The 57,428-nt window shown below is 61.6% G+C and carries 52 protein-coding genes and 2 pseudogenes (1 of these 54 running past the window's edge); 24 read left to right on the forward strand and 30 right to left on the reverse strand.

The genetic code is table 11. The features are described from left to right. Nucleotides 1-78 carry the end of a hypothetical protein gene (locus tag ABQJ48_RS22110; protein ID WP_367840135.1) on the forward strand. Its footprint begins 144 nt before the window's first position, so 78 of the gene's 222 nt are visible here — the last part of the coding sequence; its start codon lies beyond the left edge, outside the window; it ends in the stop codon at nt 76-78. A 352-nt stretch (nt 79-430) separates the two neighbouring features. Further along, nucleotides 431-1,138 (forward strand): glutathione S-transferase N-terminal domain-containing protein, encoded by a 708-nt coding sequence (locus tag ABQJ48_RS22115; protein WP_367840136.1) that lies wholly within the window; start codon nt 431-433, stop codon nt 1,136-1,138. A gap of 354 nt (nt 1,139-1,492) precedes the next feature. Here ABQJ48_RS22115 and ABQJ48_RS22125 read toward each other — a convergent pair whose 3' ends face one another. From ABQJ48_RS22125 to ABQJ48_RS22195, 15 genes are all read right to left on the reverse strand, one after another. Continuing rightward, nucleotides 1,493-2,554, reverse strand: a complete 1,062-nt coding sequence (locus ABQJ48_RS22125; protein WP_367840137.1) for a methyltransferase — start codon at nt 2,552-2,554, stop codon at nt 1,493-1,495. A 424-nt stretch (nt 2,555-2,978) separates the two neighbouring features. Next, nucleotides 2,979-3,377 (reverse strand): VOC family protein, encoded by a 399-nt coding sequence (locus tag ABQJ48_RS22130; protein ID WP_367840138.1) that lies wholly within the window; start codon nt 3,375-3,377, stop codon nt 2,979-2,981. Between the two features lie 554 nt (nt 3,378-3,931). Beyond that, complete coding sequence (locus ABQJ48_RS22135) at nt 3,932-4,747, reverse strand: hypothetical protein (protein ID WP_367840139.1); 816 nt, start codon at nt 4,745-4,747, stop codon at nt 3,932-3,934. A 339-nt stretch (nt 4,748-5,086) separates the two neighbouring features. Beyond that, complete coding sequence (gene hutG, locus ABQJ48_RS22140) at nt 5,087-5,905, reverse strand: N-formylglutamate deformylase (RefSeq protein ID WP_367840141.1); 819 nt, start codon at nt 5,903-5,905, stop codon at nt 5,087-5,089. Nucleotides 5,906-5,933: 28 nt separating this feature from the next. Beyond that, nucleotides 5,934-7,334, reverse strand: coding sequence for a formimidoylglutamate deiminase (locus tag ABQJ48_RS22145; protein WP_367840142.1), 1,401 nt, complete (start codon nt 7,332-7,334; stop codon nt 5,934-5,936). Further along, nucleotides 7,331-7,879 carry a HutD/Ves family protein gene (locus tag ABQJ48_RS22150; protein ID WP_367840143.1) on the reverse strand — a complete coding sequence of 183 codons (549 nt, stop codon included), beginning with the start codon at nt 7,877-7,879 and terminating at the stop codon, nt 7,331-7,333. Before ABQJ48_RS22150 ends, ABQJ48_RS22145 begins: the two co-directional genes overlap by 4 nt. After that, the gene (locus ABQJ48_RS22155) at nt 7,876-8,640 is read right to left on the reverse strand and encodes an amino acid ABC transporter ATP-binding protein (protein WP_367840144.1); all 765 of its coding nucleotides are present in this window, start codon (nt 8,638-8,640) and stop codon (nt 7,876-7,878) included. Before ABQJ48_RS22155 ends, ABQJ48_RS22150 begins: the two co-directional genes overlap by 4 nt. After that, nucleotides 8,637-9,305, reverse strand: coding sequence for an amino acid ABC transporter permease (locus ABQJ48_RS22160; protein WP_367840145.1), 669 nt, complete (start codon nt 9,303-9,305; stop codon nt 8,637-8,639). Before ABQJ48_RS22160 ends, ABQJ48_RS22155 begins: the two co-directional genes overlap by 4 nt. 17 nt (nt 9,306-9,322) lie before the next feature. Beyond that, the gene (locus ABQJ48_RS22165) at nt 9,323-10,096 is read right to left on the reverse strand and encodes a transporter substrate-binding domain-containing protein (RefSeq protein ID WP_367840146.1); all 774 of its coding nucleotides are present in this window, start codon (nt 10,094-10,096) and stop codon (nt 9,323-9,325) included. A 40-nt stretch (nt 10,097-10,136) separates the two neighbouring features. Further along, complete coding sequence (locus ABQJ48_RS22170; protein WP_367840147.1) at nt 10,137-10,886, reverse strand: IclR family transcriptional regulator; 750 nt, start codon at nt 10,884-10,886, stop codon at nt 10,137-10,139. 1,224 nt (nt 10,887-12,110) lie between these two features. After that, the gene (locus tag ABQJ48_RS22175) at nt 12,111-12,503 is read right to left on the reverse strand and encodes a RidA family protein (RefSeq protein WP_367840148.1); all 393 of its coding nucleotides are present in this window, start codon (nt 12,501-12,503) and stop codon (nt 12,111-12,113) included. A gap of 42 nt (nt 12,504-12,545) precedes the next feature. Next, nucleotides 12,546-13,370, reverse strand: coding sequence for an isocitrate lyase/PEP mutase family protein (locus tag ABQJ48_RS22180; protein WP_367840149.1), 825 nt, complete (start codon nt 13,368-13,370; stop codon nt 12,546-12,548). Between the two features lie 50 nt (nt 13,371-13,420). Then, entirely contained in the window at nt 13,421-13,957 is a 537-nt protein-coding gene (locus ABQJ48_RS22185; RefSeq protein ID WP_367840150.1) for a carboxymuconolactone decarboxylase family protein, read from the reverse strand. Between the two features lie 194 nt (nt 13,958-14,151). After that, a complete protein-coding gene (locus ABQJ48_RS22190; RefSeq protein ID WP_367840151.1) occupies nt 14,152-15,117 on the reverse strand; it encodes a helix-turn-helix transcriptional regulator in 966 nt (321 codons plus the stop codon). A 689-nt stretch (nt 15,118-15,806) separates the two neighbouring features. After that, the gene (locus ABQJ48_RS22195; RefSeq protein ID WP_367840152.1) at nt 15,807-16,475 is read right to left on the reverse strand and encodes a TetR/AcrR family transcriptional regulator; all 669 of its coding nucleotides are present in this window, start codon (nt 16,473-16,475) and stop codon (nt 15,807-15,809) included. Nucleotides 16,476-16,571: 96 nt separating this feature from the next. On the opposite strand from ABQJ48_RS22195, the gene ABQJ48_RS22200 reads away from it, so the two are divergent. The 5 genes from ABQJ48_RS22200 (at nt 16,572) to ABQJ48_RS22220 (ending at nt 20,563) form a co-directional block, all read left to right on the forward strand. After that, nucleotides 16,572-17,591 carry a zinc-binding dehydrogenase gene (locus tag ABQJ48_RS22200; RefSeq protein ID WP_367840153.1) on the forward strand — a complete coding sequence of 340 codons (1,020 nt, stop codon included), beginning with the start codon at nt 16,572-16,574 and terminating at the stop codon, nt 17,589-17,591. Nucleotides 17,592-17,745: 154 nt separating this feature from the next. After that, complete coding sequence (locus tag ABQJ48_RS22205; protein ID WP_367840154.1) at nt 17,746-18,723, forward strand: zinc-dependent alcohol dehydrogenase family protein; 978 nt, start codon at nt 17,746-17,748, stop codon at nt 18,721-18,723. Between the two features lie 76 nt (nt 18,724-18,799). Beyond that, nucleotides 18,800-19,399 carry an NADPH-dependent F420 reductase gene (locus tag ABQJ48_RS22210; RefSeq protein ID WP_367840155.1) on the forward strand — a complete coding sequence of 200 codons (600 nt, stop codon included), beginning with the start codon at nt 18,800-18,802 and terminating at the stop codon, nt 19,397-19,399. A gap of 504 nt (nt 19,400-19,903) precedes the next feature. After that, entirely contained in the window at nt 19,904-20,113 is a 210-nt protein-coding gene (locus tag ABQJ48_RS22215) for an SIR2 family NAD-dependent protein deacylase (RefSeq protein WP_367840156.1), read from the forward strand. Nucleotides 20,114-20,155: 42 nt separating this feature from the next. After that, complete coding sequence (locus tag ABQJ48_RS22220; RefSeq protein WP_367840157.1) at nt 20,156-20,563, forward strand: SIR2 family NAD-dependent protein deacylase; 408 nt, start codon at nt 20,156-20,158, stop codon at nt 20,561-20,563. A 70-nt stretch (nt 20,564-20,633) separates the two neighbouring features. Here the strand turns inward: ABQJ48_RS22220 and ABQJ48_RS22225 are convergent, their stop codons facing one another. Continuing rightward, the gene (locus ABQJ48_RS22225) at nt 20,634-21,020 is read right to left on the reverse strand and encodes a hypothetical protein (protein ID WP_367840158.1); all 387 of its coding nucleotides are present in this window, start codon (nt 21,018-21,020) and stop codon (nt 20,634-20,636) included. Nucleotides 21,021-21,519: 499 nt separating this feature from the next. Between ABQJ48_RS22225 and ABQJ48_RS22230 the strand changes: the two genes are divergently transcribed. From ABQJ48_RS22230 to ABQJ48_RS22270, 9 genes and pseudogenes are all read left to right on the forward strand, one after another. Continuing rightward, on the forward strand, nt 21,520-23,868 hold the full coding sequence (locus ABQJ48_RS22230; RefSeq protein ID WP_367840159.1) for a TonB-dependent receptor: 2,349 nt from the start codon (nt 21,520-21,522) through the stop codon (nt 23,866-23,868). A 46-nt stretch (nt 23,869-23,914) separates the two neighbouring features. Further along, nucleotides 23,915-24,640 (forward strand): MotA/TolQ/ExbB proton channel family protein, encoded by a 726-nt coding sequence (locus ABQJ48_RS22235; RefSeq protein ID WP_367840160.1) that lies wholly within the window; start codon nt 23,915-23,917, stop codon nt 24,638-24,640. After that, nucleotides 24,637-25,035 (forward strand): ExbD/TolR family protein, encoded by a 399-nt coding sequence (locus ABQJ48_RS22240; RefSeq protein ID WP_367840161.1) that lies wholly within the window; start codon nt 24,637-24,639, stop codon nt 25,033-25,035. The genes ABQJ48_RS22235 and ABQJ48_RS22240 overlap by 4 nt, the downstream gene beginning before the upstream one ends. Beyond that, nucleotides 25,028-25,768, forward strand: a complete 741-nt coding sequence (locus ABQJ48_RS22245; RefSeq protein ID WP_367840162.1) for an energy transducer TonB — start codon at nt 25,028-25,030, stop codon at nt 25,766-25,768. The genes ABQJ48_RS22240 and ABQJ48_RS22245 overlap by 8 nt, the downstream gene beginning before the upstream one ends. 452 nt (nt 25,769-26,220) lie before the next feature. Then, a complete protein-coding gene (gene hflK, locus ABQJ48_RS22250) occupies nt 26,221-28,134 on the forward strand; it encodes a protease modulator HflK (RefSeq protein WP_367840163.1) in 1,914 nt (637 codons plus the stop codon). Between the two features lie 76 nt (nt 28,135-28,210). Then, the gene (hflC, locus tag ABQJ48_RS22255) at nt 28,211-29,278 is read left to right on the forward strand and encodes a protease modulator HflC (protein ID WP_367840164.1); all 1,068 of its coding nucleotides are present in this window, start codon (nt 28,211-28,213) and stop codon (nt 29,276-29,278) included. Beyond that, nucleotides 29,275-30,456 carry an SPFH domain-containing protein gene (locus ABQJ48_RS22260; RefSeq protein WP_367840165.1) on the forward strand — a complete coding sequence of 394 codons (1,182 nt, stop codon included), beginning with the start codon at nt 29,275-29,277 and terminating at the stop codon, nt 30,454-30,456. The genes hflC and ABQJ48_RS22260 overlap by 4 nt, the downstream gene beginning before the upstream one ends. Then, on the forward strand, nt 30,453-32,492 hold the full coding sequence (locus tag ABQJ48_RS22265) for a heavy metal translocating P-type ATPase (RefSeq protein ID WP_367840166.1): 2,040 nt from the start codon (nt 30,453-30,455) through the stop codon (nt 32,490-32,492). Before ABQJ48_RS22260 ends, ABQJ48_RS22265 begins: the two co-directional genes overlap by 4 nt. Further along, nucleotides 32,441-32,584 (forward strand): annotated as a pseudogene (locus tag ABQJ48_RS22270) (integrase); the annotation flags it as partial. The gene ABQJ48_RS22265 and the pseudogene ABQJ48_RS22270, both read left to right, overlap by 52 nt. Before the next feature lie 274 nt (nt 32,585-32,858). Here ABQJ48_RS22270 and ABQJ48_RS22275 read toward each other — a convergent pair. From ABQJ48_RS22275 to ABQJ48_RS22300, 6 genes are all read right to left on the reverse strand, one after another. Continuing rightward, nucleotides 32,859-34,211, reverse strand: a complete 1,353-nt coding sequence (locus ABQJ48_RS22275) for a purine-cytosine permease family protein (protein WP_367840167.1) — start codon at nt 34,209-34,211, stop codon at nt 32,859-32,861. Nucleotides 34,212-34,440: 229 nt separating this feature from the next. Further along, nucleotides 34,441-35,436 carry a 5-oxoprolinase subunit C family protein gene (locus tag ABQJ48_RS22280; protein ID WP_367840168.1) on the reverse strand — a complete coding sequence of 332 codons (996 nt, stop codon included), beginning with the start codon at nt 35,434-35,436 and terminating at the stop codon, nt 34,441-34,443. Then, the gene (locus tag ABQJ48_RS22285; RefSeq protein ID WP_367840169.1) at nt 35,426-36,304 is read right to left on the reverse strand and encodes a 5-oxoprolinase subunit B family protein; all 879 of its coding nucleotides are present in this window, start codon (nt 36,302-36,304) and stop codon (nt 35,426-35,428) included. Before ABQJ48_RS22285 ends, ABQJ48_RS22280 begins: the two co-directional genes overlap by 11 nt. Further along, nucleotides 36,301-37,743: an acetyl-CoA carboxylase biotin carboxylase subunit gene (locus ABQJ48_RS22290; protein ID WP_367840251.1), complete on the reverse strand. Its 1,443-nt coding sequence runs from the start codon at nt 37,741-37,743 to the stop codon at nt 36,301-36,303. Before ABQJ48_RS22290 ends, ABQJ48_RS22285 begins: the two co-directional genes overlap by 4 nt. 5 nt (nt 37,744-37,748) lie before the next feature. Then, the gene (locus ABQJ48_RS22295; protein WP_367840170.1) at nt 37,749-37,991 is read right to left on the reverse strand and encodes an acetyl-CoA carboxylase; all 243 of its coding nucleotides are present in this window, start codon (nt 37,989-37,991) and stop codon (nt 37,749-37,751) included. Between the two features lie 36 nt (nt 37,992-38,027). Next, nucleotides 38,028-38,807: a 5-oxoprolinase subunit PxpA gene (locus ABQJ48_RS22300; protein ID WP_367840171.1), complete on the reverse strand. Its 780-nt coding sequence runs from the start codon at nt 38,805-38,807 to the stop codon at nt 38,028-38,030. Between the two features lie 270 nt (nt 38,808-39,077). Between ABQJ48_RS22300 and ABQJ48_RS22305 the strand changes: the two genes are divergently transcribed. Then, on the forward strand, nt 39,078-39,995 hold the full coding sequence (locus ABQJ48_RS22305; protein ID WP_367840172.1) for a LysR family transcriptional regulator: 918 nt from the start codon (nt 39,078-39,080) through the stop codon (nt 39,993-39,995). Between the two features lie 601 nt (nt 39,996-40,596). Here ABQJ48_RS22305 and ABQJ48_RS22310 read toward each other — a convergent pair. From ABQJ48_RS22310 to ABQJ48_RS22325, 4 genes are all read right to left on the reverse strand, one after another. Further along, complete coding sequence (locus ABQJ48_RS22310; RefSeq protein ID WP_367840173.1) at nt 40,597-42,144, reverse strand: methyl-accepting chemotaxis protein; 1,548 nt, start codon at nt 42,142-42,144, stop codon at nt 40,597-40,599. A 584-nt stretch (nt 42,145-42,728) separates the two neighbouring features. Beyond that, nucleotides 42,729-44,024 carry an MFS transporter gene (locus ABQJ48_RS22315; RefSeq protein ID WP_367840174.1) on the reverse strand — a complete coding sequence of 432 codons (1,296 nt, stop codon included), beginning with the start codon at nt 44,022-44,024 and terminating at the stop codon, nt 42,729-42,731. Between the two features lie 102 nt (nt 44,025-44,126). Beyond that, on the reverse strand, nt 44,127-45,350 hold the full coding sequence (locus tag ABQJ48_RS22320) for an aspartate racemase/maleate isomerase family protein (RefSeq protein WP_367840175.1): 1,224 nt from the start codon (nt 45,348-45,350) through the stop codon (nt 44,127-44,129). Between the two features lie 175 nt (nt 45,351-45,525). Continuing rightward, a complete protein-coding gene (locus ABQJ48_RS22325; protein ID WP_367840176.1) occupies nt 45,526-46,425 on the reverse strand; it encodes a LysR family transcriptional regulator in 900 nt (299 codons plus the stop codon). Between the two features lie 118 nt (nt 46,426-46,543). Here ABQJ48_RS22325 and ABQJ48_RS22330 point away from each other — a divergent pair, with 118 nt between their 5' ends. From ABQJ48_RS22330 to ABQJ48_RS22360, 7 genes and pseudogenes are all read left to right on the forward strand, one after another. Further along, nucleotides 46,544-47,626 (forward strand): tartrate dehydrogenase, encoded by a 1,083-nt coding sequence (locus ABQJ48_RS22330; protein WP_367840177.1) that lies wholly within the window; start codon nt 46,544-46,546, stop codon nt 47,624-47,626. Beyond that, a complete protein-coding gene (locus ABQJ48_RS22335; RefSeq protein WP_367840178.1) occupies nt 47,623-49,011 on the forward strand; it encodes an amidase family protein in 1,389 nt (462 codons plus the stop codon). Before ABQJ48_RS22330 ends, ABQJ48_RS22335 begins: the two co-directional genes overlap by 4 nt. A 91-nt stretch (nt 49,012-49,102) precedes the next feature. Continuing rightward, nucleotides 49,103-49,981, forward strand: coding sequence for a polysaccharide deacetylase family protein (locus tag ABQJ48_RS22340; protein WP_367840179.1), 879 nt, complete (start codon nt 49,103-49,105; stop codon nt 49,979-49,981). A gap of 41 nt (nt 49,982-50,022) precedes the next feature. Further along, nucleotides 50,023-50,322, forward strand: a complete 300-nt coding sequence (locus ABQJ48_RS22345; RefSeq protein ID WP_367840180.1) for a hypothetical protein — start codon at nt 50,023-50,025, stop codon at nt 50,320-50,322. After that, nucleotides 50,319-51,371 (forward strand): CobW family GTP-binding protein, encoded by a 1,053-nt coding sequence (locus ABQJ48_RS22350; protein ID WP_367840181.1) that lies wholly within the window; start codon nt 50,319-50,321, stop codon nt 51,369-51,371. Before ABQJ48_RS22345 ends, ABQJ48_RS22350 begins: the two co-directional genes overlap by 4 nt. Nucleotides 51,372-51,398: 27 nt before the next feature. Then, a complete protein-coding gene (locus tag ABQJ48_RS22355) occupies nt 51,399-51,941 on the forward strand; it encodes an MOSC domain-containing protein (RefSeq protein ID WP_367840182.1) in 543 nt (180 codons plus the stop codon). A 156-nt stretch (nt 51,942-52,097) separates the two neighbouring features. Further along, nucleotides 52,098-52,223, forward strand: a pseudogene (locus ABQJ48_RS22360) (integrase); the annotation flags it as partial. A gap of 173 nt (nt 52,224-52,396) precedes the next feature. Here ABQJ48_RS22360 and ABQJ48_RS22365 read toward each other — a convergent pair. The 4 genes from ABQJ48_RS22365 to oxlT all read right to left on the reverse strand — a co-directional run bounded on the left by ABQJ48_RS22365 (nt 52,397) and on the right by oxlT (nt 57,346). Then, nucleotides 52,397-52,828 (reverse strand): PAS domain-containing protein, encoded by a 432-nt coding sequence (locus ABQJ48_RS22365; protein WP_367840183.1) that lies wholly within the window; start codon nt 52,826-52,828, stop codon nt 52,397-52,399. 103 nt (nt 52,829-52,931) lie between these two features. Then, a complete protein-coding gene (gene frc / locus ABQJ48_RS22370; protein ID WP_367840184.1) occupies nt 52,932-54,182 on the reverse strand; it encodes a formyl-CoA transferase in 1,251 nt (416 codons plus the stop codon). Between the two features lie 25 nt (nt 54,183-54,207). Further along, entirely contained in the window at nt 54,208-55,950 is a 1,743-nt protein-coding gene (oxc, locus tag ABQJ48_RS22375; RefSeq protein WP_367840185.1) for an oxalyl-CoA decarboxylase, read from the reverse strand. A 64-nt stretch (nt 55,951-56,014) separates the two neighbouring features. Continuing rightward, a complete protein-coding gene (oxlT, locus tag ABQJ48_RS22380) occupies nt 56,015-57,346 on the reverse strand; it encodes an oxalate/formate MFS antiporter (RefSeq protein ID WP_367840186.1) in 1,332 nt (443 codons plus the stop codon). Nucleotides 57,347-57,428: the final 82 nt, after the last annotated feature.

A 57,428-nucleotide genomic window follows, 5' to 3' on the forward strand; every position in this document is an offset into this window, starting at 1 on the left:
CTGTTGACCGTCGGCGCGGCGTTGTGGAGCGAAGGGTTCGACTCGCGCGCGGGTACGGCGACCAAGGACCTGTGGTGAGCGTTCTGGTCGAGTGTGATGTGTCGGCGAGCGACGCCGATGTTTTCGGCTGCCCGGCGCCGGGCGCAACTGGATGGCCGCGGGCGGTGGCGCGCTGACTCGCGTAGTCGGTGAATGGTCAGATTGCGTCGATGCGTCAATTCGGTCTCGATTGACGGCGGCGGCCGAGAATACCGTGCTCGCGTTCGGGCTTCGCCTCGCTGACGCGGCCGCACACGCGCTCACGCGAGTCGGTTTATATTTGACGGTCCCGCGCTCGGGGCTGAGCGTCCGGTCGTCGCACGACCCGTCCGCTGCACCTGCGATCCGCGTTCAACTCGCATGACTCACGCACAAAGGGTGACACCGTTCCATGACCGATTTATCCGCTTTTCCGATCACGAAAAAATGGCCCGCCGAGCATCCCGACCGGATCCAGCTCTATTCGCTGCCGACACCGAACGGCGTGAAGATTTCGATCATGCTCGAAGAGACCGGGCTGCCTTATGAACCGCATCTCGTACGCTTTGACACCGACGATCAGGTGACACCGGAGTTCCGCTCGCTCAATCCGAACAACAAGATTCCGGCGATCCTCGATCCGCACGGTCCGGACGGCAAGCCGCTGCCGCTGTTCGAGTCCGGCGCGATCCTGATTTACCTTGCGGACAAGAGCGGCCAGTTCATTCCGCAGCACGCCGCTGGCCGCTATCAAGCGATTCAGTGGCTGATGTTCCAGATGGGCGGCATTGGCCCGATGTTCGGCCAGGTCGGCTTCTTCCATAAGTTCGCCGGCAAGGACTACGAAGACAAGCGTCCGCGCGATCGCTACGTCGCGGAAGCGAAGCGGCTCCTCGGCGTGTTGGAACAGCAGCTGGAAGGGCGTGAGTGGATTCTCGGCGACTCGTATTCGATTGCGGACATCGCTACGTTTCCGTGGGTGCGCAATCTGGCCGGCTTCTATGAAGCGGGCGACCTGGTGGGCATTCAGAACTTCCCGAATGTGACGCGCGCGCTCGCTGCATTCGTTGCGCGTCCCGCGGTGGAGCGGGGGCTCAATATTCCGAAGCGGCCGTCTTGATGATGTCGTAGTCGGGCCCAGGCGCGGTGTTCCGGCTGAAGCCCGAAAAAAGGCAGCCAATCAGGCGAGAGGAACACACGCAATGATGGCAGCAAAAAGCCCCGCGGCTGAAAAAATGCGGGGCTTTTGGGCAGATCTGGCAGATGCCGGAAATCTAGTTGGTCCCTGACAGAGCCATCGAGCATCGTCGGATGCAAGGAACGCCGCCACACCTGCAATGTCGTCCGGCCGTCCCGCGCGGCAAAGCGGCGTTATGGCAACCGTTTTCCGCCCGATCTTCGAACCGACGATGGCGCCGGTTTGCATGCCTTCCATCTTCGCATAAGCGCCGTGAACTCCGGTTCGAGACCGCCGCTATTTGATGCCGATTGCCATCGAGTCGGGGCCGACAAGGCGCTCCACGCGCACCTGCGTAAAGCCCGCCTCGCGCATCCATTCGATGCATTGCGCGCCTGTGTAGTCGAAGCCTCCGGGAGTTTCGATCAGCATGTTCAGACTCATTAGCAGGCCGAAAGCGTTGTGCCGGCGCTCGTCGTCGATCATCGCGTCGTAGACGATGAGGGAGCCACCATCCGGCAGTGAGTCGTGGCACTTGCGCAGCAACGCGCGCTTCTGGTCAAGATCCCAGTCGTGCAAGACGTGGCCCATCACCAGCACGTCGGCTGTTGGGCATGGATCGTCGAAGAAGTTGCCTGCGAAGAAGTGCAGTCGCTCCTCCAATCCGTGCGATGCGACGTATTCCTCAAAGACAGGGCGCACTGGGGGCAAGTCGAAGCCGCCGCCCGACAGATGCGGATGCGCGAGCGCGACCTGCACCGGCAGTGCGCCCTGTGCCGCGCCGATGTCAATGAACGTACGGTAGTTCTGCCACGGAAACTGCTGCGCGATTGCTCGCGCCGCGTTGAGACTGACACCGCTCATCGCGCGCAGGAACGTGCGCAGTCGTGCTCCGTCACTATAAATCGCCTCAAAGACGTTCCCACCCTGCCTAGCCTCGTTTTGTGGCATGCCGGTGCGCAACGCTTCTGTGAGCGAGCCCCAGAACGGATAGAGCCGTGAGTTCGCCATTTCGAGCAGCCCGCCGACATAGCCCGGCTTCTCCTGGTCGAGGAAGAGATCGGCGTCTCGCGTGTTGCTGTAGACGCCGTCAGTGCGGTTCAGGAGGTTGAGCGCGACAAGTGCGTCCAGGAAATCGAGCGCCGATCGCGGATGCAGGCCCAACGCCCCAGTGAGTTGCGAGGCGTCTTGGGGGCCGCGTGCGAGATGGCTGAATAATTGCATCTCCACAGCCGAGAGCAATGTCTTCGATGCCCAGAAGCCCATTGCCACCTGCAGGATGTATTCGGGCGAAGGCGCCGCTTCTGTCGCGTGGTCGGCGCGCGGCGCCTGCTGTTGCGTGACTGATACTGATGCCATCAACGTCTCCTTACGAACATCGTTCGTCGTCGGATCGACATGCTAGGCGCACGATTCGATTTCAGATGTGCGCTACCGCACGGAGAGATGGGCGCGATCGTCATCCGGATCGTCCCTCGTTCGCGCGCCCGGCGGAACTGATTCGAATGTGCTACAGCCGGCAGAAGAACGCCTCCGCGTCAGCTCGTCGTCCGTGCACAAAGCAGTGTCAATGTAATGGTCTCACTATAGTCCGCTTTCCTGTTGAGCAATGCTGACCCGCGTAGGAAGCGATCACGGGTGGCAAGCCCAATCCTGAAATCGTCCAAGCTGATGACCGACGCCGAGGTCACGAAGCACCTTGGCGTTCGCACCGAAACGTTCGAGATACACCTTGACAAGATGCGATAGCGACCCAGTCTCCCGCATTTAGCTGGTTGTTGTGTCAATTCGAGGCGGTATGACATACCGCTTCCACACGATTGCCAGCCGGATCGAACAGGAACGCTGCATAGTAGTCGCTATGGTAGTGAGGCCGAAGCCCTGATTCACCGTCTGAACGTCCCCCGGCGGCGAGGCCTGCCGTGAAAAATGCGTCCACTTGTTCGCGGGACACTGCCTTGAAGCACCAATGCCGCTTGTTCACATCGATCCTGCTTGGGTCCAGATAGACAGCGAGGCACGTCGATTTTGTGTCGACCGCCGTGCAGCGCTCTCCGTAACCGAGCGCACTGGGACGGTCATAGACCTTGGTTGCCCCCAGCACCTTCATGATTGAGTCGTAGAACGGACGTGCCGCATCAAGATCGGGAACGCCGATCGAAACATGGTCTAGAAGCTGCATCGATTTTTGCTCCAGTCAAAGTTTTGACGGTTACCTTACTGCCAGGCCGAGCGATTATCTCTTACTACCCGACATCGACCGACGTTTGAATGTCCGAAATTGAGCGAGGTAAATGGCCGGAGCGGGTCCGTGAAGACTCATTCGTCAATCGAGCGAGGAGACATTCGCCGGCACGGGTTCGCGAATGTCAGTGAAGCGAACTTCAGCCGCCCCACAGTCGGACATCGGCGACCGTCGGCTTTGGCCGATGAAGGAGCGTTCGTCTCTAACAAACGGATGGCCGGTTACGGGGCGAAGCCGACGCCTGAACGTCCGACCGACGACGCCTGTCAACGGCGGTTTGTGGCCGGCAGTACCCGTTCGCCCACCTGCCGGAAAGCTGCCGTTGAAAACCTCAACGGCAGCTCTGTGGACCGTTCACCGAGCTGGCGCTCTCGGCCACGACCTGCCGTTCAACGCGCGGGGAAACATGCCGTCGGAGCGGCTGCATTCCAACCGGAAGCTGACGGACGGGCTACGTACGTACACAATTCGGCCCCAAGGGGCGTACGCCACTACGGGGCGCGGTACCCAAGCTGAGGATCCATGTCGCTTGAGTCGCCATCGCCTAGCAACACCCACCGATCAGTGACAGGATCATCATTATTGAACGCTTCAGGAATGTAACCTCCATCCAGCACCTTCTCAAATCGCTGAAGCCAATCGAGTACCGCTTGGCTCGCCTCGCCTTCACACATAGCGACTGCATCGCGAGGCGCTCGAGCAATGATTAGTTCAGCGAGTGCCCCGGGTGTCATGGTCGACGACATCACGATGTCCGGGTCACCATGAAGAACCGTTCGTTCGCTGCCGGTGGTGTACCGATAGATCTCCTCGTTGAATTTTTCTGGCGGATGAAACGCACAGCGCCAGTGCAATCCAGATGGCGCCGCATACGGCAGGATCATCAATCGACCGTACCCATGTCGAATTAACCAGATGCCGGCACGCGAAATGGTTTGTGCGACGGCCTTGGTATCTACGTGATCGTCATTGATTTCCTGGCCATTTGCCCGAAATTCAGGCAGATAAATGGCGGTGTCCTCATGAGAAACATATCGATCAAATCCTTCGGCGCGGACGCGGTGCTTCTCGAAGAAAACTTGAGGCGCAATCAGGACCGTCTCAAAGTCTACGTATGCCCCGTACTTCGCATTGTTGAGCCAGTACAGCGCTCGCGACTGGTATCGTTCAGGCTGGCCCGGCTCAAAGGAACCGTTTTCAAGTTTATTCTCAATATGCAAGGCAAACGGACCGCTATTCGGGCGAGAGAACACGACCAACACGTCCGTTTCGCTTTGCACGTATTTGACCACCGGCTCGCTAATCACGTGGGGCGCTGGTCGGCCAAAAAGGCACCTTGATTCGATTGAGGCGCGAGACATTCAGGGGTCTCGTCAAGCCAACAAGCGGTCTTTCAGCAGAGAGCGCCGACCTGAGCTGTCGACGTTAGCCGACGTGGTCACCGGGCCGCAGCACTCTTCAATGAGCTTCACTCTCTTCGACGCTGCTGGGCTTTCACTTCCGCATTCGGAATACGCGCGCCTGCTCCGAGCGCTGGCGAACTTCTGCAAGCGTGTATTGGACAGAGCGACCCTCCTCGGTCGGATTGGCGCTCGTGGTGTTCAGAATGTATTTCCAAGAGGTCCCGCGGCAAGGAAGTATCGCGCTCATTTCGCCCGCGAGGCGTCTGGAGTCAACTTGACGATTGCGTCGAGCGCACCATTCACCATACCGCGTACCACCGGCTCCACTTTCTTCGCGACCTCGGGCAGATAGTCGAACGGCGCGTTCTCGCTCATGTAGGTGGACTGGCACATCTCCAGTTGCACCGCATGCACGCCGTCCTGCGGCGCGCCGGCGTGCCGTGTGATAAACCCGCCCTTGAAGCGGCCGTTCGCAATCCACGTGAACGGACTTGCCGCGGCGACGCGCTGCACGGCTTTCTGTACGGAAGGCGCGGTGGTGCGGCCATCCTGCGTGCCGATGTTCAAGTCCGGCAGCTTGCCTTCGAAAAGGCGCGGCAGCACGCTCGCGATCGAGTGCGCTTCCCACAGCAGCACGTTGCGATGCTGGCGGCGCAGGCGCGTCACTTCTTCATGCAGGGCGTCGTGATACGGCTGCCAGTAAGTGGCCACGCGGCGATTGCGCTCGGCCGCGTCCGGCGTGCAGCCCTCGCGATACAGCGGCTCACCGCGAAAGGTTTCGGTCGGGCACAGCGACGTGGTCGTCTGCCCCGGATACAGGCTTTCGTCGTTCGAGGGCCGGTTCAGGTCGATCACGTAACGCGACACGCGCGCACCGAGAATCGTTGCGCCGAGCGAGCGGGCGAATCCGTAGAGGCGGTCCAGATGCCAGTCAGTGTCAGCGACCGTCAGCGCGATATCGGTGTACCGGTCACGCAGCGCATCCGGGATCTGCGTGCCCAGATGTGGAATGGAAATCATCAGCGGCGCATCGCCGCGTTCGAGTGAGAAAAGATCGTTCATGGTTCCTGGGATCGGTTGGCGGTTGCGTTCAGGCGTCGGCGAGCAGCTGTGCTAGCGCCAGGCGATAGTCCGCGTAATGCCTGGCTTCGTCGCGATGACGGCGCTCGTGGATCACGCGCTCGCCGCCGACGAAGACGTCGCGCACCGGTGTTTCGCCGTGCTCGCAGAAGACGGCGGACGACAGCCACGTCGCGCTGGTCTGCTCGACGAGATCGGGATGGTCGGGGTCGAGCACGATCCAGTCCGCCCGCGCGCCCTGCTCGAGGGCGCCGGCCGCGCGGCCGGTGGCACGTGCGCCGCCCGCAAGCGCGCCCTGGAACAGGCGGTCGGCGACATGCGAAACCTGCGGCGAGGCCAGCACGTTGCGCTGACGCCGCGCGAGCCGCTGGCCATATTCGAGCAGACGCAGTTCCGCGCGCCAGTCCACGCCGATATGGCTATCCGAGCCGACGCCGAACGCGCCTCCTGCATCGAGGTAGTCGCTTGCGGGGAATAGGCCGTCGCCGAGATTCGCTTCGGTCGTGAGGCACAGGCCTGCAATCGCGCCGCTCTTCGCGAGCGCGAGCGTTTCGCGTTCGTCGACGTGCGTCGCATGCACGAGGCACCAGCGCGCGTCGACGTCGAAACGCTCGAGTAGCCATTGCACGGGCCGCGCGCCGAGCGCCGCCAGTGAGGCATCGACTTCCGCGGTCTGCTCGGCAATGTGGATGTGAACCGGCGCGCCGGGCGACATCTCGTCGAGTCCTTCGAGCGCGGCGCGCAACGAATCCTCCGACACGGCGCGCAGCGAGTGAGGCGCGATTCCGTAACGCAACGCGCCGTGCTCCGGACGCGCTGCGCGCAGCGCGCCGAGAAGCTCCAGAAAGGCGTCGGTCGCGTTGATGAAGCGGCGCTGGTCGGCGCGCGGCGGTTGTGCGCCGAAGCCGCTGTACTGGTAGAGCACCGGCAGCATCGTCATGCCGATGCCGGTCTCGCTCGCGGCATCCACGACGCGCTGCGCGAGTTCGGCCGGATGCGCGTGACGGCCGCCGTCCTGCGCGTGGTGCACGTAGTGGAACTCACAGACGGACGTATAGCCCGCCTTGAGCATCTCGACATACAGCCAGCGCGCTATCGCACCGAGCGTCTCGGGCGTGATGCGTGCGGCGAAGCGGTACATCAGGTCGCGCCAGCTCCAGAAGCTGTCCGTGGGATTGGCGCGGTATTCCGTGAGGCCGGCCATGGCGCGCTGAAACGCGTGCGAATGCAGGTTCGGCATACCTGGAATGACCGGCCCCGCTGCGCGCACGGCATCCGCCGGCGCGGTGGGCGTGTCGGGCGTAACTGCGATGAACGTACCCGCCTCGTTCCACTCGATCAGTACGTTGGTGCGCCAGCCGTCCGGCAGCAGCGCATGCGCTGCAAAGAGCGATTTCGGGGATGAATTCAAGAGTTGCCTTCCGTATCCAGCGACGTGCACACCAGCACGCCGTCTCCTTGTATGTCGATCTCGACGGGATTCGCCCGGTCGATGCGCAGCGTGTCGAACCGGTTCAGTGCGATGCGCGTCTGACCGACCCGCACTTCGGTCGCGCCCTGAGCGCAAACAAACAACACCGTATCCGCGGCGAGGGTCCGGCGGACCGGCGAGCGTACGATATCGACCGAGGCGCGTACGGTGCCGCGGTACGTCATCAGGTTGAACACCCGCACAGGGCCGTTTGCGAGGCGCGCCACCACCGGCGCCTCGCCGGCAAAGCGCGCAATGTGGAACGCGCGCAGGACGCCTGGGCTGTCGAGCGTCACGCCTGCGCCGTCGAGCACGATCAACAGGCGGTCGATGCCGTCGAAACGGGAGAACGGCCCGTCGCGATCGATATCGGCGATGCTCACGCGCCAGGCGTGCGCAAGAGATGCGACTTCGCGCGTGATACCACCGCTGTTCTTCCACGGCGCCGCCACGAGCGCGGCGCCGCGTATCAAGGTCAGGTTCATGCGCGCGACAGCACCGCCTGCAGGAAAGAGCGCGTGCGGGGCTGCGTCGGCGTCGAAAAAATCTGCGCGGGCGGCCCCGCTTCGACGATCTCGCCACCGTCCATCACGACCACGACGTCCGCCACTTCCTTCGCGAAGCCCATCTCGTGCGTGACGACGACCATGGTCATTCCTTCGGAGGCGAGCAGCTTCATCACCTGCAGTACTTCGCCCACGAGTTCGGGGTCGAGCGCGGAAGTCGGTTCGTCGAAGAGCATGACGCGAGGTTGCATTGCCAGAGCCCGCGCGATGGCGACGCGCTGCTTTTGGCCGCCCGAGAGGCTGGCGGGCATCGCATGCGCCTTGTGCTCGAGACCCACCTTCTTGAGCAAGGCGAGCGCGGCGGCCTCTGCATCGGCTTTCGAAGTGCCGCGCAGCATTCGCGGACCCACTGTTATGTTGTGCAACACCGAAAGGTGCGGGAACAGATTGAACGACTGGAACACCATACCGACTTCGGTGCGCAGCGCGTTGAGCGAGCGTTCTTTTAGCACCGTACCCTGATCGACGAGCCGGTGGCCGCAAATATCGATCGTGCCGCGCTCGGGCTTTTCCAGTCCGTTGCAGCAGCGCAGGAACGTGCTCTTGCCCGAACCGCTCGGACCGATCACGACCACGACCTGGCTCGGCTGGATATCGAAGTCGATGCCGTTCAATACGCGATGCGTGCCGAACGACTTCGTGAGTTCACGAATGCTGACGATAGGTTGAACGCTGCTCATTGCACCATGCCTCCTGCGCGCAGCCGACGCTCGACGCGATGAAGAATGAAGTTGGTCGTTTGCGTGAGCACGAGATACACGAGCGCGATCACGATATACACTTCGAGCGACCGGTAGGACACACTGATGATCTTCTGGCCTTCGTGCATGAGGTCGTCAATCGTCAGCAGCGACACCAGGGCCGAGTTCTTGATCAGCGCGATGAACTCGTTGCCGAGCGGCGGAATCATGCGCACAATGGCCTGCGGCAGAATGATCGCGCGCATGGCCTGTCCCGACGACATGCCGATGGAGCGCGCCGCTTCCATCTGTCCGCGATCCACGGACTGGATCGCGCCGCGCACGATTTCCGACACGTAGGCCGCCGAATACAGCCCGAGCCCGAGCATGCCGCACACGAACGCTGGCAGGAGAATGTCGAACTGCGGCAGGCCGAAGAACAGCAGGAACAGCTGCACGAGCAACGGTGTGCCGCGGAAGAAGATCAGATAGCCGGTGCAGAAGCCGTAGACGAGCCGCCGTTGCGGATAGAGGCGGCCGATGCCGATCAGGAGGCCGAGCAGGCACGAGAGCACGAGCGCGGCGGCGGTCACTTCAACTGTGACCAGCGCGCCGTGCGCGATGTCGGCCCAACCGGCGAACGCCGGCGTGAAGTCGAGTTGCATGAGTCAGGTGCGCCGGATTACTTCGCGTTTGCCGTGGTGTTGGCGCTCGCGCTGAACCACTTCTTCACGATGGCGTCGTAGGTGCCGTCCGCCTTGATTTTCGTGAGCGCGGCATTCAACTGGTCGCGCAATTGTGGTTCGTCCTTGCGCACCGCGATGCCGTACGCTTCGGTCGTCAGTTCCTTGTCCAGCACGCGGAAACCGGGGCGCGTGCGCGCGAACTGATACGCGGCGGGCTTGCCGGTGACGGCGGCGTCGGCACGGCCGATACCGACGAGATCGAACATCTCCTGGTTCTTTTCCACCTCCACGCGCTGCACCTGCGGATAGTTGTCGCGCAGGAAGTTGACCGACTTCGTGCCGACCTGCACGGTCACTTTCTTGCCGTTGAGATCGGCGAGCGTCTTGATCGGTGAGTCCGCCTTGACGAGCGCGGAGAGACCGCCGGCGAAATACGGTTGCGTGAAATCGACGACCTGCGCGCGCTCCGGCGTGATGTAGATGCCCGAGATCGCCACGTCGAACCGCCGCGCCACGAGACCCGGAATGAGCCCCTTGAAGTCGATGTCCGTCCACTGGACCTGCTTGCCCATCGCCTTGGCCAGCGCGTTCATGATGTCGATGTCGAAGCCGGTGCGCTGACCCTTATCGACGAATTCCATCGGCGGGAAGGTCGCGTCGGTTGCGACGTTGAGCACGTTCGAATCCTGCGCGGATGCGGTGCCGGGCGCGATCGTCGTCAGCAGTGCCATACCGAAGGTCGCAGCGGAAAGAAGGCATTTCAGTTTCATGGTGTGGGCTCCAGAGTGTGTGGTCGTTGTTGAGTGAGGTTCAGGCAGATTGCAGCCGGGCAGAGATGCTGTTGGCCGTGCGCACGGTCCAGTCGGCGAGTTGCTGTTCGCGGCCCGCGGCGCGCGAGGACGGGGCCATCAATGTGATCGATGCGCTCGCGCCCGCGCCGCGCGACATGCGCCGGAATACGGGCGCGCTCACGCCCCAGACGCCGGGATCGACTTCGCTGTCGCTCACGGCGTAACCGCGCGCGCGAATGCGCTCCAGCTCAGCTTCGAGAGCGGCGCGCGCCGCGTCGTCGCCGGCGAACTGGCGCTCCAGCGCTTCGTTGCGCGCTTTCTCCGCCATGAAGGCGAGCAGCGACTTGGCGGACGCGCCCGCGCGCAGCGGCACCGCGCGGCCCTTTTCGAACGAGCAACGCAGCGAGTGCGTGCTCTCGATCATCTCAAGGCAGATCACCTGGTCGTTCACGGCGACGATGAGCCCGACGCTCTCCTGCGTCGCGCGCGAGAGCTGCACCATGCCGTCGCGGCTCGCTTCGACCAGCATCGAATTGATGTCGAAGCCGAGTGCGAGTTGCAGGCTCACGGGGCCGGGCGCATAGCAGCCCGCGTCTTCCGTCACGAAGCCCCAGCGCTTTAGCAGCGCCACCTGGCGATAGAGCGTGCTTTGCGCGAGGCCGGTCACGCCGAGCATGTCCTTCACGGACATGGCCTTGCCGTGGCTCGCGAGCGCAGTAAGTACGAGCAGCAGGCGCTCGGCGCCGATGACGCTGGATTCCTGTTTCACCTTGAGTCTTGCCCGAAGAGATGCGATTCCGATGACGCAGAATGCCACGACGCTCCCGCCCGACAAAAATACGATTCCCATTCAGCGGGAATGATGAGTTAGGGTTTGCACTACCGCTTACATAAGCCATGTTCAGTCGCAGCTGTACCGCACAATGCGAAGGTCGCAGTCGTTTCGCTGGCGGGCAGACGCAATAGCGCCTTCATGTATTAAACGGCAACGGCCAACGTCGCTTCGATCGGACGGCGCTACGCACTGTTAGCTCTTTTGAGTTTGGAGCTGCCAGCTTGAGACACTGGCGGGGCTAGTCGACTGGGCGGACGAAAGCAGCGATGGTTTTTTCCAACACATTGCCTCGTTTGACGCGTCGTTTGATCACGGTGCGGCCACCATGACATCGAGTTCCGTCATTTTTTTAGATTTCGGCCCTGCAGTCGAATGACCGGTGTATTGCATTACCCGACGCCAAAACCCTGATCCAGCGAGCGGCGGTTCTGGCTCGGGAGTGTGAGTTCGCTGATCGAGGAAGCGGTCGTTCGGCTGGTCGGGGCCGCGACCGTCAGCAATCCGCCATATCGGTGACGTAGAACCCAGTCCGCCCCAATGTCCGCGATGGCCGATGACCGAGCGTACGTCCTTTACGATCGGATGGCCGGTTACGCGGGGCGTAACCGACGCTTGAACGTCCGAGCGACGCCGCACGTGAACGGCCGCAGTTGGCCGGCAGTACCCGTTCGCGCACCCTGCCGGAAAGCTGCCGTTGAAAACCTCAACGGCAGCTCTGTGGAACGTTCACCGAGCTGGGGCTCTCGGCCAGGAACGGTCCTTCTTCCTAAGCGTCGCGAAGACATTCAGACGGCGGTTCCGTTCAGATAACGGTCATTGACGAACACGACACGTAAGCTCAGCAGGTCTGCGGCTCAGCAGGTCTGCGAATTTCACGATAAACCCATCGGTCTCGTATCGGATCCCACGCGCGAAGATGCTCGACGTCCGCGGATCGCGGTGACTATGCAGCACGTCGTGCTCACCCGCGTATTCGAACCCGGCGGCCTCGACTTCGCGTCGCACGACCGCAGGATCGCTGCGATGCAGCGTCTTTGCCGCCTCCGCCGACGTCCCCGGCTGCGCCCCATGCTCGACGATTACGTAATGGCCGCCCGGCTTCAACACGCGAAAAACGGCGTGGTTCAATGCATAAACGTCGGTCGAGCGCAACACGGCTCAAACCGCTGCAATGCAATCTATCTCGATATCGAAACGTCCGGGCCATGCGGGCACGTTCACGAAAATCCGTGCCGGTGGCCGGGGGCCAAAGAACTGTGCATAGATTTCATTGACGATCGGGAACATCTCGACGGATGTGCAGTAGACGTTGCACTTGAGCACCTGGTCGAGCGACGATCCGCCGGTCTCGACGCAGAGCTTCAGTTGCTCCAGCACGCGTCGAGTTTGCTGTTCGATTGGCGCATCCAGCACCTCGCCGGTCTCCGGATCGAATGGCGGCAAGCCCGACACGTAAAGCGTGTCGCCGTGACGCGTGGCAACGGAGGTGGGTGCCTTCCAACGCTCGAGCCAGCTGGACAATGGTTCAACACGGATGATTTCCCGAGCCATGTGTTTCTCCTTGAGTGACGGAATTGGTATTCATGGCGAGCGTCAAACGTCGCCAGCGAACAGTGCATTGAGATCCGAACCCGCTGGGGCATCTGCGAAGCCGTCGAAGCGTCCTTCCGAAAGCGCCCTGGCGGAGCGCATGAGGCCGCCCCAGGCGCTCCTCGCGAGTGCGCCGCCCACGCTGACGCGCCGCACGCCCAGCGCTGCCAGTTCGGACAATGTCAGGAGCGAGTTCGCGCCAATCAGTACGTTCACCGGTTTGGGCGAGACCGCCGCGACGACGGCCTCAATCTCTTCGCGCGTCCGGATGCCCGGGGCGTACAGGCAGTCCGCGCCGGCCGCTGCGTAAGCCTTCAGACGCTCAAGCGTGTCGTTCAGGTCTGGCACACCAACAAAAAAATTCTCCGCGCGGCCGATCAGCAGCGTATCGCCACCGCTATCGTCGATTGCTTGCCGCGCCGCTGCGAGCCGCGCCACGGCGATCTCGATCGGCAACACGGGGGCGGCGGCATCGCCGCTCGCATCTTCGATCGACAGGCCGGCCACGCCGGCGGCGACCGCGAGTGTCACGCTCTCGGCAACGCCGGCCGCATCGTCGGCAAAGCCGCTTTCGAAATCTGCATTGACCGGCAGGTCGGTAGCCTGGACCATCGCACGCAAGTGCGCGAGGATGTCGTCGCGGCTCACCTGGTTGTCGGCGCGGCCGGTCGACCACGCATAGCCGGAACTCGTGGTCGCGACCGCCTGGAAGCCGAGGCTCGCGAGATAACGTGCGCTGCCGGCGTCCCAAGGGTTCGGCAGCGTGAAACAACCGGATTCGTGTAGCGCCCGGAATGCGGCGCGTTTTTCGGCAGTGGTGCGTGGCATGGCAGAACTCCCAGAGGAGGGGAGAAGCCCTTGCGGGCTTTCGGACGCGTTCAGGCGATTTCCATTTCGACTACCGGGAAGTCGATCTCCGTGTCGAACACGTTATTGACGAAATTCGTCAGCATGAACTGCGCACTCAGCGCGATGATCTCGACGATATTGGCATCGCTGTACCCGGCGGCTCGCACCGCGTCGAGGTCGCCCGTCGTTACTTTGCCGCGCGTTTGCATCAGCTTGCGCGCGAACGCCACCGCGGCCGCGACGCGGGGCACGTCTGAGTCCCCGAGTCTGTTGCGGCGAACCTCATCGCTGGAAAGGCCGGCAAATTCGGTGGCTACGTAGCTGTGGGCGCTGAGGCAGTACTGGCAGCCGTTGACCTGCGACACGGCCAGTGCAATGCCGTCGCGCGTCTTGATGTCGAGTGTTTTGGAGAGAGCGCCCTGTAGGCCGGGCCACCCGTTCAGCGCCTGGGGGCTTTGTGCCATGATGCGGAACAGGTTCGGCGTAAGCTTGAGTTGCCGCGACACGGCGTCGACGACGGCCTTGGACTCGGCGGGAACATTCTGCGGAATAGCGATGCGGCTCATTGCACTGCTCCTTGGGTTCGGTTCGAACTGCGGATGATGGCTGCGGGAACAGGTGTTCCTGCATTGAGAAGCAGTCTAGGAGCGATCGCCGCGCACAGGATCCCGCAAATGTGCGCAAAAGTCCGGCTCGTGGGTCGGCAGTCTGCCCTTCGGGCGTCGAGCGGGCGCGTCAATCCGCGCCGTGCCAATCAGGATCAGGATGAGGATGGTGTGGCTCGATACTCGGCGGGCGCCACGCCATAAATTTCGCGGAAGGCGCGTATGAAAGCACCGCGGCTTGCGTAGCCGGCGTTGTGCGCCACCTGGTCGAGCGCGAGATCCCCGGCGCGCAACTGGGCGGCGGCCTGGTGCATACGCATGTCGCGAAGCACCTGCATCGGCGCCTGGCCGAAGGCCGCCGAGAAGCGCGCCATGAACGCGGATCGGCTCAGACAGGCGATCTGCGCAAGGCTTTCGACAGTGTGCGGCGCGGAAGGCCTCGCGGTCATGTCGGCGAACGCGCGCGCGATCTGGGGGTCACCGAGCAGTGCGAAACGTTCCATCCACAGCGCGCTGGTTTTTAGCGAGCGGCGCACGAGCGCAACGATCACCTGCTTGAGCAGCGCGCCCGACATCGCACCGGCGCCGATTTCCTGTGCCATCAGCTCCTCGAAGGCAGTGCGCAGATACACGTCGAGCCGGTCGGACGGATCGAATTGCTCCACGATCGGCATCGAGAGCATTTCGAAGAGATTAATCGAGGCGCCGAAAGCCGCGGTGAAGTAACCGCAGATCATCACGGTCATGGGCTCAGTCGATCCGGCGCGGAACCGGTTGATGGAATCGACGACACGCTTATGCTCGCGGCCGGATACGACGACCGGTGCGATGCCCGTTTGGTTTGCGGGCACCTCGAGCTTCAGCGGATGTCGCGGTGGGACGATCAGCAGCGTGTGCGGTGTAAGGGGTACCGAATTGGCCCCTTCGATGTGTAGAAGCCCGCTGCCGGAAAGAATGTAGTGGATTCCGGGCGCTGCGTTGCCGTCGAGTTCGAGCACGAACCCTTCGCTTACGAGACACTCGGACAGGCCCAGGACGCGGATCTCGAGCAGCGCGATGAGTTCATCGAGGTGTGCTGCGGAGATGCGCGGGAACGACGACAAGGGCGTTGAAATGGACATTCGTTCGAAAGAACGCAGCAATGCCGGCCAAAGCTGGAAGGCGATGACGCATTGTCGCACGACTGCAGCGGGCTGCGGACTTGCCACGGCAGGCTAGCTCGCGTGTCGACGACCTCCCTAGGGAAGACGGAGAGAACTAGCTGTAGCAGCACATACTCAACAGTCTCCGTCGCTTTTGCACAGACAACGGCCGTACGGTTGAAGCACGGGCGACCGGCTGCAGTGGGTCGGTTTGGTGCATTCGCCGGCGGCCTAGTGGCGGCCAAGTGCCAGCGGTCGCCATCAGGCTGAACCCGGCCATCTCCAGTCGTTCGTCTGCGCGCTCAGACGGACACTCAAGCGTCGGCTTCCCCCGGATAGCGGACTTTCAGTCGTCACTCGAACTCGCGTGGCCATCGTCTGACTCGGCGAACATTTCAGTCCTACTGCCTACGGGCAGCGACTTCTGACAGGTTACGTTGCTCGCTCTTTCTTTCGTGGACTGACGCAGCATTGGCACGCCGTGGGTGAGCGCGGATCCTTCGGTGCTCAGAATCCAGTCGGAGGTAGGTCCGAGTTATGAAGCTCACTCTCGACCACAATGTCATCATCGACTTGGCAAGTGGCTCTATCAATATCGCCCGCGCATGACGCTCCAAATCGACGCCCTGCGGGCGCCGGTGCTGGACCACTCCGTGCAGCACGGCCAGTCAGACGACGCGAGTCCCCCGGAGTCTTGCAGGCCTTACCCGACGGCTTTGAGCTGGCCATGCTTGCATGGCGACGTCTGCGATCGCCTTCAGCTTCTGCGGGCTGCCTCCGTCCCGTGCCTGGACGGCCATTCCACGGGTCACGGCGCTGTAGAAGGCAGCAAGTGCCGGCACGTCGGTGTCAGGCGGTAAGTCGCCGTCTTCGACGCCCTTGCGCAACCGCTGCGCCATCATGTCTTCAGCCTTTGCACGGTGCTCGGCCATCGTCTCGCGAATAGAGGCGAGTTCGGATGGCAGGTGAGTGCCGGCCAGAGAGATCATGCAGCCCGGCGGGTGGCTCTTTCGCGTGAATTCCACGACGGTGGCGTCGAGAAGTTTCGTGAACGCTTCTCGCGTGTCGGCCGTGCCGAACAGTCCGCCAGCAAACCAGACTTCGGACAGGCTCAGGTATGCGTCAGTCGCTTCCCTGTAGAGCTTCTCCTTGCTGCCGAACGAGTTATAGAAGCTCGACGGGCTGATTCCCATGGCCTGGATCAACTGGTCAAAGGAGGTTCCTTCGTATCCCTGCTCCCAGAAGAGATCCATGGCCCGGTTCAGAGCTTCTGTGCGATCAAAGGTCGAGGGCCTGCCGCGGTTGCGCCGGGGTTGCGTATCTTGTTTTGTAGTCATAGCTCCAAAAATCCTTGACATGCTGTAAAGACAAACCTATTCTGCCATAAAGGAGCGATCGCTCCAATAATCAAATCCTTGCAGAAGGAGTCTGTGATGCAGCGAATTGTTCACAACAACCACGGCGAGCCTGCCGAGGTGCTCAGGCTGGAGGCGTTTTCCGAGGCCCCCCCTCTTGCGAGCGGAACGGCTCTCGTGCGCGTGTCCGCCGCACCGGTTCACCCGGGCGACTTGCTGGGCGTCTCGGCTTCCCCGGCCTTTGGGGCGGCTCGCCTTATCCCGAGGGGAGGTCTAGTGCCCGGCGTCGAAGGTGTTGGGGTGGTGGAAGCGCTGGCCGCTGACGTCGCCCCTTCACGCAGGATTCAGGTTGGCACACGGGTGGCCTTCTTTCCCGTAAACGGCGCCTGGAGTTCCAGGATCGCCGCGCCAGTCCAGTCGCTGATACCCGTGCCCGATGAAGTGAGCGATGAGGTCGCAGCGCAGATGTTGGTCAACACGTTGACGGCACGCCTTGCAATGCGGGCTGGTCACAACGCGTTGCCTGAAGACAGGCGCGAAGATGTCACGGTTATTCAGACGGCTGCCAATTCCGCCGTCGGAAAGCTGCTCACTCATCTGCTCGTCGAAGTGGGCGTCAATCCGATCCTGCTCGTCGGCTCCGCGGCGAGCGCGCAAGCGCTTAAAGCTGCTCGCCCCCACCTTTCTGTCATCGTCACGGAGAAGAACCAGGGCTGGAAGGACGAGCTGCGCGATGCGCTGGCGAACAAGCCTGTCTACGTGGCGTTCGATGGCGTCGGCGGCGCGCTATTGCCCGACGTAGCGAGCTTCCTCGCTCGCGGTGGAACGATCGTTAGCTACGGCTCCCTGGGTGGCAATACGACGGACATTCGTTCCATCGCCCCTCGAGCGCTGACCATCAAGGGTGTGTCCTTGTTCAGTTGGCAATTGGAACCTGCGGCGGTGCACGAGGCAGACGTGGCCAAGGCGCTCGAGCTCGCACGCAACTTCCCGAGCCTTTTCCCCGTAGCGGAACGATATCAGTCGAGCAACTACCTGGAAGCGCTCGAACATACGTACCGCAGGGGAAGGACCGGCACGGTGCTGCTTGCGTTCTAGCGCTACGCGTCCTGCGCAATGTGAGGCGCTCCTCGTCGTGAGGGCGGCCTGGTTGCGTTCAACCCGGTTTTTGCAGGATTTCGAAATGAGCGCCGAGTGCCGAAGTATTGCCTCCCGGCTTTCCAGCTGAGCATCTTATGAAAGGACGTAAGCCATGCGTGCTATCCAGAATACCGCTTTCGGCGACCCCGTCGAGACGCTGAAACTCGTTGACCTTGCGGAGCCGGCCAGCCCCCGCCCGAATGAAGTCCTGATCGCGATGGAGTATGCCCCCATCAACGGCAATGACCTGGCCGTCATCACCAATCGCTTCGTCTACTCGACTCGACTGCCCTCGATCGTGGGCAACGAAGGCGTCGGGCGAGTTCTGCAGGTCGGCTCGAATGTCTCCAACGTGAAGGTCGGCGACCGCGTGTTGCCCCCGCTTTATGCGTTGACCTGGCGCGAGCGCCTGGTGATCCCGGCCACGGGGCTGATTGCGCTGCCGGCCAACGTCGATCCACGCCAACTGGCCATGCTGCGCATCAATCCTCCCACGGCCGTACTTCTGCTCGGGCGCTTCGTTGACCTCAAGGAAGGAGACTGGGTCGTGCAAAACGCGGCCAACTCCGGCATCGGTCGCACGGTGATCGCGGTGGCGAAGAAGCGTGGTCTGCGGACCGTCAACTTCGTACGCCGTCCGGAACTGGTCAAGGAACTGGAAGAAGCTGGTGGGGACGTCGTGCTCGTCGATGAGCCGGGCGCCATCGACAAAGCCAGGGCCGCGGTCGGTCCGGGCAACGTCCGTCTGGCCATCGACGGCCTGAGCGGTTCGGCTGCGGTGCGCCTGATCGACGTGCTGTCGCAAAACGGTACCCTGGTGAGTTACGCGTTCACAAGCGGCGAGCCGGTCACGCCGGTCAAGGTCGTGGACCTGCATCTGCGCGGCATCGTCGTGCGCGGCATATACATCGACCTTCCCGAATACCTGCCGTACATCATGGACGCAATCAAGGAGTCTGCCGAACTGATGGCTCGCGGCGAACTTAACCTGCCTGTGGCTGCCGTCTATCCGCTTGCGGACTACCAAAAGGCCGTGGCTCATGCAATCAAGGGTGGCAAGGTGCTGCTCGACTTGCGCTCATCGAACTGACCTGGCTGTTCTCCCAAGTGCCGTGCTCCTGGACGAGCATGGCTTCGTTGACTTACGTTGCCGCTGAGGTGTCGAAATGAAGATTGGTTTTATTGGAGCCGGCGTTGTAGCGCAGTCCATCGCCAGGAGTGCCATTCAAGCAGGACATGAGGTTGTCTTGAGCGCTCGTCGTGGGCCGCAGGCTTTGGTTGGTATCGTGGCCGGACTCGGTCCGAACGCGTCGGCAGATACGGTTCAGGAGGTGGCCCGGCTCGAGCTGGTCATGCTCGCCGTTCCATGGCTTCAAGTCCCTTCGGCCCTGGATCGGCTGCCCAATTGGGCGGGTCGCATTCTGGTGGATACCACCAACCCTTTTACGCAATATGAGCCTCAATTGATTCTGGCCGACTTGGGGGACAAGGGCGCCAGCGAGATCGTCGCGGCACACGCGCCAGGGGCTCGTGTGGTCAAGGCCTTCAATGCCATCCGCATGGAGCACTACCACAAGGGCCCCAAGTTTCATGGCGGAAAGCGCGTCATCTTCGTCTCCGGTGACCACAAGGACGCGAACGCGGTGGTGATCGGACTCGTCAACGATTTTGGCTACGCACCTGTGAATCTTGGCGATCTGGTTTCGGGCGGTCGCATGCAGCAAGCGGGTGGTCCAATTGCTGGTCACGACTGGATCGTCGCATAGGACTGCAAGGTATGCAAACCCATGTCGCGTTATTTCGGGGAACAGGGCGGCTGGATGTCCGGTTGCCCTTTGTAATCTGCCGGTGGCGAGACGCTACTTCGAACGTCGGCAACGGGTCGTGAGTGTGAGTTCACCTATGGAGAAAGCTGCCGTCCGCCTGCCTGACGCTGTGACAGTCAGCACTCTGCCGCATTGCTGACGTAGAACCCAGCCTATTCCAATGACGGCTCAGGCCGACAACCGGTCTAAACCGTGAATCGACCCCGCCTCACTTCCCTTGCCAACCCCGCCCGCTGACGGACTCGTTCGCCTCGTCGTCCCGGTGTGCAGCGAGCGGCCGCGCAGCGTTCGGACCGCGTGGAACCGCCAAATGTCGTCTGGTCTGCTAAATATCGTGAAACTTCAGATAAGTGGAGTTCTCGTCTCGAACGCGTCCTGGTCGAGATGCCATGCCGACAGTCTGCCTTCCCGTTCCTGACCGCGTCGGTTATACGTTTCGAGGACATGGTCAACCCGGTCGCGTTTCGCCGTGATCCGGCGCGTGCCTGGGGCTTCTATGGGCGACGCCTCGATCTGTACCGCCGGACGGTCCCGCATCGTGGCTTCGACATTCTCCGGAAGTGGGGCGAATGGATCGGCGCTTTCGTGTTCACGAGTCACGTCGACGGGCATTTCCAGAAGGCGGCCTTTGCAGACGAGCGCGTAGTCGAGTGACACGGCTCGATTTACTGGCTCCAGTGTTCGGACCTTTGCCGGTTGCACCTGTGGCCGGCTGACGAACTGGAGCCCGAGGTGGATGAAACACGCTGCCGCCTGCTGTCGTCGCTGCCCCGGTGCCCGCGATGTGGCGCGGTCGCGCGCCCCAATATCCTTATGTTCGGCGATTCGGCATGGGTCGAGTGCCGGACTAACCGGCAGATGGCGCAGTTCGGAAGTTGGCTTACCGCACTACGCCGGCCTGTCGTCGTCGCGCTTGGCGCGGGCCGGACAATCCCGACGGCGCGGCACTTCAGCGAGCGGCATGGCCCGCGCGTCAGCCGGATCAATCCGCGCGAATACGCCATTGATCCGCGGCCCGGAGTTGGCATTGCCGGCAATGCGCTCGACGTGCTCAACCGGCTCGAAGGAATGCTCAACTGGCCCGATCAGGAGGATGTGAAATGAATGAGCAAAGAGCATCGCGGTGGAAAGCGGCAGTCAACCAGACGACGAAAACCTGTCGCGCATGGAACCGTTAGACACGGCAGGGCTGCGCACAATGGTGCACTATCTTCGCCACACGTCTGGCGTGACGCTCTGGAAGGCGAGCGATGCTGCCGATGCCATTGAGCAAATGCTGGAGGCCCTCGTCAAGATTGCAGCCCGTGGCCACATCGCGGGACAGGAAATTCAGGTTCCCCGTACGAGGCAATATCCGCGCCTCATCGAAGGCCTTGACCTGTGCGATCTCAGTAACGAAGATCTCGACCGGCTCCGACTGCTTGATCAGAAACTGGCCGGCGCGGAAGCTTGGATACGGCAGCGCCGCGACAGGTGCATGCGTGACTACTTCAACGCCGGTGGCATCCAGCAATTTGCGTCTTTTCGACTCGGACCTGCGCCGTACGGCGACGGGTTGCATCGACGACTCGCTACTACCTCAGTATGTCGTCGTGCATCCGGACCGGAATGCACTGTGGCAGTACGAAGTATTTGATCCTTTCCAGCGGTGGTTTGAAGACGAATTCGCGATGGCGATAGAGTGGCTATCGCGGAAAAAACGGGCGCAGTGACGCCCTCGCAAATAGAGGCACCGCTCACTTCGTCGTCGACGGCCACGAAACTGAAATCAAGGGGTTGTGCGAATCCTGCTCCCGAGCTGGGTGACCTTTCGTACTCGCCTCGCAATGCAGTCAGGTGCGAAAAAAACGCCGTGCCTGTATTATTCTTTATTGCAATGTTATAACATTGCAATATGCATTGCATCTAACAGTTTGGGCGCAAAAGATGACCGATTCCGATAGCGGTGGGTTACAACACCGCCGCAGTGCGTATTGCCCGGCACAAGGACAACTGGGCGCGACGACGCAGGGGATACCGCGTGGTGCGATGCGACCTATTCAACAACGACAGTCAAGCTAATGAAACATCGCACACTTTTCTCTCACGCCGCGTTGCTGCTTTTCGCGCAAGCGCTAGCAGGCCATGTTTATGCTGCGCCGGGCGACGGCTCGGTAGGCGGCCTCGTCACAGATAGTCTCGGCAAGCCTGTAGCGGACGCGAATGTGGTCCTTCAAACCGCCACCGGGGCGTCCGCAGCAACCGCAAAAACCGATGCAGGCGGGCATTTCTCAGTGCGGGACGTCGCGCCGGGGACTTACGCAATCGTTGTCACCGCAACGGGATTTACTAGCGGGAGCAGCGTCGCCACAACCAGCCCTGGAACGGAAAGTTCCGTTACGGTCGCGCTTACAAAAAGCGACGCGATTGACGTGCGGGTCAGTGCCCAGCGCCTGGACCAGGCACGCAACGGACTGTCGCCGGAAACCGGCAGCAGCGTCTACCGCATTACCGACGCGGACATCCGCAACATGCCGCAAGGCGATGCGACGCCGCTCAATCAGGTCCTGCTGCAAGCGCCCGGCGTCGCGCAGGATTCATATGGCATGGTCCACGTGCGGGGCGAACACGCGAACCTGCAATACCGGATCAACGGCATCATGATTCCGGAACCGATCTCCGGCTTTGGCCAGTCCTTCGATACGCGCATCATCCAACAGGTGGACCTGCTCACCGGCGCGCTTCCCGCGCAATACGGGTTGCGAACCGCCGGCATCGTCGACCTCACGACCAAGTCGGGCGAAGCGGGCAACGGCGGCGCGCTAGGCGTGTACGGCGGCAGCCACGGCACCGCGCAGACCAGCGGCGACGTGTACGGCACCCAGGGTGCGCTGACTTACTACTTCAGCAGTTCGGCCGGCGTCAACGATCTCGGCATCGAAGCGCCGACCTCGGACGGCTCGCCGCTGCACGACCACACCCGGCAAGGCAATGCATTCGGCTACATGTCGTACCTGATCAATCCGCTTACCCGGGTCAGCGTCACCTTTGGCACCGCGAGCAACCAGTTCGAAATTCCGAATACACCAGGGCAACCGACCCAGTTCGTGCTCAACGGCCGGACTACTTTCGATTCCGCGGCGCTCAACGAAACCCAGAGTGAACTCAACAACTTCGCGACCGTCGCGTTGCAGGGGACGAACGGCGACAAGCTCGACTACCAGGTCGCGTACTTCACGCGCTATACGCGCACGCAGTTCAACCCCGATCCGATCGGCGATCTGCTCTTTAACGGCGTCGCTTCGCAAGACTTCCGCAGCAATTGGGCCAATGGACTGCAGGGCGATACCACCTACCGGCTGAACGGTTCGCATACGCTGCGCGCCGGCGTGTATTTCGAGCAGGACCGCGCGGTCGCCAACGACAGCGTCTCCGTGTTCCCCACTGTCGATGGCGCGCAGTCCTCCGACCAGCCCTTCACGATCAACAGCGCGAGCACGACGATCGGCCGGCTCTTTGGCGTCTATGTGCAAGACGAGTGGAAGGTGAACGACAAGCTCATCATCAATTACGGACTGCGCTACGACAGAATGAACGAAGTTGTCGATGCCAGCCAGTTGAGCCCGCGCGTCGGCGTGGTGTACAAGGCAACGCCGAGCACCACGCTGCATGCCGGTTACGCGCGGTACTTCACACCTCCCCCTCTCGAACTGATCGCGCCGACCACGGTGGCGCAATTCAACAACACGACAAACCAGGCTGCGAGTCCGCAAAATTCGCCGGTAAAACCCGAGCGAAGCCATTACTTCGATGTCGGCGTAACCCAGCGCGTCACCTCTGCGGTGACGGTGGGCGTGGATGCGTACTACAAGAAGGCGACCGATCTGCTCGACGAAGGGCAGTTCGGCACCGCCCTGATCAACACGCCGTTCAACTACCAGACCGGCCACGATTACGGCGTCGAATTCACCGCCAACTATAAGGACGAGCATTTTTCCGCGTACGCGAACCTGGCGCTCAGCCGTGCAACTGGCGAAAACATCGTCTCGGGCCAGTTCAACTTCTCACCCGATGAACTTGCGTACATCGCCAGCCATCCCGTCAACCTGGACCACGATCAGTTGATCACCGGTTCGGCGGGGATCGCCTACACGTTTGCGCGCACGACCTACAGCGCGGACACCACGTTTGGCAGCGGTCTGCGCAGCGGCTTTGCCAACACGGACCATGTGCCGTTCTATGTGAATATCAACCTCGCGGTCATCCACCACTTCCAGGCGCCCCTCATCGGCAACTTCGATGGACGCCTGGTCGTGGTCAATCTTCTAAATCGCGCCTACCAGTTGCGCGACGGTTCAGGGATCGGCGTTGGCGCCCCGCAGTTCGCACCGACGCGCGCTTTCTACGCGGGCATCACGAAGTACTTCTAAACCGCCCGTGCGGCATACCGCCGCGTGAGCAGGAATCCACGACACCATGAACGATTTTTCCCAACTGTTTCTCGCTGTCCGCCTGGGGGGATGGGTCATCTACCCGTTGACCGTCCTCGCGGTGGCCGGACTTGCGATCATCCTCGACAAGGCTTATTCGCTGCACCGGTTCGCGCGAATTCCAGCCCGCATTGACCAACTGATCGAGGCCCCCGTCGTCGATTTCGCGCAGATACGCGCACAGATTGCGGCGCTGCCCGAGCGCCATGCGCTGCGCAGCTTCGCCGCGCCGATTCTCGACGCAGGGAAGGCGCCGATCTGGTGGATCGAGTCACGTGCCGAGACCGCCGCGCAGCATATCGAGCGCGCCCTGAACCGCGGGCTGTGGCTGCTGGAAACCGTCGTGACGGCCGCGCCTCTGCTGGGACTGCTCGGCACGATCATCGGCATGATGCACTCGTTCCGGCTGATCGGCGGACAGGGCGTCGTGAACCCGACCGGTGTGACGGGCGGTGTCGCGCAAGCGCTGGTCGCGACCGCAATCGGCCTGGTGATCGCTCTTGTCGCGCTCTTCGCGTTCAATTATTTTTCCCGGCGGGTCGGCGAATTGCTCGATCACTTCGAGCGGGTCGGCACACGGCTGATCGGGCAGCTCCGACTTGACCAGGAAGATCCGGAAGGGGCGGCGCAACGCCATCTTGACCGGGAGCGCGCGGAAGGGCCGGCGCATCTGCGGCTCGCCGGTGAGCATGCGCAAGGACCTCGCAAGTGAAACTGAAACGTTCAAGACAGGCTCGGCGCGGGAAGATCGAAATCATCCCGATGATCGACGTGATGTTCTTTTTGCTCGCGACCTTCATGCTCGCATCGCTTTCGATGCAGCGGCTCGATTCGATGAAAATCGACTTGCCGGGCGGACAGGCGCAACGGCTCAACCTGGACACACCGCTTACACTCACGGTCACGCGTGCGAATGCTATCTTCGTCAATCGCCAGCCAGTGCAGCTTGCTGCGCTTGCCGGTGATCTGCGGCCGTTGCTGAAGCCGGACGGCAACCTGGTGGTGACCGCCGACGACGCCGCGTCGCACGGCGTGGTCGTGAAGGCGATGCTCGAAGCACGGAAAGCCGGCGTGCAGCACTTCCTGATCGCCGTTCACCATGAGTAACGTTGGCCGCCGCAGCAATACGTCCTTGCTCGACGAACCGACAACCCGCATCCTCGTGGTGGTGGCCGTCGCGTTCTGGTTGTGGTGCGCAGCGCTGGTACTCGTCGGCGGACTGCTCGTGACGCCTGAGATCACGCCGCCCTCGCCTCCGAATCTCGACGCGCAACTCGTTGAAATAGAGTCCCCGCCGCCGGCCACAAGCACGCCCGCGCCGGCTCGTCCGGCACCGCCGGCGAACATTAAGCGGGCAACGCCGGCGCCGGTGCATCATGTAACTCCCGTACACCAGGAACCGTCCCGGCAAGCTGCGGCGCCTGTGGCGCCGCCAGCTGCACCCCCGGGCCGTGCTGCGCCTTCCGTGGAGCCATCCCCAGCCCCTTCTGCGCCACTGGCATCGGCAATGCCATCGGAGAGTGCCGCGAATCGCTCACCGGCCGCGACGGACCTCGCCGCCAGCGGCAGCGGCCATACTGGCGCGCGTGTAATCACGCAGCCACTACCGGAAATCCCGGACGACTTGCGCGAAGCCGCGTACCACGCCATTGCGCTTGCGCGTTTCACGATTCACCCGGACGGCTCCGTCGAGGTAGAACTCCTGCAGCCGACGCAACAGCCGCGTCTGAACCGGCTGCTCCTCGCCTCGCTGCACAACTGGCGCTTCTTCCCCGCGACCGAGAATGGCAAGCCGGTCGAGAGCCATCAAGACGTTCGCGTCCACCTTGTGGTCCAGTAGCGCACGCCTGGCGTATGCCATGGCGGTGACCCGATGTATCAGCGACCAGTGCCGCGAGGCTCGCTAACTGGCTTGATGCATGCTCTCCTGTTGTTTGGCTTTGTAGGATGCCTGCTCTAGACCACAGATGTGAGCGCGCCACAGGCGCATGGGGGCAGGCGTCGTACAAACGTCAACAATCGAAGACCAACCCGTACGTCCTGTTCGTGCCGGGGCACTCCCAAGGCAAGAAGAGTCGGGACGCCGGGATATGTGCGCTGCTACATATCAACATGGGCAGTCGGCACCGCGAAGACAGTTACGTTGCATACGCCAGTTCGCGGTCGTCTACTCGCAGAATGCAAGCTTGAGTTTCCTATCGCGGCGCGCTAAATTGCGGCTCGCGGATGATTGCAGTTGCCCTCTGTGACGCTGCACATCACCGGTTTGTAACGTGTTCGCAAGGAATACTGATGTCGGATCGGCCTGCCGGCGAAGAAATCGATTTGTGCGAGCGACCGTCTGGACGTGGCGAAACTTCGTTGACTGGATGGGTAGCCCTGGGACTGGCGGGTCTGCTCGGCACCCTGAGCCTTTTGAAAGCGGTACCCATCGATCTGCGCTGGAGCGCGGTTCTGGCGAGCGCGTGCCTGAACGTGTTTGTTGTCACGATATGGCGCTCGTCGATGGCTGGCACGCCACCTGATCCGGCACAGGAATCATGCTGGAAGCGGGGCGCAAGCTTCGTCAGGCAACTTGTCCGGCAAGACGCCGACGTGCCGTCCTTGAGTCTCGCAGTCCGAACTCTCCACTGGCAACCGTGGGGCGTGGCCATTTGTGGCTGTCTTTCCGTCGCGATCGCCACTACGGCGCTGCATCCCCTTTCGGCCGCTACGATCGTTCACGCGATGCTCTCACCGTCTCTTGTGATCGTTAGCGGCGCTGCTGCACTGACGCTTGCTTTTCTCACGCTCGTCGCCGAGCGGTTCTATGCACAGGATGCGCAGCAATCCCGGGCCTCGCTATCGGTGTCGCTCGCGGGCATGCTGCGCGTCCTGGTGGTGTGTGCTGTGGCTGCGGCGCTGTCAGCGGCGTGCTTCGTCTACCTGCACGCGGTGCTTGATCTGGTGGTGCAGGTTGCAGCGGTGTTCACGGCTGCGATTGCCGTCGAAATGATGATCCGCGCCGCGCATCTGTGGTTCTTTGCGCCGCGCGTTGGCGCGAAGGTGGCTCATGTCCCGTCGAGCATCATCGCCGGCGTGCTGCGTTATCGCCGCTCACCGCTCTCGTCTATCGGCGCTGGGTTGCATGACCGCTACGGTATCGATCTGCGTCAGAACTGGGTACTGCGCAGTTTTGTGCGACTGTTGCCTGCCACCGTCGTGGCGATGGTGGCGTGTACGTGGTTGTTGACGTCCGTCGTCGTGCTAGGGCCTTCGCAGCGTGCGGTATACGAACGATTCGGTGCACCGGTAGCGGTCTGGCCGCCGGGCCTTCACTTCGGTTTGCCCTGGCCGTTCGGCAAGGCTCGCCCTGTCGACAACGGTGCCGTGCATCAGCTCATCGTGTCGGGCGGCGCCGACGACGGCAGCGTCGCGGCGCCATCCACTTCCGCCGACGGCCCGACGCCCGAACAGCTGAATCGTCTCTGGGACGTCCAGCATCCTTGGGAGACGAGTCAGGTGATCGCAGGCGCAACTGGCGAGCAGCAGGGCTTTCAGATCGTCAACGCCGACGTGCGGCTCGACTACCGCGTTGGCTCGAGCGATACGGCGGCGCGTGCGGCACTGTACCGGTCGGTCGATCCCGACAGCACCATCCGGTCAATCGCCAATCGGGAGGTGGTGCATTACCTCGCGTCGCATACGCTGCAGGCTTTGCTCGAGACGCGCCAAACCGTCATGGCCGAGAGCGTGGGCCGTGCCGTTCAGCGGCAACTCGACCAGCTCCACAGTGGCATCGAAGTCGTGGCGGTGGTGATTGAGAGCGTGCATCCGCCGTCGGGAGCGGCCGCAGCCTATCACGATGTGCAGGCAGCCCAGATTCGTGCGCACGCGAGTGTTGCCGAGGCACACGGCTTTGCGGCGGGCTTGCTCGGCAATGCGCAGCAACAGGCACTGATCAGCGTCGCCCAGGCGAGCGCCCGGGCGGCTGACACGATTGCGGCGGCGCGCGTGCAGCAAATCAACTTCGAAGCCGACACGGTGGCATACCGGCTGGGCGGACCGGCTTTCCCCGTCGAGTACTATCTGAGCAAGTTACAGCAAGGATTGCAGAATGCGCGCATCACGGTGATCGACGACCGGCTGACAGCCGACCGCCGGGCCACCATCGACCTGCGCTCGTTCACCGTCGGCGATCTCGCCGGTATTCGTCACGGCAATTGACGTCCCAGCTACACCGTATGCGCATCGTACTGGTACTCACGCCCAATGGCGGCGAAGCTGTTTTTAAGGTGACGATATGAGTTTGTTCCATTCGCATTCAGATGGTCACGATCACGGGCACGGTCACCATCATCACGGCGGCAGCGATGCTCAGGCCGCGGTCGGCGGCCCGTTCTCGTTCTATATACGGCTTCTGCTTGCGTTGCTTTGTGTGGTCGTTGCGATCGCGGTGGCGAGTTTTATCTCCGTGCGCGTCGGCGAAGCCTCTGTGATCACGCGCTTCGGTCAACCCGTGCGTGTGCTGCTCGAACCTGGCCTCGCGTGGCATCTGCCGGCGCCTATCGAAGCGGTGGTGCCGGTCGACCTGCGTTTGCATACGACGTCGAGCGGCTTGCAGGACGTGGGCACGCGGGACGGCTTGCGGATCATCGTGCAGGCGTATGTCGCGTGGCGCGTCGCAGCGAACCCGAACGACGTGCGCCGTTTCATTCGGGCCGTGGGCAACCAGCCCGACGAAGCCGCGCAGCAAATCCGCTCGTTGCTGGGCTCGTCGCTGCAAACCACATCGGCAGGGTTCGACCTTGCGTCGCTGGTCAATACCGATCCGTCCCAGGTACGCATCTCTGCTTTTGAAGACGACTTGCGTGGTCAGATTGACGCGCAACTGTATTCGGCGTACGGCGTGCACGTCGTGCAGGTGGGGCTGGAGCGCTTAACGCTGCCGGCTGTGACGCTCGCGGCCACGGTTAGCCGCATGAGCGCCGAGCGCGAGACGGTGGCCGCGCAGCGCACGGCCGACGGTAACCGCGAGGCCGCGCAGATCCGCTCGGATGCGGACCGCGATGCCCGGCTTGCCGTCGCCGATGCGAATGTGAAAGCGGCGGAGATCGAGGCCCAGTCCCGCAAGGATGCTGCCGCAATCTATGGCAACACCTATGCGGGCAATCCGCGGCTCTACACGATGTTACGCTCGCTCGACACCCTCGACTCGGTGGTCAGCGCGAATACGAATCTGATCCTGCGCACCGATGCCGCACCGTTCCAGGCGCTGGTGCAGGGCCCCACCGAACTGAAGCCCGAGCCCTTGCCGCAGCCCGGTACCGGCTCGGTGTCCGCCTCGAAAAAAGCGAGATCCGCGCGATGAATTCGGACGCCGGCTTGCCGCCGCTCGGCCCGGGCGCCCAGGCAGTAAGACTCTCGTTCTGGTTTGTTGCCGCCCTGGTCGTGCTCGCCGCTTTCGCATGGGCCGGGTCGAACATCCGGCGCATTCCGCCTGATAGCCGGGCGGTCGTGTTGCGGTTCGGCTCGTTCGTACGCGCTCAGGAAGCGGGTCTGCTGATTGCCTGGCCACGCCCCTTCGAGTCGACGTTGCTGGTGCCCGGCAGTGCCCGGGTTCTCGAGCAACGCATCCAGTCGCTCGAACGTGATCCGCGAGCGCGCGCCGCGGATATGAATTTGCCGGGAGCACCACCGCTGGCTCAAGCACAGTCCGACACCGGGGCCGTGATCCAGCCGCGGGATATGCTCTCCGGCCCACCGCGCGCCCCGGACAACGTGGCCGGCCCCGACGTGACGCCGCCCGGTGCGCGGTTGCCCGCGCAGTTACCCGATGCGCTGGCCGGATCCGGCTACGTGCTCACTGGCGACAATGGCGTGTTGCAGCCGCGCGTCACGCTGTACTACCGGGTGGTGAATCCCTATGCGTATGTCCTGCAAAAGGATCAGCTTGCTGCGGCGCTCGAGCGGATCGCGTCCGCGTCGGCGGTCGATGTCGTCGCCCAGCGTGGCCTGGATGCGATTCTCGTCGCACGTCCCGAATTATTGTCAGCGGATCAGCAGGTCGCGGTAAAGCGTGAGCGTTTGCGGGGCGATCTCGCGCAGGAAATCGAACGCCGCCTGCGCCAGCTCGAAGCGCAGCACGCGGGACTCGGCGTGGAAGTTGCGCGTGTCGATGTCGAGGTTGCATTTCCGGCTGCCGCGGTGAACGCGTTCAATTCGGTGCTGACCTCGTTGCAGGTGGCCGAGCGCAGTATGGCCGAAGCGCGCACGTCCGCTGAAAAGATCCGCCAGGATGCGCAACAGGACGCCGACCGGATCGTGCAGAACGCACAGGCGAACGCCGTTGAGCGTGTCGCCACTGCGCAGGCTAAAACCATGACCATCCAGCAACTGGAAGTGCCGCTTCGCACCAACAGCGATCCCGGGCTTCTGGCGCGCATGTATCGGGACCGCGTCCGGTCGATCCTCTCGAAAGCGGGCAGCGTGACGACCGTCGGACCGCACGACACATCGAATCTGATCTTGCCGGGAAATGTGCGATGAGTATCGGCGTCGAGCACACAACGCACACAGGTGACCACGCCTCGCACGCGGATGAAGCGAACGGCATCGCCCAGAGGCGTGCGATTGTTTTGACGGCCTCCGAGCAACGGGGCGTCACGCGACAAGTCGCGCTTGCCTTGCTGGCCGGCGGCCTGCTGATTCTGTCCACGGCATGGCACTACATCGTTCCAGCGGATGAAGCGCTTGCGCAGGTCCTGGCCGGCTTCGCTTCGCTGATTGTCGCCGGACCGGTGTTCGCCGGCGCGTGGCACAGTCTGAAATTCCCTGGTCTGCACGGGGTGACTGACCGGCTGATCGCACTCGCCATGCTGGCGGCATGGGCGGTGGGCGACATGGCGACGGCCGCGTTATTGCCGATCGTCATGACGTTCGGACATGCACTCGAAGAGCGCAGCGTGCTCGGATCGCAGGAGGCCATCCGGGCGCTCGGCAGGCTGACGTCGGGCAAGGTGCGGCGCGTGAAGGTGGACGGCGCGATCGAAGAAGTGCCATATGGCGCGGTACGGGCGGGCGACCACATCGAGGTCGTAGCCGGTGCGCGGATTCCTGCCGACGGTGTCGTTCAGCATGGCTGCTCCAGTGTCGACAATGGGCCGATTACCGGCGAGTCAGTGCCGCTCGATGTTGCGCCGGGCTCGACCTTATTCGGCGGCGCGATGAATCTCGACGGTCCGTTGCGTATCGAAGTCACTCACGCGGGCAAGCAGTCGACGCTCGGCAGGATCATCGAGTTGATGCAGCGTGCCGAGCAGGTAAAGCCGCCGATTATCCAGATACTCGAACGCTACATGGGTGGTTATTTGTGTCTCGTCCTGCTGATCGCGGCGATCGTCTGGTTCGTCTCGGCGAATGCATCGGCGATGCTGGCCGTGATCGTCGCGGCGTGTCCCTGCGCGCTGGTGCTCGCCGCGCCATCGACGGCCATTGCCGGCATTGCGGTCGGCGCGCGCCACGGCATCCTGTTCAGAAGCGCCGCGTTTCTCGACAGGTTTGCGCAGATCGATTCGCTGGTGATCGACAAGACCGGCACGTTGACCCACGGCGACATGCGTGTCGAAGACGTGATGCTGGAACCGGGCGCCGACGTGGCGCAGGTGCTCGAACTCGCGGCGCGGCTTGGTGGCAGCAGTGCGCATCCGGTGAGCCGCGCGCTGCTGCGTTACGCGACCGAAGCCGCACAATCGCCCGAATTCGAACGGGCGCCGTTCGAACACGCGCGCGAACTACGCGGGTTGGGCGTCCTTGCGCAAACGCCGGAAGGCGTCGCAGTGCTGGGCCGCTACGGGTTGCTCGCGGACTACGTGCAGGCTTTGCCGGAACCGCGCCGCGAGATCGAAGGACCTTGCGTCGGTCTTGCATTGAACGGCCGGTTGCTCGCGTGGTTCGGGTTTGCCGACGCACTGCGTGCGGAAGCAAAGGATGCGCTGGCGGAGTTGCGGGAGCTTGGGCTGACGCGCCAGACGCTGTTGACCGGAGACCGCGAGCCGGTGGCCCGAAAAATGGCAGCTGAGACCGGCATTGCCATGGTCGTCGCGCAGGCGCTGCCGCACGACAAGCTCGACTACGTCGTGCGGGAAATGGCGGCTGGCTTTCATCCGCTGGTCGTCGGCGACGGCCTGAACGATGTGCTCGCCATCAAGGCCGGCCCCACCAGCATTGCGATGGGCGAGCGTGGCATCGACATTGCCGTGGCGTCGGCCGATGTCGTGCTGCTCGGCGACGACTTGCGTCGTATCCCGATGTGTGTCCGCCTCGGGCGCCGCTGCCTGCACACGGCGGCGATCAATGCCGCGATCGGAGTGGCGTGGACTGTCGCCGTGATCGCGCTTGCCGCGACCGGCGTGCTCAGTGCCGTCTGGGTTGCGCTGTTGCATAACCTGGGCACATTCATTGTGATCGCGAATGCGGGGCGGCTGCTGCGTATCGACGAAGGTAGTGGCGCTTATTTACCCCGCGATACAAGCGCCACTGCTTCGCGACTCACCTGCCCGGACAGAAGGTCGATGTCCGCCTGATCCAGGTTTTGCTCGGCCACCGGCAGCTCGATACCACCGCACTGCACGCCCAAGTTGCCACCGACCTGCTGCGCGAGGTGAGGCTCGCCTAAAAGAGGATCGTCCGCGCACCGGGCTCGAGCGCGGGCCGTGCCTTGCAAAGGGATTGAGCTCGGTTCGGCGTAACTGCAACTCCAATTGTCGGCTTGTGGATGTTCGATTCAGCGATTCAGAAGGGGGAATAAGGTAGCTCGCGCTGGTCGCGGGCTCCCGAGAGGGTAGCCGGCCAAGTTCGGCCAAGTTCGGCCGATCCGGCAAGTACCGTGTATGGACCGGAGATATAAGATCCTGAAAGGCGGCTAGCCGCCTTCGGTGTCTGCCTACGTTCTAGCCACGCACGAACCACGTTCGTTTAGCTGAATTGAGCATGCCCCGATACACAAGCCAGGACACCACAAAGCTTGCTGGCGCGGAGAACGACTGCACGGGTCCCGACACATTCATCAATACAAGGCCGGCGAATGCGCCTGCAAACCATGCTGTCAACCCGCCCGGATTGAAAGCAGGTACATGCGAATCGCGGCATTCGATTTCGCTACCGATCAGTTCGTCGTAGCGTGCTGAGAGAATGTGTGCGAGCGCCACACCGACCCACGCGACCACGAAGATTCCCTGATACGCAAGCGCCTGCAGTATTTTCGAGAATACGTCGGCCATCATCAAGGCATAAACAACCGCGCCGACAACCAGCGCCCACACGAACTTCGGCGCGCGAAGGGCGGCCACCTTCTGAAAGAAAGCCTGCATGTTAATGGCGGCGAGATAGTAGTTCGCCGTATTGATGCGCGACTGAGTGACCCACACGAACAGCAGGCCCCAGATCCCCATCAGCTTGAGCAGCGCAAGCACGACGGATACCTCCGAGAGTGTGCCGAGTCCGGGGATCGTGCTGACCAGATAGATGCCGACCGCTCCATTCAGCAGGAACGTAACCAGATAGAACGGCATGCCGAAGTTGAAGCGGCCGTGATAACCGGCGTCGGCCTTGCGACCAAAGCGGGCGTAATCGAAGGTAAACATCATCAGTACCCAGACGCCCATGTAATAGACAAAGCAACTCCACCAGCCATTGGCCGGTATGTTGCCTTTCGGGCCGAAGTCGAGCCACGCCGCGTTGTAGCCATATTCATGGGTCGCCAGCGCGACGGCTGCGACCAGTCCAAGCAGATAGAACGGCAGCAGCACACCGTTGAATTTGTCGAGCCAGTGTTGCACACTGCCGAACACGAGCGGCACGCTGTAGCAAACGACGATCAGCGCCGCCCATCGGTAGTCGAGCACCGGAAACAGGCTGTGCGCCGCAACGGCGATCACAGATCCTTCAAATACCGCGTAATAGATCGCAGTCGCGAAGAAGATCAACGTGGCGAGCGCAGCGCCCGCGCTGCCGAACAAGACCCGTGAAAACAGCGCGACGGACAGGCCGGTGCGAACCGCGTAGCGGCTGATGATGGAGTTGACAAGACCGTACGACACCACTGATAGCGCCATCCCGATCAGCGCGTTGCGCGCACCGTAATTGAGCGCAAGCGTTGCGCCGACCACAATATAGAACACCGCGCTGCATACCGCCCACCAGGCCATCGTGAGCGAAAACGCCGGCATGCGGGCGTTCTCCGGTATGGCGACAGTCGATAGATCGAGATTGTTTTCGGCTGGTTCCTGTGCCAGATTGGCCATGATCGTGCTCCTCAATGCGTCTGCAGGTTTGAAAGCGACGCCGTGATAGGGACCGTGTCCGGTGCCATGGCGACGTGTGAAAGAAAAACAACCGGTGCGTTGAAAAATGACGAACACATGCGTCCTCAGGCGGCGCATTGCGCCGCCTGAGGGGATCCGCGAAAATTCACTTATGGGTTCACGGAGCAGGCGCGTGAGCCAGTCGGCCCGTGAATGCGCTGCTTGCGCGCTAACGCAGCAACACCTCGCGCAACCGGGCGAGCCGCAGTTGGGCATCGCGACGGGCAGCGAGCGCCTGCGTCATGGTGACGGGCAGGAAGTGCGCCTGATGGTTGGGTTGCATTTGCCCGATCAGATCCATATCGGCGCTGATGACCGTGCCGATAGTGGCGTAGCCGCCGCCGGACACTGCGTCACGGTGCAGAATGATCGGTTCGAGCCCGGCCGGGACCTGTATCGAGCCAATCGGATAGCAGGCGTCGACGATGTTTGAGGGATCGGAGCCTGCGCCGAACGGCTGCTCGCGCTCGCGAAACTTAAGTGGCCGACCCTGCTTATAGCGATAACCGATACGGTCTGCTTCAGGGGCGACGATCCATGTGTCTTCGAAAAACGTGATGGCTGACTCGTCCGTCAGACGGTGATGGTAGAGGCCCGGCAGCACGCGCAATTCGACTTCGCGAGCCAGCGGCGTGCGGAACCGCTCGGGCAATTCAGTCCCTTCGCGAGCGGGCCCCCGGGCACGACCGATTCCGAGCCGGTCGCCCTTCTGCAAGCGCCGCCCCTCGTAGCCGCCGAAAGCCCCGAGCGTGTAAGTGGAGCAGCTTCCGAGCACCATCGGTACGTCAATGCCGCCTGCCACCGCGAGACAAGCCCGCGCACCGCCTTTCACATAGTCGAACGTCAGCGTGCTGCCGCCCTTGATTCGCAAGGCGACATTGCAGGCCTGTGCCACGCCGTCGATTTTCGGCTGCATGTCAGCGCCCGTCACGGCAATCAGCGTCTCCACATGAAACAGAAGCTGTGGGCCGAGCAATGTACATTCGAGCGCGGCCGCACTCTCGGAGTTGCCAACCAGCAGATTGGCCGCGCGCAATGCGTACTGATCCATCGCGCCGGAAGGCGGAATGCCGACGTGGTAATACCCTTGCCGGCCGGTATCCTGTACCGATGTAGCCAGTCCGGGCTTGACGACCTCGATGGCGTGGAGAGGGTTAGTCGGCATTAAGCACCTCGATCAACGAGCGGTTGTAGGCTTCGGGGTCACGCATAAATGATCCGAGCGAGAAATTCACCTCGCGCACCCGCAAAGAAAAGGTCCCTGCATCCACAGCGGCCACGGCTCGGTCGTAAGTGTCGCGATCGATCGGCTTGAACTTGACGATATCTCCGGGGCGGAAGAACACCATGAAGTCGCGCAGGTAATCGAGACGTTGCGCCGGATCGAAGATCGGTGCGGGCGTCACGCCGAACATCTGATAGCCCCCCGCGCCCCGCACCGAGTATATGCAGCCGAAGCAACCACCATGGCCGACCGTCAATCTGGGCGTATCGGTGCGAGGCCGCAGATATTTTGGCACCTGCAACTGACGGGCGCGTTCGACCATCTGGAACATGAACGGCAAGCCGGCCACGAAGCCGACCATGGAGACAAACCACGGGGAGTCGGAATGCGCCGCGATGAAATCTTCGACATCTTTATTTCCATTGATCCGTGCCGCGTATTCCAGGTCCGTCGAAGCCGGGTCCTGATGACGCTCGCGAAAGCGCATTAGTGTCTCGTGCGTCCATGGATCGTTGTAAAGCACGGGCACTTCGACGATGCGTGTCGTGATGTCAAGTTCCGTCGCACCGGCGACCTCGACCTCGATCTGTCTCAGCAGCGCGAGGAGCGTATCCGCGTCGATCACGTCTGGATCGTAGCGAACCTGATAAGACGCGTTAGCCGGGCAGATTTCGGTAACGCCGTTTACCGCGCGACGCTGCAGTTCGCGCGTGATCGCCGTACCCTTGAAGAACGCTTCGAGCGACATGCCTTCGCTGATCTCTACGAAGATGAACTCGTCGCCGCCGAATGTGTATCGGATCGTCATGCCGCCTCCTCGTTCCCGGCCGTGGCTGCGGCCCGTTTGGCGCGCCAGTCTGTCATCCATCCTTCCAGATAGTTGGTGTGATAGCGGCCGGCGCGAACATCGTCGTCTTCGAGCAGCGCGCGGTGCAGCGTTGCGGTGGTCTTGATGCCTCCGATGCGCAGTTCGCTCAACGCCCGTTTGAGCCGTGCCAGCGCTGCAGGCCGGCTTTCGTCAAAGACAATCAGCTTGGCGAGTAGCGAGTCGTAGAACGGCGAGACGGTGTAACCCTGGTAAAGCATCGAGTCGATGCGCACGCCCGGGCCCGCTGGCCACACCAGTTCGTCGATGCGGCCGGGGTTCGGACGGAAATCCTGCTCGGGATCTTCCGCGTTGATCCGGCATTCGAGCGCGGCGCCGCGCATCACGATCTCGCTCTGGCTGAAGCGCAACGGTTCGCCGTCCGCGATACGCAACGTCTCGCGCACCAGATCGATTCCGGTGATTGCCTCAGTCACCGGATGCTCGACCTGGATGCGTGTATTCATTTCAATGAAGTAGAACTCATCGCGTGTTTCATCGAACAGGTATTCCAATGTCCCCGCACTGCGATAGCCCACTTGTTTTGCGAGCCGCGTCGCGGACGCGCACAGCGCATTGCGCAGTGCTGGCGTGAGCGAGGGTGACGGCGCCTCTTCCAGAATCTTCTGACGGCGCCGCTGCAGCGAACACTCGCGTTCGAACAGATGGACAACATCGTTGCCGTCGCCGAGTACCTGCACTTCGATATGCCGGGCGCGCGCAATGAAACGCTCGAGGTAGACGCCACCATTGCCGAATGCGGCCTGCGCCTCCCTTTGTGCAAGCGGCAGCTCGGCGTCGAGCTGCACGGCATCGTGCGCGACTCGGATGCCGCGTCCGCCGCCTCCCGCCGCCGCCTTGATCATTACCGGATAGCCGATGCGGCCGGCAACTTCGCGCGCTTCATCAAGCGAATTGACCACCCCATCGCTGCCAGGCACGGTCGGCACATCTGCGCGCTGCGCGGTTTCACGTGCCTTCGCCTTGTCGCCCATGGTTGCAATGACGCTCGACGACGGGCCAACAAAGAGCATCCCGGCGTCTTCGACCTGTGCCGCGAATGCCGCGTTTTCGGAGAGGAAGCCGTATCCCGGGTGGATGGCATCTGCCGCGCACTGCCGTGCGGCAGCGAGAATCACCGCGGGGTTCAGGTAGCTTTTCGCCGCATGCGCTGAGCCGATGTGAATCGCCTCATCGGCCATGCGCGCGGCAAGGCTGTCTCGATCAGCATCACTGACCACCGCGACCGCCCGCATACCCAATTCGTGTGCTGCGCGGATCACCCGCACGGCGATCTCGCCGCGATTGGCAACCAGCACCGTACGGATTCGATTCGGCCGATAGAACATGCCCGTGGAGCTGCCCGTGTTCGACGTGTTCATCTTGTTCACCCTTCGATCCGCATCAAGACTTGTCCTGCATCGACCGGCTCGCCGTCGTCGACAAGAATTTCGACGACGCGGCCCGTCACGTCTGTCTCGACATCGTTGAACTGCTTCATCACCTCGACGAGTCCAACCACGGCGCCGCTTTCGACAGATACGCCTGTTTCGACGTAGGGCACGGCCTCCGGCGACGCGCGCCGATAGAAGGTGCCTGGCAGGGGGCTGACAATATCGTGTAGTGCCATGGGTATGCTCCTCAAGTCTCTTTGGGGTGACTGCAATTAGCGGGCGGCGGCAGACAAGGGGGCTGCCACACGGATATCGTGATGGGTCAACGCGGCGCGAGTGGCCTCGACGAGGTTGAGGGCGCCCGGCGTGTCGCTATGAATACAGACCGAGTCGAAATTGATATCGATGTCGACGCCGTCGACAGTGGCCACCCGTCCCTCCACGCAGGCTCGCAACACCTTCGCCGCCACCTGAGCTGGATCGAGCCGTCCGACGCGCCGGGTGAAGACGATCGAGCCGCTGCGATCGTAGTCACGGTCGGCATAAAACTCGCGGATCACAGGCTGGCCTAGTTCGCGCGCGATCCGGTACGTCGCCGACGCTTCCATGCAATACAGCAATAACGTCGGATCCAGCGTCTGAAGCGTCCCGATCAGGAGGCGCGACAGGTCCTCGTCGCGCGCGGCGAGCATGTAAAGCGCACCGTGCGGCTTCACATGCTGCACGCTGACGTTGTAAAGACGTGCGAATTCGCGCAGTGCGCCAAGCTGATAGATGATGTCGTTGACGAGCGCCTGCGGCGTCTCGGCGATGTTGCGGCGTCCAAAGCCCACCAGATCGCGAAATCCCGGATGCGCGCCGACACCGACACCTGCCTGTTTCGCGAGTTGCACCGTACGCGCCATGATATTGGGGTCGCCTGCGTGAAACCCGGTCGCGATATTGGCCGAGCTGATGAGGGGCATGATGTCCTCATCGACGCCATCACCGATCTTCCATGAGCCGAAACCTTCCCCCATGTCGGAATTCAAGTCGACGCTGTGCTTTTTCATGCTAACTCTCTCCTGGGTCTACAGCCTGGTTAGCTTGAAGGACGCGCGCCAGACCGGTTAACTTGAACGTTATCCGCTCGCTGGTCGCCAAAATAGTTCTATTTTTATATGGCACGTTATCTGTTTTTTCGATGGCGTCGGCGGCGCAAGGAGGCGTGTAAATCGGGTTTATCGCTTACCCGTCAAGGGCAGTGGAGCCGGAGTCCATTCTGAAAACTTGCGGGAGTAAGATATTGCGCGGTGCAATATCATTTTTTCAAGTGGACTCCTATGGCGCTGACCCTCCGGCAACTGAAGTACTTCGTGGCTACGGCCGAACTCGGTCAGATTTCGCAGGCGGCGATTCAACTAACGATTTCGCAGTCGGCAGTGACGAATGCTATCAAGGAGCTTGAGGACAGTCTTGGCACACAACTGTTCATGCGCACCGCTTCCGGCATGACCTTGACCAATACCGGGCGACGTTTTCTCAACCAGGCGTACACGATCCTGTCGTCGGTCGATGAGGCCATGCGCATTCCGAATCTCGAAAGCACGCTGACGGACACGCTGACGCTCGCTGCAAGCTATACCGTGCTTGGCTATTTTCTGCCGCATCATTTGCAGCGCCTGAACACGCTCTATCCGCAACTCACCATCCAGTTGCACGAATTGAATCGCGAGTCGATCGAAGAGGGATTGATCGCAGACCGATACGACATGGCTGTGCTGCTCACATCGAATGTTGCGAATCCGGAGTTGGTACTCGAGCCGGTCATTCATTCGGTGCGGCGCCTGTGGCTATGTGCGCAGCACCCATTGTTAAAGCGAGAGAACGTTACGCTCGCCGATGTCGCAGCCGAACCATTCATCATGTTGACCGTCGACGAAGCGGCTTTTACGGCTTCGCGTTACTGGAACGAGACGCCGTACCGACCGAACGTGAAGCTACGCACATCGTCCGTTGAAGCTGTGCGCAGCATGGTGGCGAATGGAAGCGGCGTGGCGATTCTGTCGGACATGGTATATCGCCCTTGGTCGCTGGAGGGCAGGCGCATCGAGACCGTGCAGCTACGCGATCCGGTGCCGCCGATGAGCGTGGGTCTCGCATGGCGCAGAAGCGCCGAGCTAAGTCCGGCCATGCATGCGGTGCGCGAGTACTTCCGGCATACGTTCACGGAACCTCGTGCGTTCACCGGTAGCAGTTGAACCACGGAAGTGGCGCGTACGACCGCACAAGCGTTTTTGCCCACAGACAGCCCGTAGTAGCCGTGATCGTCTCGTTCAGTTCCATCATAGCGGTCACCTGCACAAGGTGGTCCGAGCGTCAGTTACTTCGCGCGCGCTCCGCCGCAGCGGCAACGCTGCGCGCGCGTCTGTTCGGCGAGGTCTTGAACGATGTGAAGCAGCAGGTGATAGAAATTGGGATTGCGGGTACTCACGTGGCACACCGCGGAGGTCTCAAGTCCTGGCAGACGAGAGACTCTCCCGAGGGCGTCGTTTGTGCAAGATCCCTAAGGGAGATCCCCTCCGCTACATCACGCAAGTTGCTCGAAACGCCCCGAATTCCCATCGACTTACGTGCTCACGCTCACAGCAACGCGACCGATCTTTGATGAACGAGCCAGAAGAAGGGTAGTCCACTGCGAAGATTGCAGATAACGACGAAGCGGTACAAACGCGACTTCAGGGAACCGCAAGAGCCGTTTGGTCAGAGTGCGTCGAACTCTCAAAGAAAGAAGACTCGGTGTGTCGCGCCAACGAAAGCAGATGGACTCCGTGCCAGGCCGCCCGATGGCCTGCATACCGCCTACGACAGCCGGAAGGCCGCCACCGACGAGCGCAAATCGCCGGCTTGCGTTTCGAGCGAACTCGCGGCCGCGGCGGCCTGCTCGACGAGCGCCGCGTTCTGCTGTGTCACCGAGTCCATCTGCGTGACAGCCTTACTGACCTGGCTAATACCATTGCTTTGCTCGATTGACGCCGCGGCGATCTCGCCCATGATGTCGGTGACACGCTGCACTGATTGTGTGATCTCGTCCATCGTCACGCCGGCCGCGTTGACGAACTCGACGCCGGCTCGCACGCGTTCCACGGAGTCCTGAATGAGCCCCTTGATCTCTTTCGAGGCCGACGACGAGCGTTGCGCGAGCGAGCGTACTTCACTCGCAACGACAGCGAACCCCCGGCCCTGCTCGCCCGCGCGGGCGGCTTCGACGGCCGCGTTGAGCGCGAGGATGTTGGTCTGGAACGCGACGCTTTCGATCATGCCGACGATATCGGCAATTTTGTCCGAGCTCGCCTGGATGCCGTCCATCGTATCGATGACCTGCGAGATGACGCCGCTGCCGCGCTGCGCGACCTGTACCGCCTGCGCGGCGACCTGACTTGCCTGACGCGTGTTGTCGGCGTTCTGATTGACTGTCGAGGTGAGCTCTTCCATAGTCGCAGCTGTTTCCTGCAGCGCCGCCGCCTGCTCCTCCGTGCGCTGAGAGAGGTCCTGGTTGCCGGCGGCGATTTGGCCCGTTGCCGATGCGATCGACCCGGCCGACCTCGTGATCGTGCGAATTGTCTCCGTCAGTTGATCCTGCATCCGCTTCATCGAGTAGAGCAGGCTGCTGCGGTCGCTCGGCGCGGTCTTGACGACAACGGTGAAGTCGTTATTCGCAACACGCGTCGCGATCTCGGCCGCGTAACCGGGCTCGCCGCCGAGCGAGCGCAGAATGCCGCGATTGAGCAAGATTACTACAAGGCTTAGCAAAGCGCCGACCGCGACAAGCAAACCGACGCTCTTGTACAAGGTTGTATGGAAAGCAGCGTTAATATCGTCGAGGTAGACACCGGTCAGAATAATCCAGCCCCACGGACGATAGGTGTCCTCATACGTGATCTTCGGGAAGACGCCGCTGACGCCGGGCTTCGAGAACCCAATACGAGTAAAGCCTCTGCCCTCTCGGTTCACTATATCGATGGCGACCTGAAAGGTGAGTACGCCATTCGGGTCCTTGAACCCTCTCACGTCCCGGCCCTGGATCTCCGGATGGATCGGATGCATCAGAACGTGCTCCGAGTCGATGATCGTGAAGTAGCCGTCAGAGCCCGCGTAGCGCATGTTGCGCACGGCGTCCATGGCCTTCTTCTTCGCCTCGTCGACCGTGATCGTTCCGGCAGCAGCCTGATCGGCGAACGTTTTGACGACTGCAATGGCGAGTTCTGTGGCATGCACCAGATCGGCTTTTCTTTCTTCTAGACGAACGTCTCGAGTGCGATAGGCGTCGATCATCGAGAGTCCGGCGAAGCACAGAAGACACAAAACCAGCGGTAGCCATAGTTTTTGCGAAAAAGACAACTTGATCACCTACATCTCCTGATTGGGTTCGCAAGCGTGCAGCTTGAGCGGTCTGCCGTTTAATTACGGCATACATGAATGAAAGCTCTAGCTCTTGCGGCAAAACCCTTGTATTTCGAAGGCCGACGTACCGCTACCATCGAAAAGTCCAATGATATGGGTCAGCGTGATAAGGCGCTCGACGAAGCACCAGGCAAAGGACGGCTCGTTGTCGACATGAAGGCAGATGGGGCGCTGTCATGCCTGGCATACGCTGACAGTACGTTTCTCAGCGCTGGGACGAGTGTCATCGGTGGTGGATAGTCCGCTGTCTGCGACCGACATTTGGATGCCCATCCAGAATGCCCGTCAATGGCTCAAAATGGCCGGACATGGTCCAATTTCGCGCGCCCGTAGTCGACCCTGAGCAGCCATGCGCCGTCCCGGTCCGCGGCCGCACAGACGCCCGCTAGAGGTTGCTCCTGGTTGTCACTCCCGAAGGAGCATTCCTACTAGTACCGTATCCGACGACGATTGCTTTGCGTCGCATCAGGCGGGCCGGACCCGCATTACAGGTCCGGCAACGTTCCGCCATTCTTCTGAGTGCAGGCGCCTCAGACTGGAATCTTCTTCTGGTAGTTGATGCAAGTCGAGCAGAGCAGCAGACCGATACCGGCACCGGTAAAGACCATCAGTGCAAGGAAGTACGAGCCGGTCAACTGCACGATCAAGCCGACCGCGAGCGGTACGAGTACCCCGCCGATGTTGCCGCCGAGGTTCATCAGGCCCCCGAGCAGGCCCACCCTGTCGCGCGTTCCCACGAGCGACGGGATGCTCCAGTAGAGCCCGGTCCAGCGCTGAAAAAATAATGTGACCGACAACAGTACGACCGTCAGCGCGGGCCCGCTCGCGTAGGCAACCGAGAACACCGCGACGGTGACTACGATCGAGGCGAACGCGAGCATGGTGCGCATTACCTTGTTCGGCGAGCCGCCTGCGGTTTTCCATTTATCGCACAGAAAGCCGCCGACCAGTTCGCCGACGAATCCCGACAGGAAAATGATGAAGCTCGCGCCTCCCATCTGCTGGATATTGAAGCCATGTACCTTGCTCAGGTAATTCGGCATCCACGTCAACAAGCCGTAGAAGACGACGTTCGAGAACATGTAGCCGAAGAACATGAGCCATACGGTACGGTACTTGAACAGGTCGAGCCTCTTGCCGCTTATCTGGGTCGGCTCGCCCGCGTTTTCGACCGCCCGAGCCTCCTCAATATAGGTGGCCTCCGCTTCATTGACGCCGCGATGCTCGCGCGGGCTGTTACGAATGAAATGCCACGCGTAGAGCCCGGCGAGCACCGTGCCGACGCCGGCCACGATGAAGGCCAGGCGCCAGGATCCCAGCAGGGTAATCAACGAGGTGATCAATATCGCGCCGATCGCCGCGCCCAACGGGGCGCCGCCGTCCAGCAACGTTGCGCCGCGTCCGCGTTCGTTCTGCGTCAGCCAGATCCCGTTCAGCTTGCCGCCGGACGGATAGATCGGAGCCTCAGCCGCACCCAGTCCGAACCGGGTCAGCAGCAGCGTGGTGGCGTTGGTGGCCACGCCCGCGATTGCCTGAAACCCGCCCCAGAAGACTGCAGCGGCCGTGATCACGATGCGCGGCTTGAAACGGTCGGCCAGCATGCCACCCGGCACCTGCATCAATGCATAGGTCCAGAAGAACGAGCTGAAAATCAGGCCCTGCAGCGCCGGCTTTATGTTGAAATCCTTCGAGATCAACGGCATCGCGACCGATAGCGACGCACGATCGATATAGTTGATCGCTACCAGCCCAAGCAATACGAAAAAGATTTTCCACCTTACCGCCGTCTTGACCTGAACGGCGACATTCTCGACAGGTATGCTCATGGTCTCCCACTCCCCCTCAATCGAATATAGTTTGTAGTCACGGAATGATCGGACTGGCCGCGTGCGATTGCTGCGTGAACGGCCGAGTGCGGCAGGGACTACTTATTTGAAAGACGCCCAGCCGGTTCGCTGCAAGATGGTACGGACCTGACCGGCTGCGTTTTGCAGCGCGGCGACTTCGGCGTCGGTCCACTGGCGCGTGCCCGGCACGTAATGGACCGAGATCCATCCGATCACCTCGCCATCGGCTGCCTCGAGGCCGACCAGCATCTGTGCCTTGACACCATAGACTTCCATCAGCGCCTTCGGCGGCTTGACCTCCGCATTCGCACAGTCGTCCTGGACCAACGGCTTCCGGGTCGCGATGAGCCACTGCACGGTCGCGAGGCTGCGCTGATTCAGCGAGGTATTCAGTTTCAGTTCGGGGATGCCCGGCGCGACCGATTCCGCGCAGACCCGGTCGACATTGCAGTTGTGCTCGGGAATGTCGATGCGCAACGTGGTGCGGCTGCCGCCCGTTACTTCACGCAGGGTGGCCATGACACGCTCGAGTTCCTCAAGCACGGGATTGGCCCTGAGCAACTTGCCAAAGCCATGCAGCGGTACGTCGATTGACGTCATCTTCAACGCTTTCCACAACGTCACTGCGATACTGTCGAAAATCGGCTTGCCGAGTTCCGCCTCCATCTCGTCGACCACGGCGGTCGCCGGCAAATTGGTACAAGCGACGACAAGGCATTCGGCGTCGGGCGCATCCGCATCGCGCAGCAACTGCTTGATTCGCTCAAACGGCGTATTGCCGATAACAACGTTTTCGGTTTGATCGAGCCTGGCAGCGTTGACCACGGTGAATCCCTGGTTACCATAAGTCTCGATGATCTTGCGAGTCGGTTCCTCGACGTACGGCACCGCCAGCGCGAAGCGCTTGATGCCGTAGTGCTTCAGCACGTCGAGTTGAGCCAGCGAAGAGGTCGACGCCGGCACTCCCGTGACTCCACTGATTTCCTCGCACAAGCTGATGTCGGCTTCGAACCCCTTGCCAGTCCAACTGCCAGAGGTGCCGTTCCACAAAATGGCGTCCATACGACCATCGCTCAGGAGCGCCGCCGAATCGACCATTTTCTGCGTCTGAAACTGGTTGACGTCCTTGCTGTCGAGCGTCAGTGTCTTTACCGGAACCCGACTGAAATGGGTCGAGATCCGCGAGCTGATCTGGTGGCTCATTGCCATCGTCATCGGCTCCAGTGCCGTGTTCGACGACGGCGTGATAAAGCCGACTTTTTTCACGTCTTGAAGACTCTTCAACGGTTTCGTTGGGTTTCCCATCAGCGTTCCTTCAACAGGTTAATTGCCAGGATGGGCGCATTGTAGTGTCCACAAGTCGTTAGCCAATCCGTCGGTTCGTGAAAACATAAGACACAAAATGTGAACGGTGAGGATTGGCACCCGGATTTTTGGACTGGTATGCAATGGCGTGTACCCGTGACCGGTCGGGACGGGTTCAAACGTTTGCGGCCAGCCATTCCTCAAGGAATTGCACGCATACGCGGACCTTCGCCGATGTCGACAGCCGGGATGGATAGACAGCCCATACATTGGCGTCCTGCTGATACTCGGGCAGCACGCGTTTGAGCTCGCCGCGTTTCAGACTGGGCCCGACGTCCCACATCGAGCGCAGGATGATGCCGTGGCCGTCGATTGCCCAGCGATGTGCGATCTCACCGTTATTTGCGGAAAGCGGCCCGCTGATGCGAACCGTTTCTTCACCGTCGGACCCCTCCACCTTCCAGCGGCCGAACTCCTGATCGCGCTCGCGGATGACGATGCATTTATGATGTGCCAGGTCGGCGAGGCATGACGGCGTCCCCCAGCGCTCCAGATAGGTCGACGATGCGCATAGCACACGTGCGTTGCGGGCGATCAGCTTCGTAATAAGAGTCTGCTCACGCACGACACCGATCCGGATGTCTAGATCGAACCCCTCACGCACTAGATCGACGGGCCGGTCAAGCAGCTCCAACTGAAATTCGAGTTCCGGGTAACGCTGGGCCATCGCCGACACCGCGCGCGACACATGATTGCGGCCGAATCCTGAACTGGTACAGACGCGCAGCAACCCGCGAGGCGCAATCTTCGAGGACGAAATCGCCTCGGCCATCTGTTCGGCATCTTCCAGGATGCGCTGTGCCCACTGATAGACGATATGACCGCTCTCGGTAACCGATACCTTCCGCGTGGTGCGATGCAGCAGTCGCGCTTGGAGCATGTTCTCGAGCACAGCGATGCGTTTGCTGATCAAGGCTTTGGACACGCCCATCTCGAGTGCGGAGGCGGCGAAACTCTGTTTATGCACGACCATGCAGAACAGCCGCAGGTCTTCCATCGAAGGGAGATTGTTCACTTTCTGTAATCGATTGAATCACGTAAGCAATCACTATATCGCTAAGCGTGCGCGCTATGATTCACCTCAGTCGGGCTTGGTTGGTTCCGGTAAGCCCAATGCAAGACGAGAACAGTCAATGAAAACACACAAGATTGCGGTTATCGCTGGTGACGGCATCGGCAAGGAAGTGACGCCAGAAGGCATGCGCGTGGTGGAAGCGGCGGCACGCCGATTCAACATCAACCTCGAATTCACCACGATGGACTGGGCCAACTGCGATTACTACGCGCAGCACGGCGAAATGATGCCATCCGACTGGTTCGACCAGTTGATGCCGTTTGAGGCGATCTTTTTTGGGGCGGTCGGCTGGCCCGCGACCGTGCCCGACCATATCTCGCTGTGGGGTTCGCTGCTGCGCTTCCGGCGCGATTTTTCGCAATTCGTGAACTTGCGTCCGGTGCGTCTGATGCCCGGCGTGCCATGTCCTCTGGCCGGGCGCAAGCCGGGCGACATCGACTTCTATGTGGTGCGCGAAAACACCGAAGGGGAATATTCGTCGCTCGGCGGCCGCATGTTCGAAGGGACCGACCGCGAGTTCGTGGTTCAGGAAACGGTCTTCACGCGCCAGGGCGTCGACCGGATTCTCGATTTCGCTTTCGATCTGGCACAGAGCCGGCCGAAAAAGCATCTGACCTCGGCAACGAAGTCCAATGGCATCTCGATCACGATGCCGTATTGGGACGAACGGGTCGAGGCGATGGCCAAGCGCTATCCCGATGTGCGCTGGGACAAATATCACATCGATATCTTGTCCGCGCGGTTCGTGCTGAGCCCGGAGCGCTTCGATGTCGTCGTCGCTTCGAATCTTTTCGGCGATATCCTGTCGGATCTTGGCCCCGCCTGTGCCGGCACTATCGGCATCGCGCCGTCGGCGAACCTGAACCCGGATCGCCGTTTCCCCTCGCTGTTCGAGCCGGTTCACGGCTCGGCGCCCGACATCTATGGCAAAAATATCGCCAATCCGATCGCAATGATCTGGTCGGGTGCGATGATGCTCGATTTCCTCGGCAACGGAAGCGGTGTCTATCGCGAGGCGCACGATGCGATCATCCATGCAATTGAAACGGTACTCGTCGAGGGACCGCGCACGCCGGATCTCGGCGGCACAGCCAATACCACCGACGTGGGCAACGCGATCGCCGCCGCATTGAAACAATGACGACTACATTGTCTTCCCCGTTTGCAGCGCTCACGGCGGCGGAGCTCGGTCGCCTGCTGCATGATCGCAAAGTCGATGCGCGCGAGCTGACCGATTACTTCGTCGAGCGTATAGAGACGGGGGCCAACGCGGGAGTCTTTACGTCCACCTGCTTCGAACGGGCGCGCCGTGAGGCGACACAAAGCGCGGCTCGCTATCGAGCCGGTCAGCCTCTTGGCCCGCTCGATGGCGTGCCCGTCGCATGGAAAGACCTGATCGATATTGAAGGTCTCGCCACCACCGCGGGGTCGGCCATCTATCGGCACGCGCCACCAGCGCCGCGTGATGCGCCGATCGTGCGCAATCTCGCCGCTGCGGGTATGGTGACGCTCGGCAAAACCAATCTGTCTGAATTCGCCTACTCTGCGCTCGGGCTCAATCCGCATTTCGGCACACCGTTGAATCCGCGCGCAAGCGACGTGCCGCGCGTGCCCGGAGGTTCGTCCTCCGGCTCCGCCGTGGCCGTCGCCGCGGGACTCGTGCCGGTGGCGATCGGCACCGATACGGGCGGCTCCGTGCGCACGCCCGCGGCATTCAATGGCGTGGTCGGCTTCAAGACCTCCGAGCAGTGGATCGACACTGACGGCGTGTTTCCGCTGTCGCGCACGCTCGACACGATCGGCGTGTTTGCGCACGACGTCGCCGATTGCTATCTGCTCGATCTTGCATTGCGCGGCCTTAAGACCGCATCGCTCGCCCCTGACTCGACGCCTTTGGCATCGCTGACGTTGGTCGCCCCGGAAAACGCGATACTCGACGAGGTCGAGCCGGAAGTGCGGCGCAACTTCATCGCTTCGCTCGAGCGAGCGGCGGCCGCCGGTGTGCGGGTGCGCTGGCAGTCGGTCCCTGAGCTCACCCAGGTGCGCGAGTTGATCGCGCGTCACGGCAATATTGCCGCGGCCGAGGGTTATCAATGGCATCGCGAACTGCTCGAGAGCCCGCGCCATGCGCAAATCGATGTGACCGTCTATAAGCGGATGATGGGCGGCAAGACGATGCGGGCAGAGGACTTCGATGCATTGCAGCGGGGCCGCGTCGCCTTGCAGCGTTCGCTATGGGCTACGCTCGGCGACGCGCTGCTGGTGATGCCGACGGTGCCGCACGTTGCGCCGCCGATTGCGCCGCTTGCGGCCGATCCCGACGTGTTCGCCCGTGTGAACCTGAAGACGATCTGCAACACGTTGCTTGGCAATATGCTCAACACCTGCGGGCTTGCGTTGCCGAACGGCTTGGGCGCCGCGCAGATGCCGACCAGCATGTTGCTCAGCGCGCCGGCCGCGCACGAAGCCCGGCTGCTGTGCGCCGGTGTCGCGCTCGCGCCGATTATCGCAGGCGATTTTTCCTGAAGGCGCTCGCAATGGGACTTGTGCTCCTGTGGCGCGACGACGTCCGAGCGCAATTCGACCATCAGTTCACTTCATTTTGTGAGGTATGAGCATGGCCAAAGAGATTTTGTGCGGTTTCGGTGTGGATGTGGATGCGGTAGCCGGCTGGCTCGGCTCGTACGGCGGCGAGGACTCTCCCGATGACATTTCGCGCGGTCTCTTCGCCGGTGAGGTGGGCTCGCCGCGTCTCCTGAAGCTGTTCGAGCGTATGCAGATCAGGACCACCTGGTTCATACCGGGCCACTCGATCGAAACCTTCCCCGAACAGATGCGGGCGGTGGCGGACGCGGGTCATGAAATTGGCGTGCACGGCTATTCACACGAGAACCCGATCGCGATGACACGCCAGCAGGAAGCTGACGTTCTCGACAAGAGCATCGAGCTGATTATGCGGCTCGCCGGTCGCAAGCCGACCGGTTATGTCGCGCCGTGGTGGGAGTTCAGCAATGTGACCAACGAATTGCTGATCGAACGTGGCATTCTGTACGACCACAGCCTGATGCATCACGATTTCCAGCCGTATCGCGTGCGCGTCGGCGACTCCTGGACCAGGATCGACTACAGGAAAGATGCGCGGGACTGGATGAAGCCGCTGGTACGCGGTCGGGAAACCGATCTGATCGAGATTCCGGCCAACTGGTACCTGGACGATCTCCCGCCGATGATGTTCATCAAGAAATCGCCAAACAGCCACGGCTTCGTCAATCCGCGGGATATCGAGCAGATGTGGCGCGACCAGTTCGACTGGGTTTATCGGGAATATGATTACGCCGTGTTCCCGATCACGATCCATCCGGACGTGTCTGGCCGGCCGCAGGTATTGCTGATGCTCGAGCGCCTGTTCGAATACATGTCCGGGCATGCGGGCGTCAAGTTCGTCCGCATGGAAGAGATGGCCAGCGACTACGCGCGGCGGTTCCCGCGCAGCTGAGCGGATATGGGGCGAGGTGTGCGATGTGTGGGTTATGCGGAATGCTCGGCGGCGAAGCACATTGGACCGATGCCAATAACCCGGCGTCGGATGATGAGCATGCACAGGTGCGACGCCGCGAGCGGCAGTTGCGGGTCGCCCGCCTGAACCGGGTGCTTCGAGCGTTTGCCTGTACGGTCAGCGATTGGCAAAGCCACGCCTATTTGATCAGCACATTCACCGGCAAGACGGAGATCGTCGGAAACCTCGCACAGCTGTGGCCGGCGGTCGAGCGCCTGAGCGGTCGCCGTGTCGATCCGCTGGCCGCGGATCTGCTTGATCATTTACGGCAGGCATCGTGAACGAACCGCTCAGGTCAGCGCAACGGATCCCCATTAATCTGCTGACGGGCTTTCTCGGCAGCGGCAAGACGACGTTGTTAAAGCGCCTGCTCGGGGAACCGGCATTCGCGCATTGCGCGGTGCTGATCAACGAACTCGGCGAAATCGGCCTCGATCATCGGCTGCTGGAACGGCTCGATCACGAGACCGTCGTGCTGCAGAACGGCTGCATATGCTGCAGCGTGCGCGAGGATTTGCGGCAGGCTCTGCTCGATCTGTATGACCGGCGCGAACGCCAGCAAGTGCCGCCCTTTGATCGGATCATCATCGAATCGACTGGCTTGGCCGACCCGGTGCCGGTGCTCAATACCGTCTCCGGCGACCCGGTGCTGCGGCACCACTTCAGGCTCGGCAATGTAGTGACGACAGTGGACGCGGTCCATGTGCTCGATCAATTCGCACAGCAGGCCGAGTCGCGCAACCAGGCGGCCATCGCTGACCGGCTGGTGATCACGAAGGCAGATCTGGTCGATGCCTCACAACTCGAGACCGTGCAGAGTGCGTTGCGGCAGATCAATGGGTCTGCGTGGCTGGCCGTATCACGCAACGATGCTGGCGATGCCCAGGTCCTGCTGAGTGAGGATCTCGATCAGCCCGCCGCGCGCATCGACGAGGTGCGACGCTGGTTCCCGCTGGCGGGTATTGCTCAGGGCGCATCGAACACCGCATCGGCGAAATACCGAGCGTTTGGACGAGAGCCGGAAGGTCCGCACCGCGGTGAGATTTCGACCTATTCATTGACATTTGATGAGCCGATCGACTGGGTCGCTTTCGGCATATGGCTTTCGATGCTGATGCATAGCCGGGGCGCCGACATCTTGCGCGTCAAAGGAATTCTGAACGTTCGCGGCTCCGAATTGCCTTTGGTCATTCATGGCGTTCACCATTTGATTCACGAACCGGTTCATCTGTCCGGATGGCCCAACGGCGAGCGGCGCTCGCAATTGGTGCTGATCGGCAGGCTGCCACCACAAGCGCAGATCGAAGCATCGCTGCGAGCGTTCAACTGAGTTATGCCAATCATTGGAGGTCATCTAGTGGACGGAAAAGTCATTGCGGTTCACCTCAATGCCTCGCACACATTTTCCAAGCGATCCGTTGGACAAATCATGTTGCTGGAAGGTTTGGGTGTCGAAGGCGATGCTCACTGTGGTGCAACGGTCAAACACCGCTCCCGTGTCGCTCGAGATCCCTCGCAACCCAACCTGCGCCAGGTGCACCTCATTCATGATGAACTATTCGATGAGCTGACAGAGAAGGGGTTTAGAGTTCTCCCTGGCGATCTCGGCGAAAACGTCACGACGCGCGGCCTTGATCTTCTATCGTTGCCCGTGGGCACAGAATTGCATATCGGCGAGCATGCGGTCGCCACACTCACTGGCCTTAGAAACCCCTGCGCGCAAATAGATCATTTCCAGGCTGGGCTGATGTCAGCCGTTCTTGGTCGTTCGCCGGAAGGAAAGCTCCTGCGAAAGGCCGGCGTGATGGGTGTTGTGACGAAAGCTGGACCGATAGGCCCGGGCGATGAAATCGCCGTCAAGTTGCCACCGCCGCCGCACCGTGAGCTTGAAATGGTGTAGCAGCGCATTGGGCGCGACTTTCCCTGAAATCAGACGGTTGAATCACGCGGATTACGAGCAAGTCGAATAACTGCGATGGCCGATGACCTGCCAGGCGATTCGAAGGAGTGAATGACCGTTGTACCTCTCGAAGCGGCCGATTCGATAGCATCTCGTCGCCGCACGAAGAACCTCCGCGCCGTGCAACTGCTGCTCGGCCATACCAGGCTTGAGAGCACAGTGCGGTACCTCGGCATCGAGGTCGACGATGCGCTTGAGATTGCTGAGCAAACTGAGGTTTGAGCGGGGAGGCATCGCCGGTCGGCGGCTGACCATTGGTCGCTTTCCGGGCCAGGAACGGTCATTCGACGACCTCCCCACGATCATCGACGATCCGCAAAAATGCAGGGGCGTAGCCCAATTCTGCCGCCCTGGCCGCAGACGGCGGAATGGGGGCTGCGCTTTGATCCCGCCTCTCACGCGCCCGCGGATGCTTCCAGCTCCGCAAGACGCTGGCGCAGCAAGCGATCCTCTTTGAAACGGGCGGTTTCGTCGCGAATCACTGCCACGATGCCGTTGAGTTCATTTTGCGGCGAATGCAGCAATGCAACTGTAAAGGCGATCGACATTGACCGTCCGTCCTTATGCACGGCGGGGACACGCAGCACATCATTGCCATAACGGGTTTCGCCCGTTGCCATGGTCTTCTGATAGCCGTCCCAGTGTCGGCCGCGCAAGCGTTCCGGAATGATCAAGTCCAGCGAATTGCCGAGCGCCTCGCTTTGCGTAAAGCCGAACATGCGTTCGGCTGCGGGGTTCCAGAAGGTGATGCCGCCGCCGGCATCGGAGATGATTATCGCGTCGCCGATTGCGTTGGCAAGTTGCTCGAAGTCGATGGCAGTTTGCACGACGCTCCTCCAGGGAAAAAATGCGGATTTGAATCGAATGCGGCGCCGTCAGAGGCGCCGTATCTACACGTCAGAGCCAGATTCCCCGGCCTGCGTGACGCCGTCAAACCGCGTTGATTTCGCGTAGATTGAAGATCTCCTGCTTGCTGTAGCCAAGGCCCGCCAGCACTTCGTCGGTATGCTCCCCGAGCAGGGGAGATGCAGTGACCTCCGGCTTCATGTCCGAGAATTTGATCGGGCTACCGACGGTCAGATACGAGCCGCGCTTCTTGTGCGGTACTTCGACGATTGTCCCGCTCGCCCGCAATGAAGGATCGTTGGCCAGTTCCTTCATCGTCAGCACTGGCGCACACGGAATGTCGAATTTACGCAAGATGTCGACCGCTTCGAATTTGGTCTTGTCGGCGAGCCAGGCTTCGATGGTTCGGAAGATCTCAAAGATATGCGGTTGACGCGCTTCAGCGGTTTTATAGGCTGGGTCATCGATCCACTCGGTCTTGCCGAGTGCTTTGCAGATCGGCTCCCATGCATGGCCCTGGATCGTGAAATAGATGTATGCATTCGAATCCGTTTCCCAGCCCTTGCATTTGAGCACCCAGCCCGGCTGCCCGCCGCCGCCCGCATTACCGCCGCGCGGCACCACATCGCCGAATTCGCCGTGCGGATACTGCGGATATTCCTCGAGATATCCCACTCGCTCCAGTCGCTGCTGATCGCGAAGCTTAACGCGGCACAGGTTCAGCACGCTGTCCTGCATCGACACAGCGACCTTCTGGCCCTTGCCGGTTTTGTCGCGCCCGAGCAGTGCAGTCAGAATGCCGATCGCGAGATGCATGCCCGTGTTGCTGTCGCCGAGCGCCGCGGCGCTGATGGTCGGCGGACCGTCCCAGAAGCCGGTGGTGGAGGCCGCTCCGCCCGCGCATTGCGCAACGTTTTCGTAGACCTTCAGGTCGTCATAGTGGTGACCATCGCTGAAACCCTTCACCGAGGCGACGATCATCTTGGGGTTGAGTTCGTTCAGACGTTCCCACGAAAAACCCATTCGGTCCAACGCGCCCGGCCCGAAATTCTCGACCAGAACATCGGATTCGCGGATCAGTTTTTCGAGCACTTCCTTGCCTTCTGGCTTCTTCGTGTCGAGTGTCAGCGACTTCTTGTTGCTGTTGAGCATCGTGAAGTACAGCGCGTCGGCATCCGGGATGTCGCGCAACTGGTTGCGCGTGACGTCGCCCGAACCCGGCCTTTCGACCTTGATCACGTCAGCACCGAACCAGGCGAGCAACTGGGTGCACGCGGGACCGGCCTGAACATGAGTGAAGTCGATGATCTTGATGCCTTCGAGAGGTTTGGTCATGCTGGTATCTCCTTGGTTAATCCGATTACTTTTTCATTGCCGCGCTTTGCGGATTCAGGTTTGTCAGGCGGCCGCTTTCGGTGCCGGCCGCTTCATCGATAACGGCATTGATCAAGCTAGGTTTGCCGGATGCGATTGCCTCGACGAGTGCCTTCGTCAGTTCTTCAGGCGTGCTCGCGTGATAGCCGATGCCGCCGAATGCCTCGATCATCCTGTCGTAGCGCGCCCCCTTCACGAACACAGTAGGCGCAACGTCCTTGCCGCCCGTCGGGTTCACGTCGGTGCCGCGATATACGCCGTTGTTGTTGAATACGACCGTGCAAACCGGCAACTCGTAACGGCAGATCGTTTCGAGTTCCATGCCGCTGAATCCGAAGGCGCTGTCGCCTTCGATCGCGACCACCGGTTTGCCTGTCGTTACCGCCGCGCCGATGGCGAAGCCCATACCGATACCCATGATTCCCCACGTGCCGGAATCAAAGCGCTTGCGCGGCTCGTACATGTCGATAATGCTGCGCGCGTAGTCGAGCGTGTTGGCGCCTTCGTTGACGACGTTAATGTCCGGGCGCGTTTTCAACACATCGCGAATCGCGCGTAACGCGCTGTGAAAGTTCATCGGCGACGGGTTCTTGTCGAGCGTCGCGGCCATCTTGGCGAGATTCTTGTTCTTGCGCTCGGCAATCGCGCCGATCCACTCCGCGCCCGGTTTGACGAAGCTCGCATCGAGGCCGGCGCGAAGCGCCGCTACGCATGAACCGATATCGCCGATCACCGGCGCGGCAATGGCGACGTTGCTGTCGATTTCGGTCGGCGAGATATCCACCTGGATGAACCGCTTCGGCTGCGCACCCCAGGTCTTGCCTTTACCATGCGAGAGCAGCCAGTTCAGACGCGCACCGATCAGCACGACTACGTCGGCTTCTTGCAGCACGAACGAGCGCGCTGCCGATGCGGATTGCTCGTGCGTGTCGGGCAACAAGCCCTTGGCCATCGACATCGGCAGATACGGAATGCCGCTTTGCTCGACGAAAGCGCGGATTTCCGCGTCAGCCTGGGCATACGCCGCCCCCTTGCCGAGCAGGATCAGCGGACGTTTTGCGCTGTTCAGCACGTCAAGCGCACGCTTGACCGATTCCGGCGCCGGCAACTGACGCGGCGCGGCGTCGACCACTTTCACCAGCGACTGCTGCGCCTTGACGGTGTCTAGCGTTTGCGCGAGCAGCTTGGCCGGCAAGTCCAGATAGACACCACCCGGCCGGCCAGACACCGCTGCACGGATCGCACGCGCCACGCCGATGCCGATGTCCTCCGCATGGAGCACGCGATACGCTGCCTTGGCGTAAGGCCTGGCCGCGTTCAATTGATCCATTTCCTCGTAATCTCCCTGCTGCAGATCGACGATTTCGCGTTCGCTTGAACCGCTGATCAGAATCATCGGAAAGCAATTGGTGGTCGCATTGGCGAGCGCGGTCAGGCCGTTTAAAAAGCCGGGTGCCGACACGGTCAGGCAGATGCCCGGCTTCTTCGTGATGTAGCCGGAAATGGCGGCGGCATTGCCCGCGTGCTGCTCATGGCGAAAGCCGATGAAACGCATTCCTTCGGCTTGTGCGAGTCGCGCGAGGTCGGTAATGGGAATACCGACCAGTCCGAAGATCGTATTGATGTCGTTCAGTTTCAGCGCGTCGATGACGAGATGAAATCCATCGGTCGTTTCGCTCGCCTGTTGTTGTGACGTAGTGTCTGTTTTGAGCTGGTCGGCTTCTGCCATGACATCTCTCCGGGGTAGCGGGGCGTGATGAGTTGGGTCGCGAGCGGCGGGCTCACGAGGTGATTCAATCAGACGAGCCACCGGACGACGGTTGCAGCCGTGCCTCGGCGACGGCCACGCCGGCTGGCGCGCCTGAGTTTTCGATCCAGCACTTTCTCATAGGGGCGAGAATGAATTTCGCGGATACGGCGGCCGCGAGCGATATCGCGGCCGCTGAGATAAACACGGTGCTCCAGCCACCGTTCGCGGACAGTACCGATGCAACCGGCACCAGCATCGAGGCAGTCCCTTTCGCGGTGTAGAGCGTCCCCGCATTCGCTGCGGCGTATTTGCTGCCGAACGTGTCCGCGCAGGTCGCCGGGAAGATCGAGAAGATTTCGCCCCAACAAAGGAATATGGCGGCGGCGAAGAACATGAACGCGTACGGGTTATGGCCGAACTGCATCAGTCCGAGCAGCGCGACGCCTTCGCCGAGAAAGATCATGAACATGGTGTTTTCACGGCCAATGCGGTCCGATAGAAAGCCGCACAGAGGGCGAGTGAAGCCGTTGCACAGATTGTCGATGGACAGCGTCATCGTGAGGAGCGGTAGCGTGATGCCCAGCAGGTTGACCGGCATTCTGGCGAAGCCGTATTCCTTCGCGAGCGGTCCTAGCTGGGCGGTTGCAATGATGCCGCCGGCCGCGACGAATACGAACATCAAATAGAGCACCCAGAACAGCGGCGAACGGATCATCTCCCGGGACGTGTAGTCGACCTTGCTTGCAACAATACGTTTAGGCGCGACCGCGTAGGCAGGCGGTTTAGGCCGTACAAGCAAGGTGGCGAGCAGCAGGATGCAGACGCCCTGGAAAATGCCGAAGAACATGAACGTGTGCTCGTAGCCCGAACGCTGGATCATGTTGGCAATTGGAATCACCGTTACCGCCGCGCCAGCGCCGAAGCCTGCCGCCGTCAACCCGGCTGCGAGACCGCGTTTGTCCGGGAACCATTTGAGTGCCACCCCGACGCAGGTGCCGTACACACATCCCGCGCCGATACCGGCAATGACTGCCGCGATGTAGAGTTCGGAGAGACTGCCTGCATGAGCGTTGATCATCCAGCCGATAGCCGCGCAGAGCGCGCCGCCGATCACCACCGGGCGCGGTCCGAACTTGTCGACGAGCCAGCCTTCTACGGGAACGAGCCAGGTTTCGGTCACGATGAATATCGTGAACGCCGTCTGGATCGCCGCTTGTCCCCAGTGGTGAGCGTTGTCTATTGGTACGACGAACAACGTCCACGCGTATTGCAGGTTCGCGACCAGTCCCATGCACACCACGCCGATCGCAAGTTGCACCCACCGTTGATGCCAGAACGCTGGCCGGCCGGTCTCCGCTACGTTGGAATGTCCCATGTCTCCGTCTCCTGTACTTTCCGTCGCGCTCGAGCGGCGCGTTGGACTTACGTGATCGAATCGCTTCGTCGCTGGTTTGTCT

This window comes from Paraburkholderia suaedae (genome assembly GCF_040812055.1).
Lineage (GTDB): Bacteria > Pseudomonadota > Gammaproteobacteria > Burkholderiales > Burkholderiaceae > Paraburkholderia.

What these genes read in the sequence shown, in the direction of transcription:
- ABQJ48_RS22290 (WP_367840251.1), bottom strand. Translation starts at nt 37,743, where the DNA reads ATGAACACGTCGAACACGGGCAGCTCCACGGGCATGTTCTATCGGCCG.
- ABQJ48_RS22330 (WP_367840177.1), top strand. Translation starts at nt 46,544, where the DNA reads ATGAAAACACACAAGATTGCGGTTATCGCTGGTGACGGCATCGGCAAG.
- hutG (WP_367840141.1), bottom strand. Translation starts at nt 5,905, where the DNA reads ATGAACGATCTTTTCTCACTCGAACGCGGCGATGCGCCGCTGATGATT.
- ABQJ48_RS22115 (WP_367840136.1), top strand. Translation starts at nt 431, where the DNA reads ATGACCGATTTATCCGCTTTTCCGATCACGAAAAAATGGCCCGCCGAG.
- ABQJ48_RS22235 (WP_367840160.1), top strand. Translation starts at nt 23,915, where the DNA reads ATGAACGATTTTTCCCAACTGTTTCTCGCTGTCCGCCTGGGGGGATGG.
- ABQJ48_RS22175 (WP_367840148.1), bottom strand. Translation starts at nt 12,503, where the DNA reads ATGGCTCGGGAAATCATCCGTGTTGAACCATTGTCCAGCTGGCTCGAG.
- ABQJ48_RS22230 (WP_367840159.1), top strand. Translation starts at nt 21,520, where the DNA reads ATGAAACATCGCACACTTTTCTCTCACGCCGCGTTGCTGCTTTTCGCG.
- ABQJ48_RS22265 (WP_367840166.1), top strand. Translation starts at nt 30,453, where the DNA reads ATGAGTATCGGCGTCGAGCACACAACGCACACAGGTGACCACGCCTCG.
- ABQJ48_RS22315 (WP_367840174.1), bottom strand. Translation starts at nt 44,024, where the DNA reads ATGAGCATACCTGTCGAGAATGTCGCCGTTCAGGTCAAGACGGCGGTA.
- ABQJ48_RS22320 (WP_367840175.1), bottom strand. Translation starts at nt 45,350, where the DNA reads ATGGGAAACCCAACGAAACCGTTGAAGAGTCTTCAAGACGTGAAAAAA.
- ABQJ48_RS22345 (WP_367840180.1), top strand. Translation starts at nt 50,023, where the DNA reads ATGCTCGGCGGCGAAGCACATTGGACCGATGCCAATAACCCGGCGTCG.
- ABQJ48_RS22280 (WP_367840168.1), bottom strand. Translation starts at nt 35,436, where the DNA reads ATGCCGACTAACCCTCTCCACGCCATCGAGGTCGTCAAGCCCGGACTG.
- ABQJ48_RS22205 (WP_367840154.1), top strand. Translation starts at nt 17,746, where the DNA reads ATGCGTGCTATCCAGAATACCGCTTTCGGCGACCCCGTCGAGACGCTG.
- ABQJ48_RS22295 (WP_367840170.1), bottom strand. Translation starts at nt 37,991, where the DNA reads ATGGCACTACACGATATTGTCAGCCCCCTGCCAGGCACCTTCTATCGG.
- ABQJ48_RS22190 (WP_367840151.1), bottom strand. Translation starts at nt 15,117, where the DNA reads ATGTCCATTTCAACGCCCTTGTCGTCGTTCCCGCGCATCTCCGCAGCA.
- ABQJ48_RS22275 (WP_367840167.1), bottom strand. Translation starts at nt 34,211, where the DNA reads ATGGCCAATCTGGCACAGGAACCAGCCGAAAACAATCTCGATCTATCG.
- ABQJ48_RS22180 (WP_367840149.1), bottom strand. Translation starts at nt 13,370, where the DNA reads ATGCCACGCACCACTGCCGAAAAACGCGCCGCATTCCGGGCGCTACAC.
- ABQJ48_RS22305 (WP_367840172.1), top strand. Translation starts at nt 39,078, where the DNA reads ATGGCGCTGACCCTCCGGCAACTGAAGTACTTCGTGGCTACGGCCGAA.
- hflC (WP_367840164.1), top strand. Translation starts at nt 28,211, where the DNA reads ATGAGTTTGTTCCATTCGCATTCAGATGGTCACGATCACGGGCACGGT.
- ABQJ48_RS22125 (WP_367840137.1), bottom strand. Translation starts at nt 2,554, where the DNA reads ATGGCATCAGTATCAGTCACGCAACAGCAGGCGCCGCGCGCCGACCAC.
- ABQJ48_RS22150 (WP_367840143.1), bottom strand. Translation starts at nt 7,879, where the DNA reads ATGAACCTGACCTTGATACGCGGCGCCGCGCTCGTGGCGGCGCCGTGG.
- ABQJ48_RS22130 (WP_367840138.1), bottom strand. Translation starts at nt 3,377, where the DNA reads ATGCAGCTTCTAGACCATGTTTCGATCGGCGTTCCCGATCTTGATGCG.
- ABQJ48_RS22165 (WP_367840146.1), bottom strand. Translation starts at nt 10,096, where the DNA reads ATGAAACTGAAATGCCTTCTTTCCGCTGCGACCTTCGGTATGGCACTG.
- ABQJ48_RS22300 (WP_367840171.1), bottom strand. Translation starts at nt 38,807, where the DNA reads ATGAAAAAGCACAGCGTCGACTTGAATTCCGACATGGGGGAAGGTTTC.
- ABQJ48_RS22215 (WP_367840156.1), top strand. Translation starts at nt 19,904, where the DNA reads ATGGTCAACCCGGTCGCGTTTCGCCGTGATCCGGCGCGTGCCTGGGGC.
- ABQJ48_RS22225 (WP_367840158.1), bottom strand. Translation starts at nt 21,020, where the DNA reads ATGCAACCCGTCGCCGTACGGCGCAGGTCCGAGTCGAAAAGACGCAAA.
- ABQJ48_RS22185 (WP_367840150.1), bottom strand. Translation starts at nt 13,957, where the DNA reads ATGAGCCGCATCGCTATTCCGCAGAATGTTCCCGCCGAGTCCAAGGCC.
- ABQJ48_RS22160 (WP_367840145.1), bottom strand. Translation starts at nt 9,305, where the DNA reads ATGCAACTCGACTTCACGCCGGCGTTCGCCGGTTGGGCCGACATCGCG.
- ABQJ48_RS22260 (WP_367840165.1), top strand. Translation starts at nt 29,275, where the DNA reads ATGAATTCGGACGCCGGCTTGCCGCCGCTCGGCCCGGGCGCCCAGGCA.
- ABQJ48_RS22210 (WP_367840155.1), top strand. Translation starts at nt 18,800, where the DNA reads ATGAAGATTGGTTTTATTGGAGCCGGCGTTGTAGCGCAGTCCATCGCC.
- frc (WP_367840184.1), bottom strand. Translation starts at nt 54,182, where the DNA reads ATGACCAAACCTCTCGAAGGCATCAAGATCATCGACTTCACTCATGTT.
- ABQJ48_RS22195 (WP_367840152.1), bottom strand. Translation starts at nt 16,475, where the DNA reads ATGACTACAAAACAAGATACGCAACCCCGGCGCAACCGCGGCAGGCCC.
- ABQJ48_RS22335 (WP_367840178.1), top strand. Translation starts at nt 47,623, where the DNA reads ATGACGACTACATTGTCTTCCCCGTTTGCAGCGCTCACGGCGGCGGAG.
- ABQJ48_RS22155 (WP_367840144.1), bottom strand. Translation starts at nt 8,640, where the DNA reads ATGAGCAGCGTTCAACCTATCGTCAGCATTCGTGAACTCACGAAGTCG.
- oxlT (WP_367840186.1), bottom strand. Translation starts at nt 57,346, where the DNA reads ATGGGACATTCCAACGTAGCGGAGACCGGCCGGCCAGCGTTCTGGCAT.
- hflK (WP_367840163.1), top strand. Translation starts at nt 26,221, where the DNA reads ATGTCGGATCGGCCTGCCGGCGAAGAAATCGATTTGTGCGAGCGACCG.
- oxc (WP_367840185.1), bottom strand. Translation starts at nt 55,950, where the DNA reads ATGGCAGAAGCCGACCAGCTCAAAACAGACACTACGTCACAACAACAG.
- ABQJ48_RS22200 (WP_367840153.1), top strand. Translation starts at nt 16,572, where the DNA reads ATGCAGCGAATTGTTCACAACAACCACGGCGAGCCTGCCGAGGTGCTC.
- ABQJ48_RS22340 (WP_367840179.1), top strand. Translation starts at nt 49,103, where the DNA reads ATGGCCAAAGAGATTTTGTGCGGTTTCGGTGTGGATGTGGATGCGGTA.
- ABQJ48_RS22245 (WP_367840162.1), top strand. Translation starts at nt 25,028, where the DNA reads ATGAGTAACGTTGGCCGCCGCAGCAATACGTCCTTGCTCGACGAACCG.
- ABQJ48_RS22285 (WP_367840169.1), bottom strand. Translation starts at nt 36,304, where the DNA reads ATGACGATCCGATACACATTCGGCGGCGACGAGTTCATCTTCGTAGAG.